This window comes from Nonomuraea sp. NPDC005692, from assembly GCF_040631115.1.
In the GTDB taxonomy this organism is placed as follows: Bacteria; Actinomycetota; Actinomycetes; order Streptosporangiales; family Streptosporangiaceae; genus Nonomuraea.
The window spans coordinates 55,868-111,585 of record NZ_JBEXYU010000014.1 but is presented as its reverse complement, the minus strand read 5'-3'; the positions used below and the strand labels follow the sequence as shown (position 1 = coordinate 111,585).

The window sequence follows — 55,718 nt, the reverse complement described above, 5'->3', positions numbered from 1 at the left end:
TCGCCGACCGCGAGCTGGAGACCTGGGCGCTGGCCGACCTGTCGGCCAGCATGGACTTCGGCACCGCCGACACCGACAAGCGCGACCTGGTCGTGGCCGCCGTCGGCGCGATCGGCTTCCTGTCCAGCCGCATGGGCGACCGGTTCGGCGCGCTGGTGCTGCACGAGGAGTACATCCACCGCATGCCCGCCCGTACCGGCCGCCCGGCCCTGTACGGGCTGCTCCACTCCCTCATGGACGCCCCGCGCGGCCGGGCCGTGCCCGATGCCCCCGACCTGGCCGAGGGCATCGACGTGCTGGCGGCCACCCGGCGTCGCAGGGGCCTGCGCCTGGTCGTCTCCGACTTCCTCGACGACCGTCCCGAGCTCGACCCCGACGCCGAACGCCCCTGGGAACGCCCGATCAGGCGGCTGGCCTCCCGCCACCAGGTGCTGGCCGTGGAGGTCATCGACCCGCGCGAGCTGGAGCTGCCGGACGTCGGCCGGGTGGCGTTCACCGATCCCGAGACCGGGAACGTACGTGAAGTGCACCTTTCTCCCAAAGTCCGGCAAGCATATGCAGAAGCCGCCGCCCTCCAGCGTGAGGGCACCCGGCTCGCCCTGCGCCGCGCCGGGATCGCCCACCTGGTGCTGCGGACCGACAGGGACTGGGTGTTCGACGTGGCGCAGTTCGTCCTGCGCCAGCGCCGCATGAGCCACCTCGCCCACCGGAGACCCGTATGACGTTTCTCGCGCCCGGCTGGTTGTGGCTGTTCGTGCTGGTGGCGCTGCTGGTGGCCGGATACGTCGTGGCGCAGTTCGCCCGCCGCCGCTACACCGTGCGCTTCACCAACCTGGCGCTGCTCAACCTCGTCGCCCCCGCCGGGCCGAGCTGGCGCCGGCACGTGCCCCCCGCGCTGTTCCTGGTCATGATGTCGCTCCTGGTGGTCGGCGCCGCCAAACCCGCCGACCAGGTACGCGTCCCCCGCGACCGCGCCACCATCATGATCGCCCTCGACGTCTCCCTGTCCATGGACGCCGGCGACGTCCAGCCCAACCGGATCAGCGCCGCCAAGGCCGCCGCCCAGGCGTTCGCCAGGGAGCTGCCCGACCGCTTCAACGTCGGCGTGGTCTCCTTCGCCCGCTCGGCCAACGTCGTCATCTCCCCCACCACCGACCACCAGGCCGTCGTCACCGCCATCGGCAACCTGACCACCCGGCCCGGCACCGCGATCGGCGAGGCCGTCTTCAACTCGCTCGACTCGGTGCGCTCCTTCGACCAGCAGGCCGCCACCGACCCGCCGCCCGCCGCGATCGTGCTGCTGTCCGACGGCGACAACACCTCCGGCCGGTCGGTGAACGAGGCCATCGAGGCCGCCCAGCAGGCCCACGTTCCGGTCTCCACCATCGCGTACGGCACCCAGGAGGGCACCGTCGACATCGACGGCAGGCCCGTGAACGTGCCGGTCAACAAGCAGACCCTGCAGTCGCTCTCCGACGGCACCAGCGGCCGGGCCTACGCCGCCGAGTCCGGCAGCGAACTGCGCGACGTCTACGAGCAGATCGGCACCTCGCTGGGGTTCAAGCTGGTCAGCCAGGAGATCACCCAGTGGTTCATCGTGGCCGCGATCGTGCTGGGGCTGCTGGTGGCCGGTGCCGCGGTCTTGTTCGGCACCCGGATCCCGTAACGTTTTCCCACGTGGCCCACTACTTCTCCGAACGTCCCGAGACCGCGAGCAGGCCGGGCTCGGTCGACCTGGTCCTGCCCGACCTGCATCTGCGGCTGGAGACCGACCGGGGCGTGTTCTCACCCGACCGGGTCGACGTCGGCACGCGCGCGCTGCTGGAGTCCGTCCCGCCGCCGCCGCAGGAGGGCGACCTGCTCGACCTGGGCTGCGGCTACGGGCCCATCGCGCTGACGATGGCCTCGCGGGCGCCCGGGGCGACGGTGTGGGCCGTCGACGTGAACCGGCGCAGCCTGGAGCTGACCGGGCGGAACGCCCAGGCCGCCGGCCTTTACAAAGTAAGACCTGTTCATGTTGATGAAGTGCCGGATGACGTGAAATTTCGGGCCATCTGGTCCAATCCCGCCATCCGGATTGGCAAGCCGGCTCTGCACGAGATGCTCACCAGGTGGCTCACCCGGCTGACGCCCGACGGCGTCGCCTACCTGGTCGTCCAGAAACACCTCGGCTCGGACTCCCTGCAGCGCTGGCTCGGCGAGCAGGGCTGGCAGGCCTCCCGCGAGGCCTCCCGAGCCGCCTACCGCATATTGAAGGTGGCCCGATGAGAAGGCAGCTGCGCCCCACCGACGTCAAGCGGCTCAACCGCACCTGGCGCAGGAACACCGACAACCGGCTCGCGCTGATCCTGGAGTCGGTGACGGGCCCGTTCAACGTCGGCTCGATCTTCCGCAGCGCCGCGGCGTTCGGCGTCGACCAGATCTGGCTGGCGGGCAACGCCACGCCGCCCACCAACCCCAAGGCGGGCAAGACGGCGCTCGGCACCGAGCGCCTGGTCACCTGGCACGAGGCGGTCCCGGCCACCGAGGCGGTCAAGGCCGCCAAGGACGACGGCTACGCCGTGCTGGCCATCGAGCTGACCTCCGAGGCCGTGCCGCTGCACCGCGCCGATCTCGGCCGCGACGTGTGCCTGGTGGTCGGCAGCGAGGACCACGGCTGCTCCCCCGCCCTGCTGGAGGCCGCCGACGGCGTCTGCTACATCCCGCAGGTCGGGCGGGTCGGCTCATTCAACGTGTCGGTGGCCGCGGCCATCGCGCTGGCCGAGGCGCGCCGCCAGGAGTGGGAGAATCTTCCCGAACCGTGACCGAACCGTCCACCATCGGAAGGGACACCGGGTCGTGCTCAGCCGTCGTTTCGCCTTTCTCGACCATCCGGGGCCGCTGGCCTTCGCCCACCGCGGGGGTGCGCTGGAGGGCGCCGAGAACTCCCTGGCGGCCTTCGAACGCGCGGTCGCGCTCGGCTACGACTACCTGGAGACCGACGCGCACGCCACCGCCGACGGCATGCTGCTGGCCTTCCACGACCACACCCTCGACCGGGTGACCGACCGGCGGGGCCGCATCTCCGAGCTGCCCTACCGGGAGGTGCGGCAGGCCCGCATCGCCGGCGTGCACGAGATCCCGCTGCTGGAGGACCTGCTCGGCACCTGGCCTCAGGTGCGCTTCAACATCGACGTCAAGGAGGCGGCGGCCATCGCGCCGCTGGCCGAGGTGGTCCGCCGCACCAACGCCTACGACCGCGTCTGCCTGACGTCCTTCTCCGACGAGCGCCTGGTCATGGCCAGGGCGGCCATGGGCCGCGAGGTGTGCTCGGCGCTCGGCCCGCGTGGTGTGGCCGCGCTGCGGGCCGCCGCCACCACCTCCGGCTACGGCCGCCTGCTGGCCCGCCTGTCGCGCGCCGGGATCCCGTGCGCGCAGGTGCCGGTCGGCTTCCGCGGCCTGCGCGTCACCACCCGCCGCCTGGTCCGCACGGCCCACGCCATCGGCATGCAGGTGCACGTGTGGACGATCAACGACACCGTCCGCATGGAGCACCTGCTCGACCTCGGCGTCGACGGCATCATGACCGACAACGTCACCGGCCTGCGCGAGGTCCTCGAGCGGCGGGGCCTGTGGCACCCGCGCGGCATGGCCGCCTGACCCACCCCGCGGCGGCGACCTTCCTCTCATGAGGTGATCACTGTAAGGTCATGGGCACGACACGTGGACGTGACCCACGACCTGCGAAGATGGGCACTTCGTCAGGCATTGACCCGTGGCCGGGCCGCGCGAGGCCCCCCGGCCGCCCGGCCGCAGAGGAGCGACACGACACCATGGCCTCCACCGCACCCCCCGCGGCCCTCGACGACTCCCCCGCGGCACGCCGCCGCGAGCAACGCGGCTGGTACTTCTACGACTGGGCCAACTCGGCCTTCTACACCACGATCATCTCGGTCTTCCTGGGCCCGTACCTGATCCCGGTCGCCAGGACCGCGGCCTGCGCGAAAGACTTCCCCGCCCTCGCGCCCGAGACGTGCGCGTCCCAGTTCGACGCGCTGGTCCTGCGCCACCCCGGCCTGGGGTACGTCGACGTGCTCGGCGCCGACATCAGGCCCGCGGCCTTCTTCGGGCTGACGCTGACGGTGGCGGTGTTCCTGCAGATCGTGTTCCTGCCCATCGTGGGCGCGCTGGCCGACCACACCGGCCGCAAGCGGGAACTGCTCGGCGGGTTCGCCTACGTCGGCGCGCTGGCCACCATGGGCCTGTACTTCGTCGAGGGCGACCGGTACCTGCTGGGCGGCGTGCTGTTCGTGGTGGCCAACCTGGCCTACGGCTCCTCCGTGGTGGTCTACGACTCCTTCCTGCCGCAGATCTCCACCCCCGAGGAGCGCGACGGGGTCTCCTCGCGCGGCTGGGCGATCGGCTACCTCGGCGGCGGGCTGCTGCTCCTGCTCAACCTGGCGCTGTTCCTGCAGCACGACAGCCTGGGGCTGAGCGAGGGCATGGCGGTGCGCATCAGCATGATGTCGGCCGGGTTGTGGTGGGCGACGTTCACGGTCATCCCGCTGCTGCGGCTGCGCAACCGTCCCGTGCCGGCGCACGAGACCACGGCGCTGCGCTCGGTGCGCGGGAGCTTCCGCCAGCTCGGCCGTACGCTGGCCGAGCTGCGACGTTACCCGCTGACGCTGCTGTTCCTGGTGGCCTACCTGGTCTACAACGACGGCGTGCAGACGGTCATCGGCAACAGCGCGGCCTTCGCCTCCGAGGCACTCAAGCTGGACAAGACCGTACAGATCACGGCGATCCTGATGGTGCAGTTCGTGGCGTTCTTCGGGGCGCTGCTGCTGGGGCGGCTGGCGCGCAGCTTCGGCACCAAGCGCACGGTGCTGGCCAGCCTGGTGTTGTGGACCGGGATCGTGGTGGTGGCGATGTTCGTCGGCGAGGGGCAGGCGCTGCAGTTCTACCTGATGGCCTTCGCCATCGCCATCGTGCTGGGCGGCACGCAGGCGTTGTCGCGGTCGTTGTTCTCGCAGGTGATCCCGAAGGGGCGGGAGGCGGAGTACTTCAGCCTGCTGCAGATCAGCGACAAGGGGTCGGCGTTCATCGGGTCGCTGACCGTGACGATCGCGCTGCAGGTCACCAACAGCTACCGGATCGCCATCGTGTCCATGATCATATTCTTCGTGGTGGGCTTCGTGCTGCTCGCCCTGACGAACCTGCCCAAGGCCATCAGGGCGGCCGGCAACGAGGTGCCCTCTCGGATCTGACCCCCGTCAGGGGCCGTACCGGCGCGAGAGCCAGTACGAGGTGCCCACCAGGACGCCGGTGCCCAGGATGGCCAGCAGCATCATCGGGCCGACGTGGCTTCCGCTGGTCATGGTGCCGCTCTCCAGCCGGATCTCGGCCCGCCCCGGAGCCTCTGCCGGGCGGGTGACGGGCTCGGGGGGCCGGGAGTCGCGGGCCTGCAGGCCGGGGATGGCCTCGACGTCGTCGTCGCGGCCAGGAAGCACGCGCGGGGCGTGCGCCTGCCTCCTGGCCGGTTCGCGCCGCCCGGACCGGGGAGCGGCCTCGTCGTCGTCACCATCGTCGTCGCCGTCGTCGTCGTGGGCGGCCAGGACGAGCGCCGGAGGCGGCCCGGCCGCCGCCTGGGCCGGAAGCAGCATCCCTCCCCCGACGAGGACGAACGCGAGCGCGGCCACCGCCGCCGGCCACCGTGGCATGAGATCCATCTACGCCTCCTGATCGACGTCGCGGTCCCCTCAGCCTGCGCGGCCGCCGTGGGGCGGCCGTGAGCGGGCCATGAGAGTCCTCTCACGAAGGGTCGCGCGTCAAACACGGAACGTCACAGATCGGCGGCCAGGACCATGGTGCCCGGCCCCCGGGCGGCGCCGGGACCAGGCATCGGCAGCACGGTCTCGGCCGTGGCCTCGCCCCCGCAGTGGGGGCAGGTGACGACGGGCGTGAACTCCCGCCCGCAGGAGTGGACGAGCAGCGCGGGCGGCCCGCCGGGCGGGGTGGACCACCGGTCGCCCCAGGCCATGAGCGTCAGCAGGGCGGGCACCACGTCGCGCCCGGCCTCGGTCAGCAGGTATTCGTGGCGCACCGGACGCTCCTGGTAGGGCCGCTTCTCCACGACCCCCGTGGCGACGAGATGGTCGAGCCGGCGGGCCAGCAGGTTGCGCGAGATGCCCAGGTCCTCGGCGAGGTCGTCGAACCTGCGCAGGCCCAGGAACAGGTCGCGCAGGATCAGCGGAGTCCAGGGCTCGCCGATGACACCGACGGCCTGGGCGATGGAGCAGTGCATCTCACCGAACCTGTTCATGCACCCAGCATAGTGGGTTGATAATGTGAACCCATGACAGTTCACATTCAGGACTCACCCGCCGGCGCGTACCGCCGGGCCGGCGAGGCGCACGACGCCCAGGCGCTCAAGGCCACCCTCGCCGACGGCGTGGTGTTCCACTCGCCACTGAGCTACCGGGCCAGATTCGAGGGCCTGACACAGGTGGGAGCGCTGTTCGAAGCCGTCTTCGACGTCCTGTCGGACCTGCGCTACCAGAGCGACATCGGCGACGGCCGCACCCGCATGCTCACGGCGACCGCCCGGGTGGGCCGCCAGCCGCTGAACGAGGTCGCCCAGCTCGAACTGGACGACGACGGCCTGGTCCGGGAGATCACCATGTGGATCAGGCCGCTGCCGGGCCTGACCGCGCTGATGGCCGCTCTGGGCCCCCGCATCGCCAGGGACAAGGGCAAGCCGGGCCTTCCGCTGCTGGTGGGGGCGGCCTCGGCACCGCTGGCCGCGATGACCAGGTTCGGCGACAGGACGCTGGTGCCGCTCCTCGCCTGACACGGCTGCGGACGTCGCTCCGAAGAGAGAGCAGTGCTCTTGACACGGGATACCCCGTCACGAGAGCATTGCTCTCACAACAGAGCAACGCCCTCAGCCAGGAGTTACCTCATGACCTCCCCCCGCCTCACCTCCGCCGCCTTCGCCCTCGGCGGCGTGCTGCTGTTCGTCTACCCGGTGGTACGGCCGTCCGGCGACGACGCCGCCGCCATGGCCTCGACCGCGTGGGTCACCGGCCATCTGGCCGCGATGCTCGGGTTCGTGCTGCTCGGGCTGGGCACGCTCGGGCTGCACCAGGTGCTCGGCGACCGCCTGTCGCTGCGCGCGGCCGCGGTGACCTGGGCCGGCGCCGGCCTGACGCTCCCCTACTACGGGGCCGAGGACTTCGGCCTGCACGTGATCGCGCAACGTTCCCTGCGCGACGGCGCGCCCGCGCTGATGGAACTGGCCGAGCGGTTCCGCTTCGACCCGCTCGCGGTCACCATGTTCGCCGCCGGGCTGGCGCTGCTGGGCGCCGGCGCGGTGATGGCGGCCGTGGCCGTGTGGCGTTCGGGAATCCTGCCCAAGGGGGCCGGGACGGCGCTCGCGCTGGGTCTGGCGCTGTTCATCCCGCAGTTCTTCGGCCCGTACCCGGTGCGGATCGCGCACGGGGCGCTCATCATGATCGGCGGGTTGTGGCTGGCGACGAGCCTGCTCAGAGCCCCGCGAGCGGCTGCCGCGGCCTGAGGGCGCGGCCCCGGTGGGAGCGGGCTCGAATAACCGAGGCCCCAAGCGCGATTGGATCACCCCGCGGGTGGGAATCCCATCACGGTACCAAGCGTTAGACACCGTGGGAGACAGACCCCCCACGTATGGGGGCCCTGTAGGAGGCATTTAGACATGGGCGAGCGCGCGCTTCGTGGCACCCGGCTCGGGGCAACCAGCTACGAGAACGACCGTAACACGGATCTGGCCCCACGCCAGGAGGTGTCCTACACCTGTCCTAAGGGCCATCGCTTCGAGGTTCCGCTTGCCGCCGAGGCCGAGATCCCCGCGACCTGGGAGTGCCGCATGTGCGGCGTGACCGCGGTGCGGGTCGACGGTGAGCAGCCGGAGTCGAAGAAGACCAAGCCCCCACGGACTCATTGGGACATGCTGCTGGAGCGGCGGTCCATCGAGGACCTGGAAGAGGTACTCAACGAGAGACTCGCGGTCTTGCGCGCCCAACGGCGCAAGAGCGCCTGACCACACGGTGGAAACCCCCGGGCGACGCCCGGGGGTTTTGCTGTGCCCGGCCCCCGCTACCAGCGGTTACGCGCCTCCTCGGCCCAGCCGGTGAGGCCGTCGAGGTCCACCCACGCGCCGTCGTCGTCCTGGACGCGGCCGGAGAAGTGGCCGAAGCACTGGTGGGTCTCGCTGGCCACCACGCCCAGCTGGGTATGGGCCACCTTCTCGTGGAACGGCCGGAACTCCACCTCGACCCGGGCACCGGTGATCCGCCAGGGGCGCAGCCAGTCGCCGCGGTCGTAGGTCCACTCCAGCTCGTCACCGATCTTGTGCAGCCGGCCGCCGGTGAACAGGGCGTTCTCGGTGACGCCGGTGCCGTCGGTCCACTTGCCGCCGAGCTGGACGGACCGGCCGGGCCCGCTGCCGGCCGCCCAGTTCCAGGTGACCGCGTACGGCCACTTCCCCCGGCCGTGGTCGAGCACCGCGAAGGAGTCCGCGGGGTCGATCGCGAACTCGTCCGGGCCGAGGCGCAGCCGTCCGCGTGCCGGGCGGCCGACGTCCTTGACCGTGTACTGGAACCGGTTCGGCCCCCAGGGGACCACGACGCCGAGCGACTCGTGGCCCTCCGGCAGCGGCACCTCCAGGTCGATCCGCACGCCGGGGGCGGCGGCGCGGATGACGGTGGCGGCCGGGTCCTGGCGGATGTCGATCGCCAGCCCGCCGCCGCGCACGGACACCGTGCCGGCGCCGCTGCGGTCGGGGAAGACGGCGCCGCGGGCCAGCGGCACGACGACGTCCTTGGCGTACTCCGCGCCGGTGGCCCGGTCGAGCACGTAGACGCCGTGCACGCCGGCGTAGTCCAGCGAGGAGGCCACCAGGCCGATGATGTGGGAGGGGGTGACGACGCCCCAGTACTCCCAGCGCTTGCGCCGTCCCCAGCCGCGCAGGTTGGCCCGGTGCAGCGGCGTGCGGGTCCAGCCGACCGCGGCCGGGTCGAGCCGCCCGCCGGGCAGGCACAGGTCGGCGGGGGCGGTGAGCTCCCGTTCATGGGTGGTCATGGAAGGCGAGCCTCCTCGTGACGGAGCGGATGAGGTCGGCGGGCAGCTTCAGCTCGGCCCGGTCGTAGGTGAGCAGGCCGTTCAGCTCGTCCTCGACGTCGGAGAGCTGGGTGTAGACGGTGGCGCTCAGGCCCTGGCGGATGGCCGGGACGATCTGCTCCTCGTGCAGCCGGACGAACGCCGCGCCCAGCTCGTCGGCGGTGCGGTAACGCCGGTAGCCGAACTCCTTCTCGCCCCAGGTGTGGCCCTCGACGGCCAGGCTGTAGCCACCGTACTCGGTCAGGGCCAGGACGCGGCCGTCCGGGCGGGGCGGGCGGAAGCGGCGGAAGTAGACGTGCAGGCTGAGCAGGTCGCCCGCGCGCTGGTCGTGCCAGCCGCTGGCGTGGTCGATCGTGCGGGTGGGGTCGAGCCGGGCCAGCTCGTCGGCGATCCGCGCGGCGTCGAACTGGCCCCAGCCCTCGTTGAACGGCACCCAGACCGCCAGGCCGACCACGTTGCGCAGGTGCTCGACGGTCTCGCGCAGCTCGGCCTCGAACGCGGCCCGCCCCGCGGCGTCGGCCCGTCCGAAGCGGTGGTGGCGGCGGTCGTCCAGGCGCAGCGGCAGCAGCGCGGGGGTGGTGATGACCAGCGGCCGGTAGGTCTCGCCGCCGTTGACCAGGTCCTGCCAGACGAGCATGCCGAGCCGGTCGCAGTGGTGGTACCAGCGCAGCGGCTCGATCTTGATGTGCTTGCGCAGCATGGTGAAGCCGAGCTGCTTCATCATGACGATGTCGTCGACCATGGCCTCGTCCGAGGGCGGCGTGTAGAGGCCGTCGGGCCAGTAGCCCTGGTCGAGGATCCCGGCGTGGAAGTACGGCCGGCCGTTCAGCAGCAGCCGGGGCACGCCGTCGGCATCGGGGCCGACGGAGAAGGAGCGCATGCCGACGTAGCCGCGGACGCGGTCCTCGCCGAGCGAGACGGTCACGTCGTACAGGAAGGGGTCCTCGGGGGTCCACGGGCGCGCGCCGGGCAGCGGGACGCGCACCGGCCGCCCGGCGGGGACGGTGGCGCGGGCCGCCACCTGCCCGGCGGCGAGGATCTCGACCTCGGCCTCGCCGTCCGCGGCGTGCACGGTCACCTCGACGCACTCCTCGGCGAGCACGGGCGTCAGCGTGAGCCGTTCCACATGCAGGCCGGGCACGCGCTCGGCCCAGACGGTCTGCCAGATGCCCGACTGGGCGGTGTACCAGATGCCGCCGCGGCGCAGCCGCTGCTTGCCGCGCGACTGCCAGCCGGTGTCGCTGTCGTCCCGGACGGCCACGTCGAGGGTGTTGGCGCCCTCGGTCAGCGCGTCGGTGACGTCGAAGGAGAACGGCAGGTAGCCGCCGCTGTGGCCGCCGACCTCGACGTCGTTGACCCACACCCGGCAGGTCTGGTCGACGGCGCCGAAGTGCAGGATCACCCGCCCGCCGGCGGGCCCGGCGGGCGGCTCGAAGGAGCGGCGGTACCACAGCGTCTCCCCCGGCAGCAGCTGCCGGCCGACGCCGGACAGCGGCGCCTCCGGCGAGTACGGCACGAGGATGTCGCCGTCGTACGCCCCGGGCCGCGAGCCGTCGTTGATCGCGTACCGCCAGCGGCCGTTGAGGTTGACGTAGCTGTCGCGGACGAGCTGGGGGCGGGGGTACTCCGGCAGCGGGATGGAGTCGCCGGTCACGAGAGCCACACTGCCGTGTCGGCGGGCAGGGCGCCGCCGTCCAGGGGGGCGCTGGCCAGCAGGACGTCGTGGTGCGGGGGCAGCGGCACCGCGTCCGGGCCGAAGTTGACCATGAGCGTGAAGCCGGGCTCGCGGGCGAGGGCCAGCACGCCGGGCGGGGCGTCGAGCCAGGTCAGGTCGCCGTCGCCGAGCGCGGGGTGCTCGCGGCGCAGGGCGATGGCGGCGCGGTGGAGGTTGAGCGTGGAGCCGGGGTCGTCCCGCTGGGCGGCGACGGTGAGGTGCGCCCAGTCGGCCGGCTGGGGCAGCCAGGTGCCCCCCGGGCCGAACCCGTACGGCTCGGACGTGCCGGACCAGGGCAGCGGCACGCGGCAGCCGTCCCTGCCGATGAAGGCGCGGCCGGTGCGCTCGAACATCGGGTCCTGCCGCGCCTGCGCCGGCATGTCGAGGTGTTCGGGCAGGCCGAGCTCGTCGCCCTGGTAGAGGTAGGCGGCGCCGGGCAGGGCGAGCAGCAGCAACGTCGCGGCGCGGGCGCGCCTGAGGCCGAGCTCGCGGTCGACGGCGACCCGGCCGAGCAGCACGTCGGCGGTGGGGGCGCGGACGAGGTCCTGGTCGATGCCGAACCTGGTCGCCATCCGCGGCACGTCGTGGTTGCCCAGCACCCAGGGGATCGACCCGCCCGTCTCGCGGGCCAGCCGGTGCGACTCCTCGATCACCGCGCGGAACTCCCCGGCCGACCACGGCAGGGGCATCAGGCGGAAGTTGAACAGCTGGGCCAGGCCGTCGCCGGTGAGGTAGGGCCGGGCCTGGGCGGGGTCGGCGAACCAGATCTCGGCCACCGTGCCGCGCGGCCCGGGGTAGGCGGCCAGGATCTTGCGCCAGGACCGGTACAGCTCCAGCAGCTCGGGCTGGTGCTCGTACGGCACCGCCGACCGGCCGGGCGCCAGCGGGGCGCCTTGGCTGCCGGGGACGACGTCCGGCAGGCCGTCCTCCTTGAACAGCATGGCGGCCACGTCGATGCGGAACCCGGACACGCCGCGGTCCAGCCAGAACCGCAGCACGTCCGCGAACATGGCGGTGACGCCGGGGTGCCGCCAGTTCCAGTCGGGCTGGGCGGAGTCGAACAGGTGCAGGTACCACTGACCGTCGGGGGTCTGGGTCCAGGCGGGGCCGCCGAACATGGACTGCCAGTTGTTGGGCTCGTCGCGGAAGACGAACCACTCGCGCTCGGGGCTGCCGGGGCCGGCCGCCAGCGCCTGCTGGAAGCGCGGGTGTGCGGAGGAGCAGTGGTTGGGCACGATGTCGACGATGACCTTGATGTCCCGGGCGGTGGCCGCGGCCACGTAGGCGTCGAAGTCGGCCAGCGTGCCGTAGCGGGGGTCCACGTCGGTGTAGTCGGCGACGTCGTAGCCGCCGTCGGCCAGCGGCGAGGGGTAGAAGGGGCTCAGCCAGACGGCGTCCACGCCCAGATCGGCCAGGTGGTCCAGGCGGGCCAGCGCGCCGGGCAGGTCGCCCTGGCCGTCGCCGTCGGCGTCGGCGAAGCTGCGGGGGTAGATCTGGTAGACGACGGCGTCGCGCCACCAGGCGTCGCCGTCGAAGGCTCCGGATCCGTCGGACACTGCTCTATCAGACACTGCTTTATCGGACACTGCTTTATCGGACACTGCGGATTCTCCAGATGAGGCAGGCGCCGAGCGCGGCGAAGGCCGCCGCGACGGCGTACATGAGCGGGTAGCCGCCCGCGGAGGTGACCAGGGGCGCGGCGATGACCGGCCCGAACGTGCTGGAGGCGGAGTTGGCCAGGCTGACGATCCCCAGGTCCTTGCCGCGGTCGGCGTCGGCGGGCAGGAGCTGGGTGACCATGGCCTGGTCCACGGCGGCGAACATGCCGTAGCCCGCGCCGAGCAGGACGCTGGCGGCGATCGCGGCGGGCCAGCTGGTCAGGAGGGTCAGCACGAGCCCGGAGGCGGCCATGGTGAGGCCGCCGACGAAGACGGCCGTCCGCCGGTTGCCGAACCGGTCCGACAACCAGCCCGCGACCAGGGTGGGCGCGACGCTGCTCAGCGTGAAGACCGCGACCAGCACCACGACGCCCTGCTCGACGGTGGAGCCGGGGAAGAGCGCCTCGTAGCCGACACCGTCGCGCAGGTAGTACTGCAGGTAGCCGATCGCCATGGCGAGGGTGAGGGTGATCAGGAAGCGGCTCAGCCAGGCCCAGGCGAAGTCGGGGTGCTTGCGCGGGCTCACCTTGAAGCTGCGCAGCATCGAGCGCAGCCCGAACGGCGGCAGGTCGACCGGCGCGCTCGCGGGCTCCTTGGTGAACAGGCTGAACGGCAGCACCAGCAGCAGCACCAGCACGGCCATCGCGACGAACCCGGCCTGCGAGCCGGTCGCCACGACGGTGACCACGACGCCGCCCAGCAGCGGCCCGGCGAGCTGGCCCACGCCCGCCAGCGCCGAGGCCTTGCCCCGCTGGCTGATCGGCACCTGGTCGGGCACGGTGGCGATGGCGGTGGCGAGGGCGGCGGTGAAGGCGAGCTGGGCGACCGCCCAGCCGACGACCAGCCCGGCCAGGGAGTCCTGACGGGACAGGAAGACCAGGGACGCGGCGCAGACCAGCGCGCCGCCCGCGATCCAGGGACGGCGCCGGCCCATCCGGGCGCGGGTGCGGTCGGACAGGGCTCCGAACAGCGGGTTGGCCACGATCGTGCAGACGGCGGCGACGGCGAACACCACCGCCAGCGACGCCTCCTTGTGCTGCGGATCGATGCGCGCCACGTGGGAGGGGAGCAGGATCTGGTTTCCGACGGTCATCGCCATGATGACCCCCATCTGGGCCAGCGCCAGCAGGGACATCCAGCCCGCGGACACCCGTCTGTCAGGCGCGAGGCGCGTTTCGGCCATGCAGGTCCTCCCTGGGGGGAACGTGAGAGGATGTCACGTTAGAACATGACAGGTCGTTATGTTAAGACTTGTTCGTGGAGAACCCCGGCATCCGGCGCCGACCGGTCCAGAGGCGCAGCATCGACAGGGTCGAACGCATCCTCGACGCCTGCGCCCGCCTGCTGGACGAGGTCGGTCTGGACGCCCTCACGATCTCCGACGTCGCCAGGAGCGCCGGCGTGCCCTCCGGCACGATCTACCAGTTCTTCGACGGCAAGCCGGGCATGCTGCGCGAGCTGGCGCTGCGCAACCTGGAGGTCCTGCTGGCCCGGCTGCGCGCCAGGGTCGCCGAGGAGCCGCCGCTGACCTGGCCGCGGGCGGCGGAGCTGGTGCTGGCCGAGACGGTGGAGATGCGCCGGAGCGTGCCGGGCTTCACCGTGGTCGACTTCGCCGACACCCGGCCGGGCGGGCCGTCGTTCCTGCCCGCCGGGCGGGTGCGGGAGAGCGGGGACGTGCTGGCCGAGCGGCTCTACCACTTCGCGCTGGAGGAGGCGGGGCTGCCGGCGCTGCCGGATCCGTACCGGGTGATGCGGCTGGCGATCCAGTCCACGGCGGCGGTGCTGTACCTGACGTTCTCCGCGACGCCGCAGGGTGATCCGGCCATGATCGAGCAAGGACGCAGGCTGCTGCGGGCCTACTTCGTGGACGTGGCCTCAGAAACATTCCGGTAACAAGGATTGACCGTTCAAAACCGGACGAACTACCGTCTTCCACATTCTATAGAAAGCAGAATGCAGGAGGCGGTGCATGGACGCGACGGCACGCGCGGCGATCGTCACCGACGTCGCGGGAGCGGTGAAGGTGCGCGAGTACGGCCTGCCGCAGCCCGGTCCGGGGCAGTTCGTCCTGGAGGTCGAGCTGTGCGGCATGTGCGGCACGGACGCCCACATCTACCGGGGGCGGCTGGCCAGCGTGCGTTTCCCCGCGCTGCTCGGGCACGAGATCGTCGGCCGGCTGGCCGCGCTCGGCGACGGCGTCGCGACCGACCACGCGGGCCGGCCGGTGGCCGTCGGCGACCGGGTCGGCGTCTTCCCGTCGCTGAGCTGCGGCCGGTGCTTCGAGTGCCAGGTGCGCCGCAGGCCGGGAAGCTGCCCGGACCGGCGGCCGTCCTACGGGTTCGCCTCCCCCGCCGACCGGCCGCCGTACCTGACCGGCGGCTTCGCCACCCACCTGTACGCCTCGAACGCGGGAACGGTGTTCTACCGGACCGATCTGCCCGCCGAGGTCGCCGTGCTGCAGGAGCCGCTGTCGGTGGCCCTGCACGGTGTAGAACGTTCCGCGATCCGGATCGGCTCCACCGTCGTGGTCCAGGGGGTCGGCGCCATCGGCCTGATGGCCGTGGTCGCCGCCCGCGCGGCCGGAGCGGCCAAGGTGGTCGCCGTCGGCGCGCCGGGCGCCCGCCTGGAACTGGCCGCGCTTCTCGGCGCGGACACCGTCGTCGACCTCGGCGAAGGACCCGCCGGGCGCCGCCGGGCGGTGTTCGACGCGCTGGGACGCGCGGGCGCCGACGCCGTCATCGGCACCGCGGGCTCGCCCGAGGCGTTCACCGAGGCGCTCGGCCTGGTCGCCGACGGCGGCGTGCTGGCCGAGCTGGGCAATTTCACCGATCGCGGCACCGTCCCCTTCAATCCCTACAGCGACCTGCTGAAGCGGGACCTCACGATCGCCGGCGTCTACGGCGCCGGCCCCGACATGCAGCGCCGCTACCACCAGGCGCTGACGATCCTGGAACGCGGCGGCAGCCCCTTCGAGCGCGTGGTCAGCCACCGCGTGCCGCTCGGCCGGGTCCGCGAGGCGCTCGAGGCCCTGGGCTCGGGCCATCCGCTGGACGGCCGGGACGTCGTCAAGCTCGCCGTCGACCCCTCCGCCTGAAATCCCCCATTCCCCTCCGGGAGGACACCAGTGTTGAACAACACCCGGCTCGTCACGGCCGCGGCCGTGCTCGCGCTCAGCGTCGCCGCCTGCGGCTCGCCGTCGCAGGAGGTCGCGGCCGACGGCGGCGGCCTCGGCACGGCGCAGGCCCCGGTGTCGATCCGCGTGATCGCCAACGACGCGTTCGCCAAGCAGTGGCAGGACAAGCTCGTGCCGGAGTTCGCCAAGAAGTATCCCGGCATCAAGGTCACCGTGGACGGCGTCCCCTACAACGACCAGCTCCCCAAGACGATGCTGGAGCTGACCGGCACCACCGCCACCTACGACGTGGTGCTCGCCGACGACCCCTGGCTGCCGCAGCTCGCCAAGACCGGCGCCCTGTACGACCTCAAGGGCCCCGAGCTGGCCAAGTGGAACGACCCCGGCTACGACTGGGCCGACTTCAACCCCTCGCCGCTGGCCGCCGGGGAGTGGGAGGGCAAGCAGTACGCCGTGCCCGTGCGCTCCAACCTGCTGCTGATGTTCTACAACAAGTCGCTGTACAAGAAGGCCGGCGTGGCCGAGCCGACCGCGCGGACGACCTGGGAGCAGTACTTCAAGGACGCCCCCAAGCTGGTCCAGGACACCGACGGCGACGGCAGGACCGACTCCTGGGCCGTGGGCACGTACTTCACCAAGGACCCGCTCACCCCCACCGTGTGGCAGACCGTGCTCAACTCCGACGGCGGCAAGATCCTGGACGGCACGAAGGTCGCCTTCGGCGGCCCCGCGGGCGTCAAGGCTCTGCAGACGCAGGTGGACCTGCTCAGGTACGCGCCGCCCGGGGCGAGCACGTACCAGTTCAACGAGCCGCTGGAGGCCTTCAGGCAGGGCAAGACGGCCACCATGTTCATGTGGGGCAGCGTCTACAAGGGCACCGCCGTGGACAAGGAGACCACCACCCTGACCCCCGAGCAGGTGGGCATCACCACCCTGCCCGCCGGATCGACGGCGCCGGGCGCCCACCGCGGCATCTGGACGGCGGGCATCTCCAAGAAGTCCACGCACCCGGCCGCCGCCTGGACCTGGCTGCAGTGGGTGACCTCCAAGGCGGGCGAGCAGTTCACCGGCAAGGCGTTCGGCACCTTCCCCGCCCGTGACTCCAGCCTCGACGGCACGCCGCCGGCCGAGTGGGCCGGCCCGGTCTACAAGGCGCTCAAGGACGGCTACGAGGTCGTCTCCAAGGGCGAGATGTGGCGGCCCAGGCTGCCCGAGTCCGACGCCGTGCAGCAGATCCTGGCGCTGCAGACGAGCCGGGCCATGTCCGGGCAGGCCACCGCGCAGCAGGCGATCGACCAGGCCGCCAAGGAGATCGGCGACCTGCTGAAGTCCAAGGGCTACAACCAGTGAGGCGTGCCCGACTGGGAGAGCCGGGCACGGCCTGGCTCTTCCTGGCCCCCGCCCTGCTGCTGCTGGCGGGCATGCTGCTCTACCCGATCCTCTACACGGCCTGGGTGAGCGTGTCCGACTTCGACCTGGCCTCCTTCCAGCCGTCGGGATGGGTCGGCCGGCGCCACTACGAGGCCGTGCTGCGCGATCCGGGCTTCCTGGACTCGCTCAGGGTCACCGGCGTCTACCTGCTGATCGCGCTGCCGTTGCAGATGGTGCTCGGGTTCGCCATCGCGTTCCTGCTCAACGTCGCCTGGCGGGGGCGGGGCGTGCTGCGCGCCCTGTTCCTCATCCCGATGGTGGTGGCCCCGGTGGTCGCCGGCGGCGTGTGGCGGATGTTGCTCGACCCGCTGTGGGGCGTGGTCAACTACGCCCTCGGCCTGGTCGGCGTCGGGCCCGTCGAGTGGATCGGCGACCCGACGCTGGCCATGGTCAGCCTGATCGTCATCGACACCTGGCGCTGGACGCCGTTCGTGGTGCTCATCGCCTCGGCCGGGATCATGGCGCTGCCCGGCGACGTGTACGAGGCCGCCCGCTCCGACGGCGCCGGCCGCTGGGCGATCCTGCGGCGCATCACGCTGCCGCTGCTGGTGCCGGTGATGGCCGCCGCGTTCGTGGTGCGCTGGCTGGGCGCGGTCAAGATGTTCGACATCGCGCTGGCCGCCACCAGGGGCGGGCCGGGCAACTCGACCAACGTCATCAACCTCTACATCTACGAGAAGGGGTTCAGGAGCCTGGAGTTCGGCTCGGCCTCCTCGATGGCGACGATCGTCCTGGTCCTGACGATGCTGATCACTTTTGTCCTGTTCCGCGTGACCCGGCGTCTGGAGAACCGATGGTGAGACGGTACGCGGCCGTCACCGGGGCCGTCCTGGTGACGCTGGTCTTCCTGTTCCCCGTGCTCTACATGGTCTCGATCTCGTTCAAGCTGCCCAGGGACATCTTCACGGTGCCGCCGCGGTGGCTGAGCGAGTTCACCCTCGACAACTACGTCAGCTACTTCCAGCAGGCGCGCATCCTGCCCCGCATGGTCAACACGGTCATCGTGGCGGCGGGCGCCTCGGCCATCTCCATGGTCGCCGGCTCGATGGCCGGGTACGCGCTGTCGCGGCTGCGGATGCGCGGCGCCGGCGTGGTGGGCGGGCTGATCCTGGCCTCGCGCGCGGTGCCGCCGATCGCGCTGGTGGTGCCGCTGTTCCTGGTGGCCAGGAAGCTGGGGCTGACCGACCAGTACATCACCGTGATCCTGGCGTACGTGACCTTCCTGGTGCCGTACGTGGTGTGGCTGATGCGGGCGTTCTTCCGCGGGCTGCCCAAGGAGCTGGAGGAGGCGGCGATGATCGACGGCTGCTCGCGGTTCGGGGCGTTCTTCCGGATCATCGTGCCGACGAGCCTGACCGGGCTGGTCTCGACGTTGATCTTCTGCATCATCCTGGCCTGGGAGGAGCTGCTGTTCGCGCTGATCCTCACCAACGACCGGGCGGTCACCATCCCCGTCGCCATCGCCGGGATCTCGGCCGACACCGAGAAGGGCGGGATGTGGGGGCCGCTGGCCGCGGTCGGCGTGCTGACCGTGCTGCCCGTGGTGGTCTTCGCGCTGCTGGTGCAGAAGTACCTGATCAAGGGTCTCGCGGACGGCGCGACCAAGGGGTGAGGAGCCGATGAGGATCACAGACGTCCGCGCGCGGGTCATCGAGCTGCCCTATCCCCGGCCGTTCGTGCCGTCGTGGGCCCCGGAGGGCGCGCACCGGGCGATGTCGGCGGTCATCGTCGAGGTCGAGACCGACGAGGGCATCGTCGGGGTGTCCGGCGGCGACATGGGCCACGGCACCGGGCCGATGCTGCTGGAGGCGATCCGCGGCTGGATCCGTCCGCAGCTCGTCGGCCTGGACGCCTTCGACACCACGCACGTCGCCAACCGGCTGCGCTACGTGGCCGAGTACGTCTTCCCCCGGCCGTGGGTCGTCGGCGTCGCCGTGTGGGACGCCGTGGGCAAGGCCTGCGGGCAGCCGCTGTACAAGCTCTGGGGCGGGCACTCGGGAGCTGTCCGCGCGTACGCGAGCTTCGGCGAGCTCCGCGACCCGCGGCAGCGGGCCGAGGACGCCCTGGCCGCCGTCGAACGGGGTTTCCAGGGGATCAAGCTGCGGGTGCACGCGGCCACCGTCGCCGAGGACGTGCGGCAGGTCGCCGCCGTGCGCGAGGCGGTCGGCCCCGACGTGGCGATCATGGTGGACGCCAACCAGGCGGCCGCCCGCTGGCGCTACTCCCCCGATGGCACCCGCCTGATCTGGGACTTCGAGCGCGCCCTCACCACCGCCAGGGAGCTGGCCGGGCTCGGCGTGGCGTGGCTGGAGGAGCCGCTGCCCCGGCACGACTACCGCGCCCTGTGCGAGCTGACCGCGGCCTCGCCGATCCCGATCGCGGGCTGCGAGCACAACCGGGGCATCGGCCAGCTCGTGCGCATGCTGGAGGATGGTTGCTTCGACATCTTTCAGCCCGACGCGAACGAGAGCGAGGAGATCGGCGCGCTGCGCGACTTCGGCGCCATGGCCGCCGCCCGGCAGCGCAAGGTCATCCCGCACGCCTGGGCCACCGGGCTCGGCGTGGCGGGCAACCTGCAACTTTGCGCCTCGCTGCCGAACTGCGACTGGCTGGAGTACCCCTACGATCCGCCGGTGATCGTCCCGGAGGTGTTCCACGCCATGCTGACCGAACCGCTGCTGCCCGACTCCCGCGGTCTCGTCGCTGTTCCGACGGAGCCCGGAATCGGTGTAGAGCTGGACCACGCGGCGATCGAGCCGCTCACCGTCCAGCGGGTCTGAAGGGCTCCTCAACCATGGCCGAATCGCGTTCCCCCTTCCGCACCAAGGCGGATCTTGCGGCGGAGCACATCAAACATCTGATCATGAGCGGCGAGGCGCCTCCCGGCACGAAGATCACCACCAGGGTGGTGGCCGAGGCCGTGGGCATCAGCGAGACGCCCGTGCGCGAGGCGATCAAGCAGCTCTGCTCGGAGGACTGGCTGGTCGAGCGCCCGCACGTCGGCGCCGTCGTCGCCGAGCTCACGGTGGCCAACGTGCGCGAGCTCTACAGCGTCCGGGCCGCGCTCACCGCGCTGGCGCTGGAGCTGGGCGGCGTGCCGCTGGAGGGCGCGCGGCTGGCCGAGGTCGACGCGGTGCTCGCCGAGTGCGAGACCGCCGTCGCCCGCGAGGACGTCGCCGCCTTCGCCCGCCTCAACCGGCGCTTCCACTCCCTGCTGTGCGACACCGAGCACAGCAAGCTCACCCACCGCATGCTGCAGAGCCTGTGGGCCCGCACGGAGACCGCCCAGCGCGGCTTCCGCCTGGTGCCCTGGCGGCTGCCCAAGTCGCACGCCGAGCACATCGCCATCAGGAACGCCCTGGTCGCGGGCGACATCCCGCTGGCGGGCAGGCTGCAGCACGCGCACGAGATGGCCGCCATGAAGGCCCTCATCGAAGGAATCCAGGAGACACATGGCTGACACCCGAAGGGCTCTCGTCGGAGCCGCATGGCAGGAGGCCGACCAGACCTTCACCGTCCGCTCCCCCGCCACCGGCGAGCCGCTGGCGCAGGTCGCCGACTGCGGCCCCGAGCTGGCCACGCAGGCCGTCGACGCGGCCGCGGCGGCGCTGCCCGGCTGGCGGGCCATGCCCGCGCACGAGCGCGCCGGCCTCATGCGGGCCGCCGCCGGCGAGCTGACCGCGCGGGCGGACCGGATCGCCGCGATCATGACGGCCGAGCAGGGCAAGCCGCTCGCCGAGGCCACCGGCGAGGTGCTCTCGGGCGCCGACCACCTGCTGTGGGCCGCCGAGGAGACCCGCCGCCTGTACGGCGAGACCGTGCCCGGCGCGCACGAGGGCAACCGCATCTGGCTGCTGCCCGAGCCGGTCGGCGTGGTCGCGGGCATCACCCCGTGGAACTTCCCGGTCTCGATGATCACCCGCAAGCTCGGCCCGGCGCTGGCCGCCGGCTGCACGGTCGTGCTCAAGCCGGCCGAGCAGACCCCGCTGTCGGCGATCGCGGTGGCCGAGGCGTTCGTCGCGGCCGGGCTGCCGCCGGGTGTGTTCAACCTGGTCACCACGTCCCGGCCGGCCGAATTCGGCCAGGCGGTGATGACCGACCCGCGGGTGCGCAAGGTGTCCTTCACCGGCTCCACCGAGGTCGGCCGCGAGCTGATCAGGCAGAGCGCCCACGACGTCAAGCGGCTCAGCGTCGAGCTGGGCGGGCACGCGCCCGTGCTGGTCTTCCCCGACGCCGACCCGGTCGCCGCCGCCCGCGCGGTGGCCCGCAGCAAGTTCCTCAACGCCGGGCAGGCCTGCACCTCGCCCAACCGCATCTTCGTCCACTCCTCGCTGGCCGCCGCCTTCACCGGCGAGCTGGTGCGGCAGGCGCGGGCGGCCGAGCTGGGCCCGCTCATCGACGAGGCGGCCGTGGCCAAGGTGAGCAGGCACGTCGAGGACGCCGTCGCGAAGGGCGCGGCCGTCCTGACCGGCGGGCGGCGTCCCGAGGGGGCGGGCACGTACTACCCGGCGACCGTGCTGGGCGGGGTGAGCGAGGACATGCTGGTCTGCCGCGAGGAGACGTTCGGGCCGGTCGCGCCGGTGCTGGCGTTCGACGACTGCGACGAGGTCGTCGAACGCGCCAACGCCACCCCGTACGGGCTGACCGCCTACGTGTGGACCAACGACCTGACCAGGACCCTGCGGGTGGCCGAGGAGCTGCAGTTCGGCATGGTCACCGTCAACGGCGGCCCGCTGGCGCCGCCGCAGGCGCCGTTCGGCGGGGTCAAGAGCAGCGGCTACGGGCGCGAGGGCGGCCACCACGGGGTGGCCGACTACCTGGAGTACAAGTACCTCAGCGTGGGGCTGGGACGATGACGGAGAGCACGATGAAGACGAGCCCGCGCGCGGTCGCAGAGCGCGAGATCACCCGCCGGGTCGACCTGTGCCTGCCCGACGGCCGGCTCAACCCGGCCGCGGTCGGCTGGAGCCGCACCCCGCTCCACCGCGCCAACATCCGCGGCTGGGGCCGCACGATGCGCTGGGACTACTGGTGCGTCACCAGCCCCGGCCACGTGTTCGCCTTCAGCGCCAGCAGCCTCGACTACCTGGCCGGCGAGTCGGCGTTCTTCCTCGACCGGCGCACCGGCGAGCAGGTCTCCAGCCGGGGCCTGCTCGTCCCGGCCAGGGGCGTGTCCTTCTCCGAGCGCGGCGGCGAGGGCAGCGTGCGCATCGGCGCCGGCCCGGTCCGCATCAGCGTCGACGAGACCGCCGACGGCACCCGGCTGCGGCTGAAGTCCGCCGAGATCGCCGCCGACGTGCTGGTGCGCCGGGTGCCGGGCCGCGAGAGCCTGTCGGTCGTGGTGCCCTGGGGCCCCCGCCGCTTCCAGTACACGGTCAAGGACGTCGGCCGGCCCGCCGAGGGCACCGTGCGCGTGGGCGGGCAGACCTACGAGTTCGACCCCGCCGACGCCCTGGCCACGCTCGACCTCGGGCGCGGGCGCTGGCCCGGCGACATCCGCTGGAACTGGGGCGCCGCCGCCGGACGGCCCGGCGGCCGCGACGTCGCCCTGCAGATCGGCGGCAAGTGGACCGACGGCACCGGCAGCGTGGAGAACGGCCTCATCCTCGACGGCCGCCTGCACAAGATCAGCGAGGAGCTGGTCTGGCGGTACGACACCACCGACTGGCGCGCGCCCTGGCACATCGTGGGCGAGCGCGTGGACCTGGAGTTCGTCCCCGAGCACGTGCGCGAGGCCGACGTGCGGCGCGCGTTCTACATGCGCAGCCAGGAGGCCCAGGCGTTCGGCCACTACCGCGGCACGGTCGTCGCCGACGACGGCGAGAGCGTGACGGTCGACGGCCTGTACGGCTGGGCCGAGGAGGTCTACCGGCGCTGGTAGCGGCGTCAGGCGTCGCGGTCGTCGCGGATGACCTCGCCGTGGATGACCTCGCCGTGCACGACCTTGCCGCCCTGAGGGGCCCGGTCCACGCCGGGCGCCGACGGGAACAGGTTCGCGTACGGCGAGGCCGCCGCCACCCGCTTGACCCGCCGGTCGAAGAACCACGACGCCAGCCGCCGCATCAGCGGCCGGGTGAAGGGCAGCACGAAGACGAAGCCGACGACGTCGGTGAAGAAGCCCGGGATCATCAGCAACGCGCCGCCGGCCAGCACCAGGCCACCGTCGGCCAGGTCGCGGTCGGGCACGCGGCCCTCCGACAACGCCGCCTGCAGACGCCGCCAGACCCGGCGGCCCTCGCGGCGCACCAGCCAGGCGCCCACCAGGCTGCCCGCGACGAGCAGGCCGACGGTCGGCCATCCGCCGATCATCGATCCGACCTGGATCAGCAGCCAGACCTCCAGCACCGGGACGCCCAGCAAGGCCAGGAACAGCAGCAGCCGCATCGTTTCCTCGATTCCGCGCACACGTACATCAGGAACAACGTCCGGCGGGCCGCGCGCGTTCCTGGACGCGGATCCTCGCGCCGGTCAGCCGCGGGTGCGGCGCAGACGGCGGGGCAGACCGGTGACGCCCCACATGCCGATGCGCCACAACGCCTCGGACATGACCTTGCCGTTCATCTTGCTCTTGCCGACCGTGCGCTCGACGAACGTGATCGGCACCTCCACCACCCGCAGGCCGTGCCTGGACGTGCGGAGCGTGAGGTCGACCTGGAAGCAGTAGCCCTGCGACTCGACCCCGGCCAGGCCCACCTTCTCCAGCGTGGAGGCCCGGTAGGCGCGGAAGCCGGCGGTGGCGTCGCGCACCGGCAGGCCGAGCATCACCCGGGTGTAGATGTTGGCGCCCTTGGACAGCAGCTCGCGCCGGTGGGGCCAGTTGACCACCTTGCCGCCGGGCACGTAGCGCGAGCCGATCGCCAGGTCGGCGCCGTCGGCCAGGGCCTGCAGCAGCTTGGGCAGCTCTTCTGGCTGGTGTGAGCCGTCGGCGTCCATCTCGACCAGCACGTCGTAGCCCTCGCTCAGGCCCCAGCGGAACCCGGCGATGTAGGCCGCGCCGAGCCCCTGCTTGCCCGGCCGGTGCAGCACGTGGACGTGCTCGTCGGCCTCGGCCAGGCCGTCGGCGACCTCGCCGGTGCCGTCGGGGCTGTTGTCGTCGGCCACCAGCACGTGGGCCTCCGGCAGGGCGGCGCGCAACCGCTCGACGATGGCGGGCAGGTTGTCGCGCTCGTTGTAGGTCGGGACGACGACGAGCACCCGGCCGACAGTCTCCATCATGAGCCGTTCCCCATTCGGTCGCCTCGCCTGCCGCGCCGTGCGGCGACTCCGACAGCCACCGCTCCCATCAACATCAATGCCCATTCAGGAAGCTCGCCCACCTTTGTGGCGATCGTTTCCTGGGTGCGTACGGGCACCTTGACCACGTTCATGTCGGGGACAAGTTCACGGGTCTGCCAGGAGACCTTACCGTCAGGCGTGACATATGCGGAGATCCCGGTCGTGGCGGCCGTGACGACGGCCCTGTTGTGCTCGACGGCGCGCAGCTTGGACATCGCGAGCTGCTGCGGCGGCAGGTTGGACAGCGCGTAGCTGGCGTTGTTGGTCTGCACCACCAGCGGGGTGCCGCCGGCGCGCACGGTGCCGCGCACGGTGTCGTCGTAGGCCACCTCGTAGCAGTTGACCGCGCCGATCGTGACCGGGCCGAGCTTCAGGTCGCCCGGCTTCGTGCCCGCGACCGACTGCCGGCCGACCAGGTTGGCCCGCTCCCACAGGGCCAGCACGATCTCCTTGAACGGCGTGTACTCCCCGAACGGCACCAGGTGCTGCTTGTCGTAGTAGGCGCCGGGACCGGTCACCGGGTCCCACACCAGGCTGCGCGTGGCGCGGTGCTCGTCGCCGATGGCCACGACGGCGCCGACCAGGGTGGGGACGCCGACGTACTTGACCGACTCGTCGATGACCTGGCGGGCGAAGGCGCTGGTGTAGGGGTCGATGTCGGTGGAGTTCTCGGGCAGGACGACGATGTCGGGCCTCGGCAGGGCCCCGGCGCGCACGGCGTCGGCCAGGCGCTTGGTCTCCTCGGCGTGGTTGCGCAGGACGACGGCCGGCTCGTCGCCGAGCGGGTGCATGCCCCGCCCCGGGACGTTGCCCTGCACGATGCCGACGTTGATCGAGCGGCCCTCGTCGCCCGGCCTCGGCAGGACGAGCGTGAGCAGCGGCACGGCCAGCGCCACGGCCGCCGGGACGGCCCTGCGCACGACCTTGTTCACGCCCTTGTTCACGGTGGCGGCAGGGCGCACCAGGACGGCGTGGGCCAGCAGGGCGCCGCACAGCGTGACGGCGAAGGACACCAGCGGCGCGCCGCCCAGCGCGGCGTAGGAGGTGAACAGCGACTCGCCCTGGCTGAAGGCCACCCGCGCCCACGGGAAGCCGCCGACGGGCACCAGACCGCGGGCCCACTCCATCATCACCCACAGCGCGCCGAACCACAGCGGCCACAGCCGCAGCCGGAACACCAGGGCCGCCAGGGCGGCCATGACGGCGTAGAACACGCTCTCGGTGGCCACCAGCATGACCCAGACGTCGTCGCCGATCGTGCGCACCCAGGCCAGGGCCGGGAACAGGAACACGGCGGCACCCAGATAACCCAGCCACGCGGCGCGCCGGGGACGGGCGCGGTAGAGGGCGGCGACGATCAGCCCGATGCCGACCGGCGCGCACAACCACCAGTCGAGCGGCGGGAAGGCGGTGAAGAGCAGCAGCCCGCCGGCGACCACGGCCACGACCCGCGCGGCCAGGACCCACCGGCCCTCGCCCTCGGCGCGAACACCGTCGCCCTCACCCGAGGAGGCGGTGTCGGTGTCGGCGGCTGTGTCGGCGGCTGTGGCGTCCGCCTCGGGAGCCGGTTCGCGCCCGGGGACGGGCGGAACGCTCGTCTTGTCCTGAACCACGCCGGGTCTCCTCGCAAAATCGCACGCCTGCTTGCGAAAACGCTACCGCCCCGGGGCCGCGCTCAAGCCAGCGGCGCACACCTAGATCGAAAACGGCCGCTCGCAGGCGGCCGGCTGGGTGATCCCGTTCGGGACGGGATCACCCGGCGCGATCCGCGATCCTGCGCACGAGAGCGGGAAGAGGGCCCGGAAACCCTTCGGACCGGACCCGTCTCGTCGGCGGCGAGCGCGGAATTCCGTTGTCTACTGGGCTCCCGGACCCGTCCCGGGTCCAACCCCCCAACCGGTTGGGGTGCCCCGACTCGACGGACCGACGGCCCTGCACCTGGCTGTGTGGACGAAGTCACGCTCCGTCACGGACGCAGGATCCGGCGATGTCAGAGACGGCCAACCGGCCAAGTCCCGTGCTGGACTGCGCAGCAAACTACCGACTCCACCTCAGATGTCAACCGTGTCCCGATCAGCGGGAACCTCAAGTTTCCGCAGGTGGGACATGTTCGGCCTGCCGTCGTAAAGCGGGTCAAAGCCCATTTGCCGACGTCGGGGACCTGCCCGGCAGGCCCGACAACGCCTGCGACAACGGCCCTTCGTGGACGACGCCCAGCCGTTGCGTGGCACGCGTCAGAGCAACATACAGGTCGCTCGGCCCGCGTGGCGACTGGGCGGCGATGAGGTCCGGCTCGGCCACGATCACCGAGTCGAACTCCAGGCCCTTGGCGTCGGCCACGCCCATCACCGCCAGGGGCGCGTCCAGGGCGGCGGCCCCGCCGGCCCGTCCGGCGCCGGGCGTGACCACCGCGGCGCCCTCCACGGCCGCGACCAGCCGCGCGCCGAGCGTGTCCAGCAGCGCGTCGGGCACCACCACGGCGACCTTGCCGCCCTCCCCGACCTCGGACCTGGCCAGTTCGGGCAGCGCGGGCAGCGGCGCCGACCAGGGCCGCGCGCCGAGTTCGCGCACCGACGTCGGCGCCTCCAGGGCCGGGTCGATGGTGGCCAGCACCCGCGCGGCCACCTCCATGAGCTCCACGGGCGTGCGGTAGTTGACCGTCAGCCGCTCCTGACGCCAGCGCCCGGCCACGTACGGGTCCAGCACCTGCGCCCACGAGCGCGCCCCCGCCGCCGAGCCGGTCTGGGCGATGTCGCCCACGATCGTCATCGACCGCGTCGGGCAGCGCCGCATGACCGCCCGCCAGGCCATCGGCGACAGCTCCTGCGCCTCGTCCACGATCACGTGCCCGTAGGCCCAGGTGCGGTCGGCGGCGGCGCGTTCGGCGGTGGTGAGGTAGGGGCCGTCGCCGCGCTGGCGTTCGGCCAGCCGCTCGGCCTCCATGACGTCGGACAGGCCGGTCAGCTCCAGCACCTCGCGCGCGTAGGCCAGCTCGGCCTCGCGCTGGTGCTCCTCGGCCTGCCGGGCGGCGGCCAGCTCCTCCTCGGCCTGCATCGCCGAGGCGCGCAGCACGTGCTCGTCGATGTCGCCCAGCAGCTCGGCGGCCTCGTCCAGGAGCGGCACGTCGGCGTCGGTCCACTCGGCCGAGTCGCGGCGCAGCAGCGCCCTCTCCGCGGGGCTCAGGACGCCCCCCGCCGCGTCGAGTCGCTCGGGCGACCCGTACAGGCCCAGCAGCAGCCGCTGGGGCGTCAGGTACGGCCACAGCCGGTTGAGCGCCGCCTTGACCACCGGCTCGGTCCGCAGCTCCTCGCGCAGATCGGCCAGCTCGTCGTCGATGAGCCCCTTGCCGATCTTGCGGGCCTGCTGCCGGGCCAGCGCGTTCAGCAACGACCTGACGAACACCGCGCGCGCCTGGTTGTGCGGGCGGCGCGAGCGCACGGCCTTGTTCTTGGCCGCGTCGAGCATGGCGCGGTCGACGGTGAGCGTCAGCCGCCCCATCGTCAGCTCGATGGGCTTGCGCGGCACCTTCTGCCGGTCGCGCACGGCGCGCTCGATCACCTGGGCCATCCGCGCGTCGCCCTTGACCGCGGCCACCTCCGGACGGTCGCGCCGGGTGGCCGTCACGCCCGGGTACAGCTCGCCCACGGTGGACAGCAGCACGTCGGTCTCGCCGAGCGAGGGCAGCACCTGCTCGATGTAGCGCAGGAAGGTGAGGTTGGGGCCGAGGATGAGCACGCCGCGGCGCTCCAGGCGCTCCCTGTGGGTGTAGAGCAGGTAGGCGGCCCGGTGCAGGGCCACGACGGTCTTGCCCGTGCCGGGGCCGCCCTGCACGACCAGGACGCCGTTGAGGTCGCTGCGGATGACGCGGTCCTGCTCGGCCTGGATGGTGGCGACGATGTCGCGCATGCGTCCGGTGCGGCGCTCGTCGAGGGCGGCCAGCAGCGCGGCCTCGCCGTTGAGGGTGGCGCGGTCGTCGTCGGTGAGCGCGTCGAGGTCGAGCAGGTCGTCGTCGACGCCGACGACGCTGCGTTCCCTGGTCTGCAGGTGGCGGCGCCTGGTCACGCCCATGGGCGCGGCGGGGGTGGCGCGGTAGAAGGGCTGCGCCACGGGCGCGCGCCAGTCGATGAGCAGACGGCGTTGCTCGTCGTCGGTGAGCCCGAGCTTGCCGATGTAGAGCCGGCCCTCCTCGACGTGGTCGAGCCGGCCGAAAACCAGGCCGCGCTCCACCGCCCAGAGCCGGGCCAGGCGCCCGGCGTACATGTCGGCGAAGGAGTCGCGCTCGGATCTGTTCTGCATCGTGCCGACGGCACCCGTGGCCAGCACTTCCTTGAGCCGGCGCTGGGTGCGCTCGCGCAGCTCGTCGAGGCGGTCGTACAGACCGGTGACGTAGGACTGCTCTTTGGCGAGCTCCGTTTGACGAGTTGCCGCCTGACCATTATTGTGGTTAATGGGACACTCCGGGCCATTCTGCTTGTTGTTGCGACAAACGATGACATTAGCACGCCTGTCGAGGCACTCCCATCTTCCCTTCCCCCTTCCGGGTCACGGCTTGGTTTCGCCCTCTTGACCAGCATGGGAGAACTCCCTATGTTCTCGAGTTAGGAAAGTTTCCTAACTTCGTCGAAGGGGTCCTCCTGATGAGCGGTCCGGTTCCGGGAACGCCGAGCCTGCTGCGCGCGATCAACGACCGCGCGGCCCTGCGGGCGCTCCTCGAGCGCGGGTCGCTGACCCGCCCGGAGCTGGGCGCCCTGACGGGCCTGTCCAAGCCCACCGCCTCCCAGCTCCTGTCGCGCCTGCAGGACGCCGGGCTGGTGGTCCTGGACGGCATCAGGGAGGGCCTGCCGGGCCGTACCGCCGAGGTCTACCGGATCAACCCGGCGGCGGCCTACGTGGGCGCGCTCGACGTCGCCCCCGACCGCATCGAGGCCCGCGTCGCCGACATCACCGGCACGGTCGTGGGCTCGTACACGCTGCCGACGCCCCGGCGGCCGGGCGGCGAGCTGGTCGACCGGCTGGGCGCGGCGCTGGCCGGCGCGAACCCGCCGGACAAGCTGCGCAGGGTCGTGATCGGCGTGCAGGCCGCGATCGACCCGGCCACCGGCCGGCTCGGCTACGCCGCCGCCAAGGACGTGCCCGGCTGGCAGATCGACGACCTCGTGCCCACCCTCAGCGCGGGTCTCGGCACGGCCGTGGACGTGGAGAACAACGTCAACCTCGTCGCCCTGGCCGAGCAGGCGCACGGCGCGGCGCGCGGGCACTCCGACTTCGTGCTGCTGTGGGCCGACGAGGGCATCGGCTCGGCCATCGTGCTCGGCGGTCGCATGCACAGGGGCGCGACCGGCGGCGCGGGCGAGGTGGGTTACATGCCGACCCCGGGCGCGCCGACCGCCCGCGAGGCCGGCCGCTACGCCAACCACGGCTACCAGGCGCTCACCGGCGGCCCGGCCGTGCTGCGGCTGCTGCGCTCCTACGGCGTGCACGGCACCGACTTCCGCCAGGCCATCGCCAAGGCGGTACGCGTGTCGGAGGGCTCGGGGCAGAAGGCCGACGACGCCAAGGCGGGGCTGCGCGACATCGCCGCCCGCCTGGCGGTGGGCCTGGCGGCCATCACCTCCGTCATCGACCCCGGCCTGATCGTGCTGACCGGCGGCGTCGTGCTGTCGGGCGGCGAGCCGCTGCGCGAGCTGGTCGAGCACGAGCTGCACGCGCTCACCATCCCCCGCCCCGTCGTGCGGCTGTCGCACGTGGAGGGCAACCCGGTGCTGGCCGGCGCGCTCGACCTGGCCCTGGACACCGTGCGCGACGAGGTCTTCAGCTCGACCGTCCCTTCCTGAACCTCTTTCTCCATCCCGTTCCACCCTCCCTTCATGATCCCCCAGCGGTAGGAGGCACCCTCCGTGCGCTTCGTCCCCCTGGCGGCCGTCGCGATCCTCGCGCTCGCCGCCTGCACCGCCGGCAGGGAGGCCGGGCCCTCGCTCGGCTCCCAGCCAAGACCCTCGGGTTCGGCCTCCGCGGCCCTCCCGGCGGCCACGATCCAGCTCTGGCACGGATTCTCCACCGACGCCGAGGTCAAGGCGTTCGAGGAGGCCATCGCCGGGTTCCACGCCAAGTTCCCGCAGATCACCGTCAAGGCCACCAAGGGCGTCCAGGACGACCAGATCACGCAGGCCATCCGGGGCGGCAACGCGCCGGACGTGGCGGCCTCGTTCACGACGGACAACGTCGCCCAATGGTGCAGGTCGGGATCGTTCCAAGACCTCACCCCCGTCATCAAGCAGGACGGGATCGACCTGTCGGTGCTGCCCGAGGTGGCACGTTCCTACACCGGCTTCGGCGGCCGGCAGTGCACGCTGCCGCTGCTGGCCGACGCGTACGGCCTCTACTACAACAAGGCCCTGATGAAGGGCAACCAACCGCCCAGGACGCTGACCGAGCTGACCGAGCTGGCCAAGAAGCTGACCGTGCGCGACGCGAACGGCGACATCAAGGTGGCCGGGTTCGTCCCCAGCACGCAGTACTACGAGAACAGCCCCAGCCACCTGGCCCCCATGGTCGGCGCCACCTGGTACAACGCCGACGGCACCTCGGCCATCGGCACCGACCCGGCGTGGAAGGCCCTGCTGCGCTGGCAGAAGGAGCTCATCGACTGGTACGGCTACGACAAGCTGGAGAAGTTCCGCAAGAGCCTGGGCGACGAGTGGAGCGCCGACCACCCGTTCTACAAGGGCAAGATCGCGATGGTCCTGGACGGCGAATGGCGCAACGCCATGATCGCCAACGACGCCAAGAAGCTCGACTACGCCACCGCTCCCCTGCCGGTCGCCGACGACAAGCCCGACCTGTACGGCAGCGGCTTCACCGCCGGAACCGTCATCGGCGTCCCCAAGGGCGCCAAGAACCCGCAGCAGGCCTGGGAGCTGGTCAAGTACCTGACCACCGACACCAGCTCGCTGGTGACGCTCTCCAACGCCCTGCGCAACGTGCCCACGACCAAGGCCGCGATGGAATCGCCCGACCTGAGCAAGGACGCGAACTTCGCCACCTTCCTCGACGTCTTCTCCCACCCCAAGACCTCGACGCTGCCGCCGAGCGTCAACAGCGTCTTCAACCAGGAGGCGCTGGCGACCTTCGTCGTCAAGTGGGAGAAGGGCGCGGTCACCGACCTCGACGCCGGCCTCAAGGGCGTGGACAAGCAGATCGACGACAAGCTGAAGCTGTCCGGGGGCTGATCGGCGATGGCCTCCTCCCCCCACGCCGCGCCGCCGAGGCGGCGGCGCGGCGAGGGCCTGCGCGCCCTGCTGTGGTTGTCGCCGTGGATCGCCGGAGTGTCGATCTTCTTCGTCTATCCGCTGCTGTCCACGGTGTACTTCTCCTTCTACCGCTACGACATGACCAGCACGCCGGAGTTCATCGGGCTGGACAACTACGCGTACCTGCTGCACGACCCGCGGGTCGCGATGTCGGCCAAGAACACGCTGTGGCTGGTGGCGATCATGGTGCCGGCCACGGTGCTGTTCTCCCTGGCCCTGGCCCAGCTCGTGGTCCGGCTCAAGGCCGGCGTCGGCGTGCTGCGGACGATCTTCTACCTGCCGTCGCTGGTCCCGCTGGCGGCCGGGACGATCACCTTCGTCTTCCTGATGAACCCGGCCACCGGGCCGTGGAACAAGTTCCTGGCCCTGTTCGGCATCCACGGGCCCGACTGGTTCGGCGACCCGGCCTGGTCCAAGCCGAGCCTGACGCTGCTGTCCCTGTGGAGCTGCGGCCAGCTCGCGGTGATCTTCATGGCGGCGCTGCTGGACGTCCCCCGGCACCTGTACGAGGCCGCCGCCATCGACGGCGCCGGCGCCTGGCGGCAGTTCCGCAGCGTGACGCTGCCGACGATCGCGCCGGTGCTGATGTTCGCCCTGGTCACCAACGTCATCTACGCCCTGCAGTACTTCACCCAGGCGATGATCGCCTCCCGGGTGGCCTCGGGCTCGACCGACTCCCCCGGCTCCACCTTCACCCCCGGCTATCCGGACGAGTCGCTGCTGACGCTGCCTCAGTGGCTCTTCCAGTCGGGCTTCCGCGACTGGACGATGGGCTACGCGTGCGTGCTGGCGCTGCTGCTGTTCGCCACGTCGATGATCTTCACGTTGATCCTGCTGCGGCAGTTCCGCCGGGCCGAGGAGGCGATATGAGCGCGACCATGACCGCCCCCGCCCCGCCCGCGGCCCCCGCGCGGCGGCAGGGGGTCAGGGCGCGGCGGCGGCGCACACTGATGTGGATCGCCACGCACGCGACGGCGATCGTGCTGGCCCTGATGTTCCTGGCGCCGGTGGTGTTCCTGACCCTGACCGCGCTGATGACCGACGAGCAGGCGCTGACCGGCGACCTGTGGCCGCGCACGTGGAACTTCGACAACTTCGTGGTGGTGTTCGAGAAGTCGAAGCTGCTGCGCTGGGGGATCAACACGCTGCTGTACGCGGGCCTCGGCACGGTCTTCACGCTGGCCTCCTCCATCCCGGTGGCCTACGCGCTGGCCCGGTTCCGCTTCCGGGGGCGGCGGGCGGCGTTCCTGCTGGTGATCACCGCCATGATGCTGCCGCCGCAGGTCATCGCGGTGCCGATCTACCTGGTGTGGGCCCGGCTGGGGCTGACCGACAGCCTGTGGCCGCTGATCGTGCCGATGTTGTTCGGCGACGCGTTCTCCATCTTCCTGCTCCGCCAGTTCCTCATCACGATCCCGCGCGAGTACATCGACGCGGCGAAGGTGGACGGCTGCTCGGACTTCAGGACGCTGGTGCGGGTGATCCTGCCTATGGCCCGTCCGGCGGTCGCCGCCGTCGCCCTGTTCCAGTTCTTCTACTGCTGGAACGACTACTACGGCCCACTGCTGTACGCCGGCGTCGAGCAGGAGGGCTGGACGCTCTCGCTCGGCCTGGCCACGTTCAAGGCGTTCCACAGCGTCCAGTGGAACCTCACCATGGCCGCCACCCTGCTGGTGACCGCCCCGGTGATCATCGTGTTCTTCCTCGCCCAGAAAGTCTTCATCGAGGGCGTGACCTTGACAGGAGTGAAGGGTTGAAACTCGCCGTGGTCGGGGGCGGCTCGACGTACACGCCGGAGCTGGTCGACGGGTTCGCGCGGCTGCGTGACGAGCTGCCCGTGACGGAGATCGCCCTCATCGATCCGGATCCGTCCCGTCTTGAGCTGGTGTCGGGGATGTCGCGGCGCATGCTGGCGCACGCCGGGCATCCGGCGCGCGTGCTGGCCACCTCGTCGGTGGCCGAGGGGGTCGCGGGGGCCGAGGTCGTGCTGTTCCAGCTCCGGGTGGGCGGGCAGGCGGCCAGGAACGTCGACGAGACGCTGCCGCTGGAGTGCGGCTGCGTGGGCCAGGAGACGACCGGCGCGGGCGGCCTGGCCAAGGCGCTGCGCACGGTGCCGGTCGTGCTGGAGCTGGCCGAGATCGTACGCCGGGAGGCACCGGACGCCTGGATCATCGACTTCACCAACCCGGTCGGCATCGTCACCAGGGCGCTGCTCGACGCCGGCCACCGGGCCATCGGGCTGTGCAACGTCGCGATCGGCTTCCAGCGCCGCTTCGCCGCGGGGCTGGGCGTCGACCCCGGCCGCATCTCGCTGGGTCACGTCGGGCTGAACCACCTGAGCTGGGAGCGTTCGGTGCACCTCGACGGCCGGGACGTGCTGCCCGACATCATCGACCGGGCCGGCGAGGAGATCGCCGACGCCCTCGGGCTGCGGGTGGAGCTGATCCGGCGGCTCGGCGTCATCCCGTCGTACTACCTGCGCTACTTCTACGCCCACGACGCGGTGGTGCGCGAGCAGCGCTCCAAGCCGTCGCGGGCGGCCGAGGTGGCGGAGATGGAGACGCGGCTGCTGGAGATGTACGGCGACCCGTCGGTGGTGACCAAGCCGGAGCTGCTGGACCGGCGCGGCGGCGCGTTCTACTCCGAGTCGGCGGTCGCGCTGATCGCCTCGCTGCTCGGCGACCGGGGCGACGCCCAGGTCGTCAACGTGCGCAACCAGGGCACCCTGCCCTTCCTGGACGACGACGCCGTCATCGAGGTGCCCGCGGCCATCACCGCGTCCGGCGCCGCGCCGCTGCCGGTGCCGCCCGTCGAGCCGCTGTACGCGGGGCTGATCGCGCACGTGTCGGCGTACGAGACCCTGGCCCTGGACGCCGCCCGCCGGGGCGGCGCGGACCGCGTGCGCGACGCCCTGCTGGCGCACCCGCTGATCGGCCAGGACGACGTCGCCGAGGAGCTGACCGGCCTGCTGCTGGCGGCCAACCGCGAGCACCTGCCCTGGACGGTGGGCTAGTGGCGGGCCCCGGGCTGCTCCTGGCCGTCGACGGCGGCAACAGCAAGACCGACGTCGCGGTGGTCGCGGACGACGGCGAGGTGGTCGCGACCGGCCGGGCGGGCCCCTTCGAGCCGCAGAGCGCGGGCGTGGCCGCGGCCGTGGACGTGGTGGCCGAGGCGACGGCCCGCACCGGCCTGCCGGCCCAGGCGTTCGGCCACGTGTCGGCCTGCCTGGCCGGGGCCGACTTCCCGGTGGAGGAGGAGGCGCTGGCCGCCGAGTTCGCCGCCCGCGGGTTCGGCGACGTGGTGGTGCGCAACGACACCTTCGCGCTGCTGCGGGCCGGCACGTCGGCCCCGTGGGGGGTCGCGGTGGTGTGCGGCGCGGGCATCAACGCGGTCGGCGTCTCCCCCGGCGGGCAGGTGGCCCGCTTCCCGTCGCTGGGCCGGATCAGCGGCGACTGGGGCGGCGGCCAGGGCGTGGCCGAGGATGCGCTGTGGCACGCCGCGCGCGCCGAGGACGGCCGTGGCGCGCCGACGGCCCTGGCGGAGCTGGTCACGGCCCACTTCGGCACGGCCACCGTCGAGGAGCTGGTGCTCGACATGCACTTCGGGCGCGTGGACGAAGGGCGGCTGCACGAGCTGGCCCCCGGCGTGCTGGCCGTCGCCGCGGCCGGGGACGCGGTCGCCCGGTCGCTGGTCCAGCGGCAGGCCGAGGAGGTGACCGTGATGGCCGAGGTGTGCCTGCGGCGGCTCGGCCTGCTGCAGACCCCGGTCGAGGTGGTGCTCGGCGGCGGCATGCTGACGGCCCGGGACCCGCTGCTGACGCCGCTGCTGGAGGCGGCGTTCGCGGCCAGGGCGCCGCAGGCCGAGCTCGTGGTGGCGGACCTGCCGCCGGTGGCGGGAGCGGCGCTGCTGGGGCTTGAGCACCTGGGCGCCCCGGAGACCGCGCTGGCCCGGCTGCGCTCGCACTTCGCGCTTCCGGTCACCCGCTGACCCGCCCGCCGCCGTGCGTGTCCCGTTCGCCTGGTACGGGGCCGCGCCCGGCTTCTCCGCCGGGCCTGGGCGCCGGGCCTGGGCGCCGGGCCTGGGCGCCGGTCCTACGGGGGCGGCGCCCAGCGGGCTCTCGGGCGGAGGCGTTGTGGTCGGGCTCCGCGCTCTCAGGCGGAGGCGTTGTGGTCGGGCTCGGCCGGCGTGACGTCGGGGGCGACGACGGGGGCGCGGTGCTCGTAGGGCGTGCTCAGCACCACGGTGGTGCGGGTGGAGACGTTGGCCGAGGCGCGGATCTGCTGCAGCAGGTCCTCCAGCGCCACCGGCGAGGCCACGCGCACCTTGAGGATGTAGCTCTCGTCCCCGGCGACGCTGTGGCAGGCCTCGATGGCGCTCAGGTGGGCCAGCCGCACGGGGGCGTCGTCGGGCGCGGCGGGGTCGATCGGTTTGATCGACACGAACGCGGTCAGCGGCAGCCCGATCGCGTCGTGGTCGATGATGGCGGCGTAGCCGCGGACGACGCCGCGCTTCTCCAGGCGGCGTACGCGCTGGTGGACCGCGGAGACGGAGAGCCCGGTCTCCCTGGCCAGGTCGGTGAAACTCATGCGGCCGTCGTGGGCGAGCAGCGTGACGATCCGGCGGTCGATCTCCTCCATCGGTCAAAGGTAGCCGGTGATGGTCACGACATGGTCCCGACGGGAGCGACCCCTCGGTTCATCGCGTGCTCGACCAGGGTGATGAGCACCTGGCGGCCGGAGTCGCGCCGGCGGGCGTCGCACAGCACGATGGGCACGTCGGGCTCCAGCCCGATGGCCGAGCGCACCTCGCCGACGGTGAAGGGGCGGGTGCCGTCGAAGCAGTTGAGCGCGATGATGAACGGCTGCTCGCGCTTCTCGAAGTAGTCGACGGCCGGGAAGCAGTCGGCCAGGCGGCGGGTGTCGGCCAGCACCACGGCTCCCAGCGCGCCCATGGCCAGCTCGTCCCACACGAACCAGAAACGTTCCTGCCCGGGGGTGCCGAACAGGTAGAGCATGTAGTCGTCGCGGATGGTGATGCGGCCGAAGTCCATCGCGACGGTGGTGGTGAGCTTGCGCTCGACGCCCGACAGGTCGTCGACGTGCGTGCCGACGTGGGTGAGCGCCTCTTCCGTGCGCAGCGGGCGGGTCTCGGAGACGGCGCCGACCATGGTGGTCTTGCCCGCGCCGAATCCGCCGGCGATCAAGATCTTGATCGCGGTCGGCAGCCGCCAACGGTCGACGCGACCGAATTCCATCCAGCACCGCCCGTACAGGTCCCGCGCACGTCGCGGCCTTCGCGCATGGTCAGTGAAATCTGTCAAGGCGCGTGGTGAAGGCCGTTCGACGTGCCTGGCATCGAGTCACCCTAGCAACGCCACATTTTCCACTCAAGACATAAACTTTTACAACGAACCAAATGTCACGATTTATCGTCGCTAGTCCCATAAATCGCCTGGCGGGCGACAGGTGGTCAAGAGGCTTGTCAGCTTATTCGACGAGATCGTTAGGTTGCATGGTCCGGGTCCGAAATGCCGGTGAAGCCGGCGTTGAAGCCGATCCGTCGGCCCAGGTAGGCGGCCGTCCGCGGGCTGCAGCCGCGCAGCGTCTCGATCAGGCCGGTCGCCTCGCGGGCCAGGCCGTCCATCGCCGTGGTGACCTCGCCGCCGGTGACCCCGAGCCCCAGCACGTTGAGATCGCCCCAGCTCAGGTCCCTGCGGTAGGAGGCGACGTCGCCGAGCAGGTGCAGGTAACGCTGCACCTGGCGGCTGACCGCCCGCAGCTCCTCCAGGTGGCCCCTGGTCCAGCCGTCGCCGGTGTAGATCCAGTGGGACAGGTCCACGAAGCAGGAGCCGCGGCTGTCGGCGTTGTCGAGGTAGCGCTCCAGCGTGGGCACGGCCCGGGTGTCCCGCCACACCCAGGCCCTGGCCATCCCGGCCAGCGTCCGGGCGAGCTGGTCGTGCCAGAGTCGCTGCGCCGGCCCGAACCCCTCGACTGTGGCCAGCTCGTCACGCAGGTCGGCCAGGAAGCGGGTGACCGGCGACCGCGGCACCGCGCCGCCGGCGACCTCCATGCACTCGCGCGTCAGCCGGTCGACCTGCTCGCGGGTGGTGGCGGTGTGGTCGACCAGGCGGCCGACGGCCAGCACCCACAGGGCGCTGCGGTTGACCGCCTTCAGCCCGCCCGCGCCCGCCCAGGGGGCGCTGAAGGCCGTGCCGAGGGTCAGGGCCTGGTAGAACTCGGCGTCGAAGGCGGCGCCGGGGAACAGGCCGTCGTACAGCTGGGCGCAACGCCGCAGGTCCCTGCCGCACTCGGCGGCCAGGGCGCAGGTGCGGCCGAGCCGGTACGCCGCGTCCAGCTCCTCGCCGGGCACCCTAGGGCCACCCGCACGGTACACAGCTCATGGCGACGCCCCCCAACAGCCGGCCGGACGAATGCACCTGCCGAAGAATTCTTTCATGATCACATACACCCCATCAAGCCATCCCCAACCTCCCCCGCCCATCCCCACACCAGAACCGGGCCACGAGGCACCCGACCAAACGCCCCCCAACCACTACCAACCGCCCGGTCACCCCAGGCACCACAGAAAACCGACCAGGCCCGCCACAAGCCAGAGACGTCCCACCGAGTACCAGGCAAGACAGTAGCCAGCCGGTCAGCATCAGGCCGGGCCAAGCCGAGAGGCCGGGCCAAGCCGGGAGGCCGGAGACCGGTCCAGAGTTCGCGGCATGCCAGCGGCGCAAGCCACGCGGGATGTGACGGAAACGGGATCTAGCGACCCGATCAAGGGACAGTCCGGGAACCAGGTCAGACCAAGAGGCCGAGCCAGGCGAGAGACGGGGGTCACGCCGGAGGCCGAATCAGGCGGGGAGGCCGTCGACCGGTCCCGAGACAGCGGCAGGCCGACGGCGCAAGCCAAGCGGGAGGACGGGTCACACAGAAGGCGACGTCAGGAGGGAGGCGACGTCAGGGTGGGGAAGGGAAAGCGGCCCAGAGGGCGGTGGCGTCGTCGTGGGGTTTGCCGCGGACCGCCCCGCGTTCGACCTCCAACCCCCGTACGGCCGAGATCACCGCCCCCGGCCCCCCGCCGACCAGCTCGGCCAGCACGGCCTCCCAGCTCCACCCGTACCACTCCACCAGCCGGGTCACCCCGTCGGTGAACAGCCCGGCCCCCAGCAGCCCGGACGCCTCCACGACCCCGCTGACCGCCTGCCCGGCGGCCTCGGGCCGGGTGGAGGCCACCCAGAACCCGCCCTCGGCGTTGCGCATGCGCCGCACCAGCGCCGGCGAGTACGGCCGCCCGCCCGGCAGCCGCTCCACCCGGTCGTCGCCGATGACCTCGGCCCCGCCGCCGGCCCGCGCGAGCACCACCGGGGAGTCCCCCAGTACGAGGTACTCCACCACTCCCCCACCGAGACGCATCATGGCCACGGTGGCGGACGGCGAGTCGGGGTCGCCCAGGTCGCACGTGCCCGAATGGGCGCCCATGGTGACGGAGATGGCCTCGGCCAGGATGTCGGCCAGCGACGAGCGCCCACCGGCGGCCAGCCCGGCGGCCAATGCCCCGCCGAGCCGCCCGACCAGCCAGGCGACGCCGTGGGCGCAGCCGCCGCCGGCCCCGGCCGCCGCCGTGGCCCCGTCGAGCACGACCGCCCACGAGGGCCCGGCCACCGCCAGGTCCTCGTTGGGCCGCGCCGACCCGGGCCGGGTGGCGTACCTGACCTCGGTGAACATGCCGTTACGGCTGGACGGTCACCAGCTCGCGCGGCGTGTTGTTCAGCCGCTCGCCGCCGGTCTCGGTGCAGACCACGATGTCCTCGATACGGGCGCCGTGGCGGCCGGGCAGGTAGATGCCGGGCTCGACGGAGAAGGCGAACCCGGCCTCCATCGGCTCGTCGTTGCCCGAGACGATGTAGGGCTCCTCGTGCGTCTCGATGCCGATGCCGTGGCCGGTGCGGTGGATGAAGTAATCGCCGTAGCCCGCCTCGGCGATGACCTCGCGGGCCGCCGCGTCGATCGACTCGCACGACACGCCCGGCCGCACCGCGGCGCAGGCGGCTTCCTGGGCGCGGCGCAGCACCTCGTAGTAGGCGGCGAACTCGGCGGGCGGCTCGCCCACGCAGTAGGTGCGGGTGGAGTCGGAGCAGTAGCCGTTGTGGAGCTGGCCGCCGATGTCGACCACGACCGGCTCGCCGGCCTGGATCACCCGGTCGGACACGTCGTGGTGGGGGCTGGCGCCGTTGGGCCCGGAGGCGACGATGACGAAGTCGACCGTGGCGTGGCCGGCGGCCAGGATCGCCTCGGCGATGTCGCGGCCCACCTCGCGCTCGGTGCGACCGGCGCGCAGCAGCTCCGGCACCTGCCGGTGGACCGCGTCGATGGCCTCGCCGGCCTCGCGCAGGGCCGCCACCTCGGCCGGCGACTTGCGCATGCGCAGGTCGCGCAGCACCGTGCCGGCCAGCACCTGCTCGGCCTCCGGCAGCACGTCGCGGAAGCGCAGCGACGACATGGCCCACATGCGGTCGGCGAGCCCCACCTTGGCCACCCGGCCCAGCCGGGAGGCGGCGATGCTGTAGGGGTCGTCGGTCTCGTCCCAGGCCACGAACTCCAGCCCGAGCCGGGAGGCGGGCGAGGCCTGCGCGGCCGGCAGCTCAAGGCGGGGCACCATCATGTACGCCTCCCCCGAGGCGGGCACCACGAGGCAGGTCAGCCGCTCCAGCGGCTTGGCGTCGTAGCCGCTGACATAGCGCAGGTCGGGCCCGGGGGTGAGCAGCAGGGCGTCGAGGCCGGCCTTGGCGGTGGCCTCCTGCGCGGCGGCAAGACGGGACACGGGATACAGGTCTGAGGACGTCACGAGCCAAATCTACTCGGACGGCCGGCGCCCCCACTCCAGCAGGCCGCTTGTCCGCCGAGGGCTAAAATCCGCGAAAACTTCTCACAACATGAGAGCCCATGACTACACTCCGTTCCACATTGATCACGTAGTGTGGGACCAATTGTCCAGTTCCACTGCACTTTGAGAGTGAGGCCATGGTCGACTTCGCAGGCGCGGCAGAGCTGGTCAGGCAGAAGGCCCCGCACGGGCGGGCACGCGGGGCGGGCGCGGAGCTGCTGGCCGTCCGGCTGGCCCACGCCGAGCGGCTGGGCAACATGGGCTGGGCCGAATGGAACCTGCGCACCGGGGCCGCCATCTGGTCCGACCAGGTCTACGCGATCTTCGGAAGAGACCGTGAGGAGGGGCCGCTGTCCCTTCCCGACCTGGCCGCCATGGTCGAGCCGGCCGACCTCGACGCGCTCGACCGGCTGCTGTGGCACGTGGTGGAGGGCGTCGAGCCCGTGCACGCCGAGTTCCGCGTCAGGCGCGGCACGGGCGAGCTGCGCGACCTGCGCGTCGTGCTCGAACCGCTGATGTCGCCCGGCGGCCCGGTCGGCATGCACGGCGTCATCCAGGACATCACCGGCCGCCGCAGGGCCGAGCGCATGATGTCGGAGTCGCGCCGCCAGCTCCTGGAGGCCCGCGAGCAGGCGGCCGAGGAGCGCAACGTGATGCTGGCGCTGCGCGAGGCCATCCTGCCCGCGCCCACCGGCTGCCTCGACCTGCCGGGGGCCAGGATCGCCGTCCGCTACGTGCCGGCCGAGAAGACCGCGAGCCTGGGCGGCGACTGGTTCGAGGCCGCGACCACGCCCGACGGCCGCCTGCTGCTGGCCATCGGCGACGTGTCGGGCCACGGGCTGCCCGCCATCGCCCACATGGCCCACCTGCGCCACGCCCTCGTCGGCCTCACCATGACCGGCCGGCCCGCCGACCGCCTGCTGTCGTGGCTCAACGACCTCGTCCTGCACCAGCTGAAGGACACCACCGCCACGGCCGTCATCGGCCACCTCGACCCCGCCACGCTGCTGTTCACCTGGGGGCAGGCGGGCAACCTCGACCCCATCCTGGTGCGCGGGGGCCGGGCGGCCCGGCTGGGCAGGCCGGCGGGCGTGCTGCTCGGCGCGGTCTCCGGGCGGCCCTACGAGCTGGCCCGCACCCGGCTGCGCCCCGGCGACCTGCTGCTGATGTTCACCGACGGGCTGGTCGAGCGGCGCACCCGCGACATCGACGTCGGCCTGGAGCTGGTGCTGGCGGCCGCCGGCGGCCTGTCCGCCCACGACCTCGAAGCCGGGCTCGACCGCCTCCTGGCCCGCATCGGCGGCCCCAACCCCGAGGACGACGCGTGCCTGCTGGCCGTCGCCGTCCCGGAGCCGGACGGGAGGGCGGCGGGAGTGCGACCATAGACGGGTGCTCATGCTTCTGGACACACCGTCCCTCTACTTCCGTGCCTTCTACGGCGTGCCCGAGTCGGTCAAGGCGCCCGACGGCTCCCCGGTCAACGCGGTGCGCGGGCTCATCGACATGATCGCCACGCTGGTCCGTCAACACTCCCCGACGGCGCTGGCCGCCACCATGGACGCCGACTGGCGGCCCGCCTTCAGGGTGGCGGCGATCCCGACCTACAAGGCCCACCGGGTGGCCCACGGCGACGTCGAGGAGGTGCCCGAGGCGCTGGTGCCGCAGATCGCCGTGATCAACCAGGTCCTCGACGCCGTGGGCATCGCCCGTCCCGAGTCGCCCGGCTACGAGGCCGACGACGTGATCGGCACCCTCACCCACCAGGCCGAGGGCGCCGTCGAGATCGTCACCGGCGACCGCGACCTGTTCCAGCTCGTCGACGACTCGCGCCCGGTCCGCGTCCTCTACACCGCGCGCGGCATCCGCAACCTGCAGTTCGTCGACGAGGCGTTCGTCACCGCCAAGTACGGCGTCCCCGGCCGCGCCTACGCCGACTTCGCCACCCTGCGCGGCGACCCCAGCGACGGCCTGCCCGGCGTGCCCGGCGTCGGCGAGAAGACGGCGGCGGCCCTGATCACCCGGTTCGGCTCGCTCGCCGCCCTGCTGGAGGCGCTCGACTCCGGCGTCACCGAGGGCTTCCCGGCCGGCAGCCGCAACCGCCTGGCCGCCGCCCGCGACTACCTCGCCGCCGCGCCCGCCGTGGTCGAGGTGGCCTCCGACGCGCCGCTGCCCGCCGCCGACCTGACGCTGCCCGACAAGCCGCGCGACCCGGAGGCCCTGGTGGCCCTGGCCGACCGCCACGGCCTCGACAGCCCGCTCAACCGCCTGCTGGAGGCGCTCAGGAGCTGAGGAACTCGCGCACGGCGTCCTGGGCCGCCTCGCGCAGGCGGCCGTGCACGGCGGCGTTCTCCTCGCGGTCGGTGCGCACCTCCACCACCCGCGGCCCCTCGCCGCGCATCGCCTTGGACAGCTCGCTGACGTCCCCGAGCAGCGTGTACGGCGTCCCGCTCGCGGCGGCGGCGTAGGCCAGGTCGACGCCGTGCGGCGTGCCGAAGACCCGCTCGAACGGGTCGCGCACCGCCGCCTGCGGCAGCAGCGAGAAGATGCCGCCGCCGTCGTTGTTGACGACCACCATGCACAGGTCCGGCCTGGGCTCGCGGGGGCCGAGGATCAGCCCGTTCTGGTCGTGCAGGAACGACAGGTCGCCGAGCAGCGCGTACGAGGGCCCGTTGTGCGCCAGCGCGGCCCCCATGGCCGTGGACACCAGCCCGTCGATGCCCGAGGCGCCCCGGCTGGCCATGAGCCTGATGCCGCGCCGCGGCCGCATGAACTGGTCGAGGTCCCTGATCGGCATCGAGGAGCCGCAGAACAGCAGCGCGCCGTTGGGCAGCGCGTCGGCCAGGTCGCGGGCCAGGCGCGGCTCGGAGGTGCCGGAGACGTCCAGGACCGCGTCGAGGGCCGACCGGACGGCCGTGTCGGCCTGCCGCCAGGCGTGCAGCCAGCTGTCGTCGCCGGAGGCCACCGGGATCTCCACGGCCTGCGCGACCTGGGTGGCCGACCTGGTGGGGTCGGGCCAGCGGTCGAGGTCGGGGGCGACCACGATGTGCTCGTCCGTCCGCTTCAGCCATGACAGCAGCGGCCGCGACAGGCCGGGCCGGCCCAGCGTGACGACCACGTCGGGGCGGTGGGAGTCGGCGAACTCGGGCGTGCCGAGCAGGTAGTGGTAGCTGGAGATGGAGTGGTCGCCGTAGCGGGCGCCGCCGTTGGGCTCCGACAGCACCGGCCAGCCGGCCATGCCGGCGGCGGCCACGTAGCGCCGGACGTTGGCCGCGCCGTCGCCCACGACGAGCACGCCGCGCCTGGTGGGCGGGATGTGCAGGGCGATGGGCGGGGGCGCGACGCGGGCCCGCACCCAGGGGCCGTTCGCGCCGCCGTCGAGCGGCTCGGACCAGCTCGTGTCGCCGTCGGGGATCAGCGGCTCACGGAAGGCCAGGTTGAGGTGCACGGGGCCGGGGTTGGCCGCCCCGGCGGCCCGCTGGTAGGCGCGGCAGGCCAGCGAACGCCAGTAGGCGACCATGCCGGGACGGTCTTCGGGCACGCCGACCTCGGCGAACCAGCGGACGGCGGTGCCGTACAGCTTGACCTGGTCGATCGTCTGGTTGGCGCCGGTGCCGCGCAGCTCGGGCGGACGGTCGGCGGTGAGGACGAGCAGCGGCACGCCCGACTCGTCGGCCTCGATCACCGCCGGATGGAAGTTGGCCGCGGCCGTGCCGGAGGAGCAGATCAGCGCCACCGGCCGCTCGGAGCGCTTGGCCAGGCCGAGCGCGAGGAAGGAGGCCGAGCGCTCGTCGATGCGGACGTGAAGGCGCACCCGCGACTCGGCGTGCAGCGCCAGGGCCAGGGGGGCCGAGCGGGAGCCGGGAGCGAGCACCACGTCGGTCAGGCCGCAGCGCACCAGCTCGTCGACGAGCACGGTGGCCAGCGCGGTTGCGGGGTTCAAAGTGACGCCTCCTGCATCCGGCCGAGCCACTGGGGAGATTCAATCTCAAATTCCGACAAATGCTGAAAATTCACCGAGGGGCGTCGCACCTCAAGCCAGCCGTCCACGGGCACCAGCGAGTCGTCCACCACGTCGCCCGCCAGCAACGACATCGTGCCGAGCCCGCACGCGTACGGCAGCGACGGCAGCGCCGCCGCCAGCGCGACCCCCGCGGCCAGACCCACGGACGTCTCCACGGCGCTGGAGACCACGGCGGGCAGCCCGCACGACTCCACCACCCGCAGCGCGGCGCGCACCCCGCCCAGCGGCTGCACCTTGACCACCGCGATGTCGGCCGCCTCGGCCGCCCTGACCCGCAGCGGGTCCTCGGCGCGCCGGATCGACTCGTCGGCCGCGATCGGCACGTCGACCGCCCTGCGCACCGCGGCCAGCTCCTCCAGGGTCGCGCACGGCTGCTCGGCGTACTCCAGGCCGAACCGGTCGAGCCGCTTGAGCCGGGTGACGGCCTCGTCGACCTCCCAGGCGCCGTTGACGTCGACCCTCAGCCGCCCGGAGGGCCCCAGGGCGTCACGCACCGCCTCCACCCGCGCCAGGTCGTCGGCGAACGTCTGGCCGCGCTCGGCCACCTTGACCTTCGCCGTGCCGCAGCCGGAGCCCCGCACCAGCTCGTGGGCCTGCTCGGCGTCGACCGCCGGGACGGTCGCGTTGACCGGGACGCGGTCGCGCACCGGCTCCGGCCAGCCTTCGAAGGCGGCCTCACGGGCGCATGCCAGCCAGCGGGCGCACTCGCGCGGACCGTACTCGGGGAACGGGGAGAACTCGCCCCAGCCCGCCGGGCCGTGCAGCAGCACGCCTTCCCTGACGGTCTGCCCGCGAAACCGCGTCCGCATCGGAATCCGGAAGACCACGGGAGAACGCGTCACGACCCTACCCTGCACCTGTGTCCGACCTGTCGCCATTAACCTTACGAGCATGTGGAGGAACCCGTCGCATCCGGACCGTCCGCTGCATGCCATTGTGCAGCCTCCCGGCCCCGGCCTTTTCACCGCGATCCGCGACGCGCTCTCCGGCGACGGCCCGGCCGTCCTGCCGCTCCAGCCGGGCCACGAGCACCAGGCCCTCCAGGCCCTGCGCCCCACGCACGCCGGCGGCGAGCCGTGGCCCGGCGGCGAAGGCGTCCCGGGCGACGTGGCGGTCGTCATCGCCACCAGTGGCAGCACCGGCGCGCCCAAGGGCGTGCAGCTGTCGGCCTCCGCGCTGCGCGCCTCGGCGTCGGCCTCGCTGAGCAGGATCGGGGCCGCCGAGGGCGACCGGTGGTTGTGCTGCCTGCCCGTCTCGCACGTCTCCGGCCTGCAGGTGCTGGTCCGCGCCCTGCTGTCGGGCAGCGAGCCGATCATCCACCCCTCCTTCGACGTGCGGGCCGTGCTGTCCTCGGGCGCCCACCACGTCTCCCTGGTGCCGACGCAGCTCCACCGGCTGGTCGAGGCGGGCGCCGACCTGTCGGTGTTCCGCACGATCCTGCTCGGCGGCGCGGCGCCCAGAGCCGGGCTGGTCGAGCGGGCCGTGGAGCTCGGCGCGCGGGTGTTCACCACGTACGGGATGAGCGAGACGTGCGGCGGCTGCGTCTACGACGGCCGCCCCCTTTACGATGTAGATCTCAAAATCGGCGAGGACGGCCTGATCAGGATCGCCGGGCCGGTGCTCTTCTCCGGCTACCGCTTCGGCGGGCGGACCGCGTTCGACGGCGACTGGTTCGTCACCTCCGACCTCGGCGAGCTGAACGGCGGCCGGCTGCGCGTGCTCGGCCGGGCCGACGACGTCGTCAACACCGGCGGCGAGAAGGTCGTGGCCGGCGTGGTGAGCGCGGTGCTCGGCACGCACCCCGAGGTCGCCGACGTGGCCGTGGCCGGACTGCCCGACCCGGAGTGGGGCGAGGCGGTCACGGCGTTCGTGGTGCCGGCCGACCCGGCCGCGCCGCCCACGCTGGCCGAGCTGCGCGCCTACTGCCGCGACCGGCTGCCCGCCCACGCCGCGCCGCGCGGCCTGCGCCTTCTCCCCCGCCTGCCGCTGCTGCCCAACGGCAAGACCGATCTCGTACGGCTGCGTACAGGAACCTGACGCGGTGCGGCTGCGTCATAACGGGGAGAGAAGGAAGGGAGCCTTCATGAACCAGACCCGCAAGATGTGGGCGTCCGCGGCGGTCGTCGGCGTGATCGTCGTCGGCGGCGCGTCGGTCGCGGCGGCCGCCTCGGCGGGCAAGCTCGACGCGGTCGCCAGGGAGACCCGGGCCGTGGTCGAGCAGACGTCGCCGACCGGCCGGCCGGTGCCCTCGCCCGGCGACACCGAGGGCGTCGTGGTCTCCACGGAGGTCAATCCCGATCCACGCGAGGTCATCGACTACTGGACCGACAAGCGCATGGAAGAGGCCGAGCCCATGCCCATGCCCGAGGGGACCGGAAGCTTCGAGGTGGCGGAGTAGTTCCCGCCTCCCGGGGGTGGCGCGCCCTCTGGGCGTTCCGCCCCTTTTTCATCCCTCCGGGAACAAATAGCGGTGGATGGCGTTATTGATACTGGTGCGCCGTGCGGAGATTGACCACCGCCCCACCACAACCTGCCTGATCGCTTCGACTCCGTACGGAGGAGGTGTCCTCATGCCCAGAACCGCCGTGGCGACCCCACCCGCGACTCTCGACCAGCTCATTGAACGAGGGCGAGCCCAGGGTCACCTTTCTCTGGCGGAGCTGCGTGACGCGTTCGCCGAGGCCGGCATCAGCCCCTCTGAAGGCCGCACGATCCTGCGCGAGCTCTCGGAGGCCGGTGTGAGCCTGGCTGCCGAGAACGAGCCGTCGCTGGCCAAGACCGCCGCCAGGAAGACCACCCAGAAGACCGCGAACAAGAGCGCCCCCAAGCCGAGGAAGGCTTCCGGGGCAAAGGCTACCGGCCGCACGGCCGCCGAGGCAAAAAACCCGGTGGACGGCAAGCCGGAGCACGAGGAGGACGTGGCCCCCGACGACCTCGAACTCACGGCCGAGGACGCCGAGATCGAGACCGAGGCCATGGACCTGGACGACACCCAGTCCGTGATGGGCGACTCGGTGCACACGTACCTGAAGTCGATCGGCCGCCGTACCCTGCTCACCGCCGCCCAGGAGGTCGAGCTGGCCCGCCGGATCGAGGCCGGCCTGTACGCCGAGTACAAGCTGGAGACCGACCCGGACGCGCCGCCGTCCGTGCGCGACGACCTGCACCTGGTCATCGAGGACGGCCGGCAGGCCAAGGACCACATGCTGGAGGCCAACCTGCGCCTGGTGGTCTCGGTGGCCAAGAAGTACACCGACCGCGGCATGTCCCTGCTGGACGTCGTCCAGGAGGGCAACCTGGGGCTGATCAGGGCCGTGGAGAAGTTCGACTACACCAAGGGCTTCAAGTTCTCCACCTACGCCATGTGGTGGATCCGGCAGGCCATCCAGCGCGGCTTCGCCGACTCCGCCCGGACGATCCGGCTGCCCGTGCACGTGCTGGAGATGCTCTCCAAGCTGTCGCGGGTCGAGCGGGACATGCACCAGAGGCTGGGCCGCGAGCCCACGCCCGAGGAGCTGGCCGTCGAGCTCGACAAGACGCCGGACCAGATCGAGGAGCTGCTGCGCACCAGCCGCCAGCCGATCTCGCTCAACGCGACCATCGGCGAGGACGGCGAGACCACGATCGGCGACCTCATCGAGGACGTCGACTCGCCGGAGGCGTCGGAGATCGTCGACCGCCAGCTGCTGGGCGACCAGCTGCGCGGCGTGCTCGACAACCTCTCGCCGCGCGAGGCGAAGATCATGGCCCTGCGGTTCGGCCTGGTGGACGGCAAGCCGCACACGCTGGACGAGATCGGCAAGCACCTCGGCCTGACCCGCGAGCGCATCCGCCAGCTGGAGAAGGAGTCGCTGTCGAAGCTGCGCCACCCGAGCAACACCCGCCCCCTGCTCGACTGGGCCAGCTGACCCGCACCGCCCCGGCCGTCACCGTCAGGCCCTGACGGTGACGGGCCTGGAACGCACGAATAGCCCCGGCGCGCACGGCGCCGGGGCTTTCGTGTGCCTTCGGTCAGACGGTGGCGGGCACCGGCCGGGGCACGCGCGGGATGCCCCACATACGGTTCTCCTCGCGCAGCGTACGCAGCCGGTCGACCTCGGCCGTCCACATGGCCCCGCGGGGGGTGGCCCTGGCCTTGCGACGCGCGATGCGGTCGTCGTACGAACGTACGCCGAACGTGGCCCGCTGCCCGGCCTCGGCGGCCCGCAGCGCCTCGGTCAGCGCGACGTCGAACGCCCGGCCCGCCGCCAGCAGCTCGATCTCGTCGGCCGCGGCGGCACGCAGGTCGCGCACGATCTGCTCGGCCTGCCTGGCCTTGTCAAGCAGCTGCGGGAAGCCCTTGGAGATCTCCTGGTCCGCGTGGTAGCGAACCTCGGCCTCCCGGCTCACGCGCGGACGGAAAAACGCCATCGACCCTGCCCTTCACGCAGTCTTTGCTGTTCAACCCACAAGGGTACGCCGTCCGACACCGCCTCAGAACACCGGGCGACGGACGGGGCCGCCCAGTAAGATGATCACCATGCCCGCAAAGAGACCTCCCGTCCCACTCTCCCGCGAGCGCATCATCGAGGCCGCACTCCACATCGCCGACAGCCAGGGGCTGCGCCGGCTCACCATGCGCCGGCTGGGCGACGCTCTGGAGGTGGAGGCCATGGCCATCTACCACCACCTGCCCCGCGGCAAGGAGGCGCTGATGGACGCGCTGGCCGAGCACGTCACGTCCGTGCACGTGGAGCAGGCCGCCACCTGGCAGGAGACGGCCAGGGCGTGGTGCCGGGCGGGCCGGGAGCTACTGCGCGAGCATCCGGGCGTGCTCGCGCTGGCCCTGACCAAGCCACCCAAGGGCGCCACCGCCGTCGCCATCAGGGAGCAGACCGAGCAGCTCGCCGAAGGGGGCCTGAGCGACGCCCCGGAGGCCGTGCGCGCGCTGCGGGCGTTCGTGTTCGGCAGCGTGGCGGTCGAAGTCCAGCAATCAGGATGGGCTGACCCAGAAGTCGATGAATGGGTCAGGCGAGACGAAAGAGCGGATGTGGACTTCGAAAGAGGGCTCGACGCTTTGCTCAAGGGGTTGCAAACGTAGTGCGCGTGTCGCGCTTGGCCCGTTATCCTGCATAAGGCACGCTGTGTCGAAGGTCACACGACCGGGGGATCCTCCTGTAACAGTCCGAACGGGCTATGTCGGACCGTGTGACACACGTCGCACACTTGCCAGAACAACAAACCCGAGCCGCTCCCGTCCCTCTCCCGGGAGCACCCACGAGATATCGGAGGCACGCCGATGTGCCCGCACGACCCGGCCTGTCCGTCTGCCGAGGCGCCGGACCGCGAGGCAGCACGCACCCTCGCATGCCACCCCGAGCAGGGGTGGAGCCTTCTCTGCAACGGCGTCGTCCTGTTCGAGGACACCGGGGAGCTCCTGCCCAGCGGCACCGTCATCGCGCCGCACCGGCCCGACCCCCTGGTGGGCGCCGCCTGACGGCGGCGTAGCCGCCGATCCACCGGGCCACGACCTCGCCCACCCGGGCGGGGTCCCGCTTCAGGTCGTGGCCCTCGCCCGGCAGCACCACCAGCCGGGCGCAGTCCGCGGGATCCGGCACTCCGAACGGATCCCGGTCCCCGTTGACCACCAGCACGTCCACGCCGGCCCCGCGCAGCTCCTCCGCCCTGGACCGCTCCGGCTTGCCGGGCGGGTGCAGCGGGAAGGCCAGCGCCACCACCGCCGCCGCGCCCACCGCCGAGGCCGTACGGCAGGCCACCCGGGCGCCGTTGCTCCGGCCGCCCTGCACCAGCGGCAACCCCGGCCATCCGGCGCGCAGCTCGCCCAGCACCGCTTCCCAGGCCTCGTCCTGCCTGGCGGCCGACCCCGGCGCCCGCGCCCCCGCGACCCGGAACGCCTGCGACACCCTGGCCACGGTCGCCCCCACCCCGAGCGCGGCGTCGCGGACGGCCAGCAGGTCGGGCGCGTCCACTCCCCCGGCCGAGCCGTGGGTCAGCACCAGCAGCAGCCGGGGCTCGGCCGCCTCGTCGACCTGCACCAGCGCCGGCCCCCTCGGAGTCATGATCTCCATGGCAGCACCGTACCTGGGGAGGATCCGCCGTTGGCCCCCAGGTCTGATGACGGCGCGCCGGACAACCGGGATGATGACCCTTATGCCAGAGATGCGCCCCATCCGGGATGACCTGCAGGCCACCCTCGACGCCCGCCGCGACCTCGGTCCCGACTACGAGGCCGCGCTCGTCGAGTCCTTCGTCGAACGGCTCGACGCCACCATCGCCGCCCGCGTCCAGGCCGAGCTGGACGGCCACGGCCTCGCCCCGGCCAAGCCCAGGCAGCGGCAGAACAACGGCGCGGCGATGATCCCCATCGCGCTGGGCTCGATGGGCCTCGGCATCCCGCTGACCGCCATCGCGGCCGGCAACTCGGGGCTGGTCGGCCTGACGATCACGTGGCTGGCGATCGTCGCCATCAACGTGGCCGCCGCCGTGGCCATCATGCGCCGCGGCTGAGCCCTCTCCGGCCGCACTCAGGGGCCGCACTCAGGGGCCGCGCTCAGCGGGCGGTCAGGTGTCGCGGTGGAAACGCAGCCGGACCTCGGCGGCCATGGTCAGGTCCTCGTGTTCGAGGCCGTAGGTCCACACCTGGCCGGCGTCCTCGGTGCGCCCGCGCAGCGGCAGCGTGCGCGCCAGCAGCTCGATGGCCAGGGCGCCCGTCTGGGGGTCGGCCCCGCTCTCGACGGCCTCGGCGAACTCCGCGCAGGCCAGCTCCAGGTGCGCGATGCCGAGCAGCACCCGCAGCCCAGGCAGTTCCCGCGCCGGGGCGAACTCCAGCGCGTCCAGCAGCAGCCCGGCCGCCTCCCCCGGGTCGCCGTACTCCAGCAGCGTCTCGGCGAGCTGGCGGGCCGCGTGCGCGGCGGCCTCGGCGTCGCCGGCGTCGAGACTCGCGTCGAGGGCGGAGCGCAGCTCCTTGCCGGCCTCCTGCGGGCTGCCGGCCAGCCGAGCCAGCGCGAGGTGCGCCAGCGGGACGTAGGCCGGCGTGCCGACGCCGAGCACGGCCTGCCAGGCGGCCCTGGCCTGGTCGTCGCGGCCCTCGCGTTCGAAGCCCTGGGCCAGGTGGCAGGCGGCCTGGGCGGCGTACTCGGGATGGCCGGTGGCCAGCGCGGTGCGGGCCGCGGCTCGGGCGGCCTCGGTGTCGCCGCGCTCGTCGAGCACCACGGCCAGCCCCACGGCCGCCTGGGCCCGGTCGGGGCTGTCGTGGTCGGCGACCAGCTCGGTCAGTATCGCCGCCGCACCCTCGAGGTCGCCGCCCTCGGCCAGGCGGCGGGCGGTGTCGAGAGGCGGGGTCTCCAGCTCTGAGAACGTCAAGAGAGCTCCTTCCGGCGACGGATCGCACCGAGCCTAACGGCTCGTCGCGATCATGTCTGCTCACTTGACGGTGTGGGACTGGCCGGGTCCGGCGCGGGCCCCCGGACGGGGACCCGCGGCGGCGGATCAGTCCTCGTACGCCTCCAGCGGCGGGCAGGAGCACACCAGGTTACGGTCGCCGTACGCCTGGTCGATGCGGCGCACCGGCACCCAGTACTTGCCCTCGCGCAGCGAGGCCACCGGGTAGGCCGCCTCGGTCCGCGAGTACGGGTGGGCCCACTCGTCGGCGGTGACCGACTCGGCCGTGTGCGGCGCGTTGCGCAGCGGGTTGTCGGTCTTGTCGTAGTCGCCCGAGGCCACCTTGGCGATCTCGCCGCGGATGGCGATCATGGCGTCCACGAACCGGTCGAGCTCGTCCAGGTCCTCGCTCTCGGTCGGCTCGATCATCAGCGTCCCGGCCACCGGGAACGACATGGTCGGCGCGTGGAAGCCGTAGTCGATCAGGCGCTTGGCCACGTCGTCGACGGTGACGCCGGTCTCCTTGGTGATCTGGCGCAGGTCCACGATGCACTCGTGGGCCACCAGGCCGCCGCGGCCGGTGTAGAGCACCGGGTAGTGCGGGGCCAGCCGCCGGGCCAGGTAGTTGGCCGACAGGATGGCCTGCTCGGTGGCCGCCGTGAGGCCCTCGGAGCCCATCATCCGCACGTACGCCCACGAGATCGGCAGGATGCCCGCCGAGCCGTACGGGGCGGCCGAGACCGGGCCGACCGGGCCGCCGTCGCGCAGCGGGTGGCCGGGCAGGTAGGCCGCCAGGTGACCGCGGACCGCGACCGGGCCGACGCCGGGGCCGCCGCCGCCGTGCGGGATGCAGAACGTCTTGTGCAGGTTGAGGTGGGACACGTCGGCGCCGAACTCGCCCGGCTTGGCCAGGCCCACCAGGGCGTTGAGGTTGGCGCCGTCGACGTAGACCTGGCCGCCGGCCTCGTGCACCTTGGCGCAGACCTCGGTGATCGACTCCTCGTACACGCCGTGCGTGGACGGGTACGTCACCATGATCGCGGCGAGCTTCTCGCGGTGCTTGGCGATCTTGGCGTCGAGGTCGGCCAGGTCGATGTTCCCGTCGCTGTCGCAGGCCACGACCACGACCCGCATGCCCGCCATGACGGCGCTGGCCGCGTTCGTGCCGTGGGCCGAGGACGGGATCAGGCACACGTCGCGCCCGGTGTCGCCGTTGGCCTGGTGGTAGGCCCGGATGGCCAGCAGACCGGCGAACTCGCCCTGGGAGCCGGCGTTCGGCTGGATGGAGACCGCGTCGTAGCCGGTCACCTCGGCCAGCCAGCCCTCCAGGGTGCCGATGAGCTCCCGGTAGCCCTCGGTCTGGGCCTCCGGCGCGTACGGGTGCACGCCGGCGAACTCCGGCCAGGTGATCGGCTCCATCTCGGTGGTCGCGTTCAGCTTCATCGTGCACGAGCCGAGCGGGATCATCGAACGGTCGAGCGCGATGTCCTTGTCCTGGAGCCTGCGCAGGTAGCGCAGCATCGCGGTCTCGGAGCGGTGGCTGTGGAAGACCGGGTGGGTCAGGTAGTCCGACTCGCGCAGCAGCTCGGCCGGCAGCGCGTCGGCCTCCAGCGCCACCTCCTCGCGCTCGACGCCGAAGGCGGCCCACACCTTGACCAGCTCGGCCGCGCCGGTCTTCTCGTCGCAGGCGATCGAGACGTGGTCGTCGTCGGCCTGCCACAGGTTGACGCCCCGCTCGGCGGCGGCGGCCACCACCTCGGCGGCCCTGCCGGGCACGCGGACGAGCACGGTGTCGAAGAACTCGCCGTGCACAACCTCCAGGCCGGCCTCGCGCAGCCCGCCGGCCAGCGCGACGGCGTGCCGGTGCACGCGATGCGCGATCCGGCGCAGGCCCTCGGGGCCGTGGTAGACGGCGTACATGCCGGCGATCACGGCCAGCAGGACCTGGGCGGTGCAGATGTTGCTGGTGGCCTTCTCGCGGCGGATGTGCTGCTCGCGGGTCTGCAGGGCCAGCCGGTAGGCGGGGTCGCCGTCGACGTCGACCGACACGCCGACCAGGCGGCCGGGCATCTGCCGCTGCAGGCCCTCGCGTACGGACATGTAGGCCGCGTGCGGCCCGCCGAACCCGAAGGAGACGCCGAAGCGCTGGGAGGAGCCGATGGCGATGTCGGCGCCCAGCTCGCCGGGAGCGGCCACGAGCGTGAGGGCAAGCAGGTCGGCGGCAGCCACGACGATCGCGCCCGCCTCGTGCGCCCTGGCGGCCACGTCGCGGAAGTCCCGCAGACGGCCCGAGGCGCCCGGGTACTGGACGAGCACGCCGAAGCACTCGGGCAGCTCGCCGTCGAGGTCGTGCTCGACCAGCGTGATGCCGAGCGGCTCGGCGCGGGTGGCCAGCACGGCCTTGGTCTGGGGCAGCGTGTCGGCGTCGACCACGAACACGTCGCTCTTGGACTTGCCGGCCCGGCGGGCCAGCGTCATGGCCTCGGCCGCGGCGGTGGCCTCGTCCAGCAGGGAGGCGCCGGCGACGTCGAGGCCGGTCAGGTCGGAGACGACCGTCTGGAAGTTCAGCAGCGCCTCCAGGCGGCCCTGCGAGATCTCCGGCTGGTACGGCGTGTACGCGGTGTACCAGCCCGGGTTCTCCAGCAGGTTGCGCCGGATGACGGCGGGCGTGACGGTGTCGTGGTAGCCCAGGCCGATCATGGAGGTCAGCACCCGGTTGCGGGAGGCCAGTTCGCGCAGCTCGGCGATGGCCTCGGTCTCGCTCGCGGCGGCCGGCAGCTTGAGCCGGTCCTTGACCCTGATGGCCTCGGGCACGGCCACGGCCACCAGATCGCCGACGGACTCGAAGCCCACCGCCTCGAGCATGCGCTGCTGCTCGGACTCGGATGGGCCGATGTGCCTGGACGAGAACGGCGGAGCGGACAGGTCGGTCATGGAGGTTGCCTCCCGAGGCTTGGAGACCGGCGCCAGGGCGCGGGCGAGTGCCGGATCTCCCCCTCTGTCATCGCGACGTCATCGCGACCTGAGAGCTTCACCCCACCGTGGGGCTTGCACCGTCGGTGAGGTGCGCCTGGCGGGCGCACCTGCTTTCCAGAGTTGCCTCACCCGAGCGGTACGGGATGCCTGAGAGATTCCGGGGAGGGTTGCTCCTTCGGCGCCCCAGGACCGAAGCCCAGGGACTCTCCCGCACGGGGTCATCAGCCTTACTCTGTCCTAGATTACTACGGTGTGTTCAGCGGTTCAGCTCACCCCGTGCGGCGTGCGCGGCGCCGCTTGGCGAGCTCGTCAGTGGGATGGTCGGCCGGGACGGTGTCCTCGACCGCCGCCCGTTCCCCCGGCAGCTCCGCGAGGGAGCCCTCGACCTCTCGCCAGACCCGGCCGAGCGCGATGCCGAACACGCCCTGGCCGCCCTGGAGGAGATCGATCACCTCGTCGGCCGAGGTGCACTCGTAGACGCTGACTCCGTCGCTCATGAGCGTGATCTGCGCGAGGTCGGCGACCCCGCGGTCACGCAGGTGCTGCACCGCGGTGCGGATCTGCTGCAACGACACTCCGGTGTCGAGCAGCCGCTTGACGACCTTGAGCACCAGGATGTCGCGGAAGCTGTAGAGCCGCTGCGAGCCCGAGCCGTGCGCGGCTCTTATCGTGGGCTCGACCAGGCCCGTGCGCGCCCAGTAGTCGAGCTGCCTGTAGGTGATGCCGGCCGCCGAGCAGGCTGTGGGCCCGCGGTATCCGATGTCGTCGGGCAGCGTCGCGGGCTGCTCGTCGAAGA

Annotated in this window: 54 protein-coding genes and 1 riboswitch (2 of these 55 running past the window's edge); of the genes, 32 read left to right on the top strand and 22 right to left on the bottom strand. The window is 72.3% G+C overall.

Annotated elements, in window-relative coordinates:
• The 6 genes from ABZ459_RS27315 to ABZ459_RS27290 all read left to right on the top strand — a co-directional run.
• Positions 1-722: the 3' portion of a DUF58 domain-containing protein gene (locus ABZ459_RS27315; RefSeq protein ID WP_357975738.1), read on the top strand. 211 nt of this gene lie to the left of the window's left edge; the window shows 722 of its 933 coding nt (coding positions 212-933); its start codon lies beyond the left edge, outside the window; it ends in the stop codon at positions 720-722.
• Positions 719-1,666, top strand: a complete 948-nt coding sequence (locus ABZ459_RS27310) for a VWA domain-containing protein (protein WP_357975735.1) — start codon at positions 719-721, stop codon at positions 1,664-1,666. The genes ABZ459_RS27315 and ABZ459_RS27310 overlap by 4 nt, the downstream gene beginning before the upstream one ends.
• Positions 1,667-1,677: 11 nt before the next feature.
• Positions 1,678-2,268, top strand: coding sequence for a methyltransferase (locus ABZ459_RS27305; protein WP_352350751.1), 591 nt, complete (start codon positions 1,678-1,680; stop codon positions 2,266-2,268).
• A complete protein-coding gene (locus ABZ459_RS27300) occupies positions 2,265-2,804 on the top strand; it encodes a TrmH family RNA methyltransferase (protein WP_357975733.1) in 540 nt (179 codons plus the stop codon). The genes ABZ459_RS27305 and ABZ459_RS27300 overlap by 4 nt, the downstream gene beginning before the upstream one ends.
• A gap of 34 nt (positions 2,805-2,838) precedes the next feature.
• Positions 2,839-3,639, top strand: coding sequence for a glycerophosphodiester phosphodiesterase (locus ABZ459_RS27295; RefSeq protein ID WP_357975731.1), 801 nt, complete (start codon positions 2,839-2,841; stop codon positions 3,637-3,639).
• Between the two features lie 173 nt (positions 3,640-3,812).
• Complete coding sequence (locus tag ABZ459_RS27290) at positions 3,813-5,246, top strand: MFS transporter (RefSeq protein WP_357975727.1); 1,434 nt, start codon at positions 3,813-3,815, stop codon at positions 5,244-5,246.
• Positions 5,247-5,252: 6 nt separating this feature from the next.
• On the opposite strand, the gene ABZ459_RS27285 is transcribed toward ABZ459_RS27290, so the two are convergent.
• Both ABZ459_RS27285 and ABZ459_RS27280 read right to left on the bottom strand, forming a co-directional pair.
• Positions 5,253-5,708, bottom strand: a complete 456-nt coding sequence (locus ABZ459_RS27285) for a hypothetical protein (protein ID WP_357975724.1) — start codon at positions 5,706-5,708, stop codon at positions 5,253-5,255.
• A 113-nt stretch (positions 5,709-5,821) separates the two neighbouring features.
• Positions 5,822-6,301, bottom strand: a complete 480-nt coding sequence (locus ABZ459_RS27280) for a helix-turn-helix domain-containing protein (protein WP_352350760.1) — start codon at positions 6,299-6,301, stop codon at positions 5,822-5,824.
• 33 nt (positions 6,302-6,334) lie between these two features.
• Between ABZ459_RS27280 and ABZ459_RS27275 the strand changes: the two genes are divergently transcribed.
• The 3 genes from ABZ459_RS27275 to ABZ459_RS27265 all read left to right on the top strand — a co-directional run bounded on the left by ABZ459_RS27275 (position 6,335) and on the right by ABZ459_RS27265 (position 8,053).
• Positions 6,335-6,829: a nuclear transport factor 2 family protein gene (locus ABZ459_RS27275; protein ID WP_357975721.1), complete on the top strand. Its 495-nt coding sequence runs from the start codon at positions 6,335-6,337 to the stop codon at positions 6,827-6,829.
• A 111-nt stretch (positions 6,830-6,940) separates the two neighbouring features.
• Entirely contained in the window at positions 6,941-7,555 is a 615-nt protein-coding gene (locus tag ABZ459_RS27270) for a hypothetical protein (RefSeq protein ID WP_357975719.1), read from the top strand.
• A gap of 153 nt (positions 7,556-7,708) precedes the next feature.
• Positions 7,709-8,053: an RNA polymerase-binding protein RbpA gene (locus ABZ459_RS27265; protein WP_125637410.1), complete on the top strand. Its 345-nt coding sequence runs from the start codon at positions 7,709-7,711 to the stop codon at positions 8,051-8,053.
• A 56-nt stretch (positions 8,054-8,109) separates the two neighbouring features.
• Here ABZ459_RS27265 and ABZ459_RS27260 read toward each other — a convergent pair whose 3' ends face one another.
• From ABZ459_RS27260 to ABZ459_RS27245, 4 genes are read right to left on the bottom strand one after another with little or no spacing between them, the layout of a single operon-like run.
• On the bottom strand, positions 8,110-9,093 hold the full coding sequence (locus ABZ459_RS27260; protein WP_357975716.1) for a DUF2804 domain-containing protein: 984 nt from the start codon (positions 9,091-9,093) through the stop codon (positions 8,110-8,112).
• Positions 9,080-10,786 carry a sugar-binding domain-containing protein gene (locus ABZ459_RS27255; RefSeq protein ID WP_357975713.1) on the bottom strand — a complete coding sequence of 569 codons (1,707 nt, stop codon included), beginning with the start codon at positions 10,784-10,786 and terminating at the stop codon, positions 9,080-9,082. Before ABZ459_RS27255 ends, ABZ459_RS27260 begins: the two co-directional genes overlap by 14 nt.
• On the bottom strand, positions 10,783-12,402 hold the full coding sequence (locus ABZ459_RS27250) for a glycoside hydrolase family 13 protein (protein ID WP_357975710.1): 1,620 nt from the start codon (positions 12,400-12,402) through the stop codon (positions 10,783-10,785). Before ABZ459_RS27250 ends, ABZ459_RS27255 begins: the two co-directional genes overlap by 4 nt.
• Before the next feature lie 34 nt (positions 12,403-12,436).
• Positions 12,437-13,687: an MFS transporter gene (locus ABZ459_RS27245; RefSeq protein ID WP_357975707.1), complete on the bottom strand. Its 1,251-nt coding sequence runs from the start codon at positions 13,685-13,687 to the stop codon at positions 12,437-12,439.
• Positions 13,688-13,761: 74 nt separating this feature from the next.
• Between ABZ459_RS27245 and ABZ459_RS27240 the strand changes: the two genes are divergently transcribed.
• The 9 genes from ABZ459_RS27240 to ABZ459_RS27200 all read left to right on the top strand — a co-directional run bounded on the left by ABZ459_RS27240 (position 13,762) and on the right by ABZ459_RS27200 (position 22,949).
• Positions 13,762-14,397, top strand: a complete 636-nt coding sequence (locus ABZ459_RS27240; protein WP_352324949.1) for a TetR/AcrR family transcriptional regulator — start codon at positions 13,762-13,764, stop codon at positions 14,395-14,397.
• 76 nt (positions 14,398-14,473) lie between these two features.
• Positions 14,474-15,598, top strand: coding sequence for a zinc-binding dehydrogenase (locus ABZ459_RS27235; RefSeq protein WP_357975704.1), 1,125 nt, complete (start codon positions 14,474-14,476; stop codon positions 15,596-15,598).
• Between the two features lie 30 nt (positions 15,599-15,628).
• Entirely contained in the window at positions 15,629-16,987 is a 1,359-nt protein-coding gene (locus ABZ459_RS27230) for a sugar ABC transporter substrate-binding protein (RefSeq protein WP_357975701.1), read from the top strand.
• Positions 16,984-17,868, top strand: coding sequence for a sugar ABC transporter permease (locus tag ABZ459_RS27225; RefSeq protein ID WP_357975698.1), 885 nt, complete (start codon positions 16,984-16,986; stop codon positions 17,866-17,868). Before ABZ459_RS27230 ends, ABZ459_RS27225 begins: the two co-directional genes overlap by 4 nt.
• The gene (locus ABZ459_RS27220) at positions 17,862-18,680 is read left to right on the top strand and encodes a carbohydrate ABC transporter permease (protein ID WP_357975695.1); all 819 of its coding nucleotides are present in this window, start codon (positions 17,862-17,864) and stop codon (positions 18,678-18,680) included. Before ABZ459_RS27225 ends, ABZ459_RS27220 begins: the two co-directional genes overlap by 7 nt.
• 7 nt (positions 18,681-18,687) lie before the next feature.
• Positions 18,688-19,848 carry a mandelate racemase/muconate lactonizing enzyme family protein gene (locus ABZ459_RS27215; RefSeq protein WP_357975692.1) on the top strand — a complete coding sequence of 387 codons (1,161 nt, stop codon included), beginning with the start codon at positions 18,688-18,690 and terminating at the stop codon, positions 19,846-19,848.
• A 14-nt stretch (positions 19,849-19,862) separates the two neighbouring features.
• Positions 19,863-20,528 carry a GntR family transcriptional regulator gene (locus tag ABZ459_RS27210; RefSeq protein ID WP_357791147.1) on the top strand — a complete coding sequence of 222 codons (666 nt, stop codon included), beginning with the start codon at positions 19,863-19,865 and terminating at the stop codon, positions 20,526-20,528.
• Positions 20,521-21,924 carry an NAD-dependent succinate-semialdehyde dehydrogenase gene (locus ABZ459_RS27205; RefSeq protein ID WP_357975689.1) on the top strand — a complete coding sequence of 468 codons (1,404 nt, stop codon included), beginning with the start codon at positions 20,521-20,523 and terminating at the stop codon, positions 21,922-21,924. The genes ABZ459_RS27210 and ABZ459_RS27205 overlap by 8 nt, the downstream gene beginning before the upstream one ends.
• A gap of 11 nt (positions 21,925-21,935) precedes the next feature.
• Entirely contained in the window at positions 21,936-22,949 is a 1,014-nt protein-coding gene (locus ABZ459_RS27200; protein ID WP_357975686.1) for a DUF2804 domain-containing protein, read from the top strand.
• A 5-nt stretch (positions 22,950-22,954) separates the two neighbouring features.
• Here ABZ459_RS27200 and ABZ459_RS27195 read toward each other — a convergent pair whose 3' ends face one another.
• The 4 genes from ABZ459_RS27195 to ABZ459_RS27180 form a co-directional block, all read right to left on the bottom strand.
• The gene (locus tag ABZ459_RS27195) at positions 22,955-23,452 is read right to left on the bottom strand and encodes an FxsA family protein (RefSeq protein WP_357975683.1); all 498 of its coding nucleotides are present in this window, start codon (positions 23,450-23,452) and stop codon (positions 22,955-22,957) included.
• Positions 23,453-23,536: 84 nt separating this feature from the next.
• Positions 23,537-24,283, bottom strand: coding sequence for a polyprenol monophosphomannose synthase (locus tag ABZ459_RS27190; RefSeq protein WP_357975680.1), 747 nt, complete (start codon positions 24,281-24,283; stop codon positions 23,537-23,539).
• Complete coding sequence (lnt, locus tag ABZ459_RS27185; protein ID WP_357975677.1) at positions 24,280-25,956, bottom strand: apolipoprotein N-acyltransferase; 1,677 nt, start codon at positions 25,954-25,956, stop codon at positions 24,280-24,282. Before lnt ends, ABZ459_RS27190 begins: the two co-directional genes overlap by 4 nt.
• A gap of 520 nt (positions 25,957-26,476) precedes the next feature.
• On the bottom strand, positions 26,477-28,639 hold the full coding sequence (locus tag ABZ459_RS27180; RefSeq protein ID WP_357975674.1) for an ATP-binding domain-containing protein: 2,163 nt from the start codon (positions 28,637-28,639) through the stop codon (positions 26,477-26,479).
• Between the two features lie 341 nt (positions 28,640-28,980).
• On the opposite strand from ABZ459_RS27180, the gene ABZ459_RS27175 reads away from it, so the two are divergent.
• The 6 genes from ABZ459_RS27175 to ABZ459_RS27150 all read left to right on the top strand — a co-directional run bounded on the left by ABZ459_RS27175 (position 28,981) and on the right by ABZ459_RS27150 (position 35,640).
• The gene (locus ABZ459_RS27175; RefSeq protein WP_357975671.1) at positions 28,981-30,177 is read left to right on the top strand and encodes an ROK family transcriptional regulator; all 1,197 of its coding nucleotides are present in this window, start codon (positions 28,981-28,983) and stop codon (positions 30,175-30,177) included.
• A gap of 63 nt (positions 30,178-30,240) precedes the next feature.
• Positions 30,241-31,572, top strand: a complete 1,332-nt coding sequence (locus ABZ459_RS27170; protein WP_357975668.1) for an ABC transporter substrate-binding protein — start codon at positions 30,241-30,243, stop codon at positions 31,570-31,572.
• Between the two features lie 6 nt (positions 31,573-31,578).
• On the top strand, positions 31,579-32,523 hold the full coding sequence (locus tag ABZ459_RS27165) for a sugar ABC transporter permease (RefSeq protein WP_357975665.1): 945 nt from the start codon (positions 31,579-31,581) through the stop codon (positions 32,521-32,523).
• Positions 32,520-33,410, top strand: a complete 891-nt coding sequence (locus ABZ459_RS27160) for a carbohydrate ABC transporter permease (protein ID WP_357975662.1) — start codon at positions 32,520-32,522, stop codon at positions 33,408-33,410. Before ABZ459_RS27165 ends, ABZ459_RS27160 begins: the two co-directional genes overlap by 4 nt.
• Complete coding sequence (locus ABZ459_RS27155; RefSeq protein ID WP_357975659.1) at positions 33,407-34,666, top strand: 6-phospho-beta-glucosidase; 1,260 nt, start codon at positions 33,407-33,409, stop codon at positions 34,664-34,666. Before ABZ459_RS27160 ends, ABZ459_RS27155 begins: the two co-directional genes overlap by 4 nt.
• On the top strand, positions 34,666-35,640 hold the full coding sequence (locus ABZ459_RS27150; protein ID WP_357975656.1) for a BadF/BadG/BcrA/BcrD ATPase family protein: 975 nt from the start codon (positions 34,666-34,668) through the stop codon (positions 35,638-35,640). Before ABZ459_RS27155 ends, ABZ459_RS27150 begins: the two co-directional genes overlap by 1 nt.
• 164 nt (positions 35,641-35,804) lie before the next feature.
• Here ABZ459_RS27150 and ABZ459_RS27145 read toward each other — a convergent pair whose 3' ends face one another.
• The 5 genes from ABZ459_RS27145 to ABZ459_RS27125 all read right to left on the bottom strand — a co-directional run bounded on the left by ABZ459_RS27145 (position 35,805) and on the right by ABZ459_RS27125 (position 40,506).
• Entirely contained in the window at positions 35,805-36,290 is a 486-nt protein-coding gene (locus ABZ459_RS27145; RefSeq protein ID WP_357975653.1) for an Lrp/AsnC family transcriptional regulator, read from the bottom strand.
• A gap of 23 nt (positions 36,291-36,313) precedes the next feature.
• Positions 36,314-36,907 (bottom strand): ATP/GTP-binding protein, encoded by a 594-nt coding sequence (locus ABZ459_RS27140; protein WP_357704895.1) that lies wholly within the window; start codon positions 36,905-36,907, stop codon positions 36,314-36,316.
• 248 nt (positions 36,908-37,155) lie between these two features.
• A complete protein-coding gene (locus ABZ459_RS27135; protein WP_357975650.1) occupies positions 37,156-38,022 on the bottom strand; it encodes a terpene synthase family protein in 867 nt (288 codons plus the stop codon).
• Between the two features lie 596 nt (positions 38,023-38,618).
• Positions 38,619-39,386, bottom strand: coding sequence for a protein phosphatase 2C domain-containing protein (locus tag ABZ459_RS27130; protein WP_357975647.1), 768 nt, complete (start codon positions 39,384-39,386; stop codon positions 38,619-38,621).
• A 4-nt stretch (positions 39,387-39,390) separates the two neighbouring features.
• Positions 39,391-40,506 (bottom strand): Xaa-Pro peptidase family protein, encoded by a 1,116-nt coding sequence (locus ABZ459_RS27125; protein ID WP_357975645.1) that lies wholly within the window; start codon positions 40,504-40,506, stop codon positions 39,391-39,393.
• Between the two features lie 176 nt (positions 40,507-40,682).
• On the opposite strand from ABZ459_RS27125, the gene ABZ459_RS27120 reads away from it, so the two are divergent.
• Both ABZ459_RS27120 and ABZ459_RS27115 read left to right on the top strand, forming a co-directional pair.
• Positions 40,683-41,930: a SpoIIE family protein phosphatase gene (locus ABZ459_RS27120; RefSeq protein WP_357975642.1), complete on the top strand. Its 1,248-nt coding sequence runs from the start codon at positions 40,683-40,685 to the stop codon at positions 41,928-41,930.
• 10 nt (positions 41,931-41,940) lie between these two features.
• Entirely contained in the window at positions 41,941-42,834 is an 894-nt protein-coding gene (locus ABZ459_RS27115) for a 5'-3' exonuclease (protein ID WP_357976047.1), read from the top strand.
• Here ABZ459_RS27115 and menD read toward each other — a convergent pair.
• Together menD and ABZ459_RS27105 are read right to left on the bottom strand one after the other, a co-directional pair.
• Positions 42,824-44,485, bottom strand: coding sequence for a 2-succinyl-5-enolpyruvyl-6-hydroxy-3-cyclohexene-1-carboxylic-acid synthase (gene menD, locus ABZ459_RS27110; protein ID WP_352326798.1), 1,662 nt, complete (start codon positions 44,483-44,485; stop codon positions 42,824-42,826). The genes ABZ459_RS27115 and menD overlap by 11 nt on opposite strands.
• Positions 44,482-45,408, bottom strand: coding sequence for an o-succinylbenzoate synthase (locus ABZ459_RS27105; RefSeq protein ID WP_357975638.1), 927 nt, complete (start codon positions 45,406-45,408; stop codon positions 44,482-44,484). Before ABZ459_RS27105 ends, menD begins: the two co-directional genes overlap by 4 nt.
• A 49-nt stretch (positions 45,409-45,457) precedes the next feature.
• Between ABZ459_RS27105 and ABZ459_RS27100 the strand changes: the two genes are divergently transcribed.
• From ABZ459_RS27100 to ABZ459_RS27090, 3 genes are all read left to right on the top strand, one after another.
• Positions 45,458-46,603: an AMP-binding protein gene (locus tag ABZ459_RS27100; RefSeq protein WP_357975636.1), complete on the top strand. Its 1,146-nt coding sequence runs from the start codon at positions 45,458-45,460 to the stop codon at positions 46,601-46,603.
• A 46-nt stretch (positions 46,604-46,649) separates the two neighbouring features.
• Complete coding sequence (locus tag ABZ459_RS27095) at positions 46,650-46,964, top strand: hypothetical protein (protein WP_357975633.1); 315 nt, start codon at positions 46,650-46,652, stop codon at positions 46,962-46,964.
• A gap of 172 nt (positions 46,965-47,136) precedes the next feature.
• On the top strand, positions 47,137-48,474 hold the full coding sequence (locus ABZ459_RS27090; protein WP_357975630.1) for an RNA polymerase sigma factor: 1,338 nt from the start codon (positions 47,137-47,139) through the stop codon (positions 48,472-48,474).
• Positions 48,475-48,577: 103 nt separating this feature from the next.
• Here the strand turns inward: ABZ459_RS27090 and ABZ459_RS27085 are convergent, their stop codons facing one another.
• Positions 48,578-48,976 (bottom strand): hypothetical protein, encoded by a 399-nt coding sequence (locus ABZ459_RS27085; RefSeq protein ID WP_352331214.1) that lies wholly within the window; start codon positions 48,974-48,976, stop codon positions 48,578-48,580.
• A gap of 109 nt (positions 48,977-49,085) precedes the next feature.
• On the opposite strand from ABZ459_RS27085, the gene ABZ459_RS27080 reads away from it, so the two are divergent.
• The gene (locus ABZ459_RS27080; RefSeq protein ID WP_357975627.1) at positions 49,086-49,646 is read left to right on the top strand and encodes a TetR/AcrR family transcriptional regulator C-terminal domain-containing protein; all 561 of its coding nucleotides are present in this window, start codon (positions 49,086-49,088) and stop codon (positions 49,644-49,646) included.
• A 198-nt stretch (positions 49,647-49,844) separates the two neighbouring features.
• A complete protein-coding gene (locus ABZ459_RS27075; RefSeq protein ID WP_125637444.1) occupies positions 49,845-50,042 on the top strand; it encodes a DUF5999 family protein in 198 nt (65 codons plus the stop codon).
• Here ABZ459_RS27075 and ABZ459_RS27070 read toward each other — a convergent pair.
• Positions 49,999-50,634, bottom strand: a complete 636-nt coding sequence (locus tag ABZ459_RS27070; RefSeq protein ID WP_357975625.1) for an alpha/beta family hydrolase — start codon at positions 50,632-50,634, stop codon at positions 49,999-50,001. The two genes, ABZ459_RS27075 and ABZ459_RS27070, sit on opposite strands and share 44 nt — an antisense overlap.
• Positions 50,635-50,716: 82 nt before the next feature.
• On the opposite strand from ABZ459_RS27070, the gene ABZ459_RS27065 reads away from it, so the two are divergent.
• Positions 50,717-51,073: a hypothetical protein gene (locus tag ABZ459_RS27065; RefSeq protein ID WP_357975622.1), complete on the top strand. Its 357-nt coding sequence runs from the start codon at positions 50,717-50,719 to the stop codon at positions 51,071-51,073.
• A 54-nt stretch (positions 51,074-51,127) separates the two neighbouring features.
• Here ABZ459_RS27065 and ABZ459_RS27060 read toward each other — a convergent pair whose 3' ends face one another.
• The 3 genes from ABZ459_RS27060 to ABZ459_RS27050 form a co-directional block, all read right to left on the bottom strand.
• Positions 51,128-51,928 carry a hypothetical protein gene (locus ABZ459_RS27060; protein ID WP_357975619.1) on the bottom strand — a complete coding sequence of 267 codons (801 nt, stop codon included), beginning with the start codon at positions 51,926-51,928 and terminating at the stop codon, positions 51,128-51,130.
• A 126-nt stretch (positions 51,929-52,054) separates the two neighbouring features.
• Complete coding sequence (gene gcvP, locus ABZ459_RS27055) at positions 52,055-54,880, bottom strand: aminomethyl-transferring glycine dehydrogenase (RefSeq protein WP_357975616.1); 2,826 nt, start codon at positions 54,878-54,880, stop codon at positions 52,055-52,057.
• A gap of 166 nt (positions 54,881-55,046) precedes the next feature.
• Positions 55,047-55,143, bottom strand: a riboswitch (glycine riboswitch).
• Between the two features lie 48 nt (positions 55,144-55,191).
• On the bottom strand, positions 55,192-55,718 hold the 3' portion of the coding sequence (locus tag ABZ459_RS27050; RefSeq protein WP_357975614.1) for a MerR family transcriptional regulator. It continues 94 nt past the right edge of the window; only the last 527 of its 621 coding nucleotides appear in the window; its start codon lies off the right edge, out of view — the gene reads right to left on this strand; it ends in the stop codon at positions 55,192-55,194.

Excerpts from the sequence above, each read along its gene's own strand:
- ABZ459_RS27280 (WP_352350760.1), bottom strand. The coding sequence starts at position 6,301 with ATGAACAGGTTCGGTGAGATGCACTGCTCCATCGCCCAGGCCGTCGGT.
- ABZ459_RS27095 (WP_357975633.1), top strand. The coding sequence starts at position 46,650 with ATGAACCAGACCCGCAAGATGTGGGCGTCCGCGGCGGTCGTCGGCGTG.
- ABZ459_RS27310 (WP_357975735.1), top strand. The coding sequence starts at position 719 with ATGACGTTTCTCGCGCCCGGCTGGTTGTGGCTGTTCGTGCTGGTGGCG.
- ABZ459_RS27100 (WP_357975636.1), top strand. The coding sequence starts at position 45,458 with ATGTGGAGGAACCCGTCGCATCCGGACCGTCCGCTGCATGCCATTGTG.
- ABZ459_RS27220 (WP_357975695.1), top strand. The coding sequence starts at position 17,862 with ATGGTGAGACGGTACGCGGCCGTCACCGGGGCCGTCCTGGTGACGCTG.
- ABZ459_RS27290 (WP_357975727.1), top strand. The coding sequence starts at position 3,813 with ATGGCCTCCACCGCACCCCCCGCGGCCCTCGACGACTCCCCCGCGGCA.
- ABZ459_RS27205 (WP_357975689.1), top strand. The coding sequence starts at position 20,521 with ATGGCTGACACCCGAAGGGCTCTCGTCGGAGCCGCATGGCAGGAGGCC.
- ABZ459_RS27190 (WP_357975680.1), bottom strand. The coding sequence starts at position 24,283 with ATGATGGAGACTGTCGGCCGGGTGCTCGTCGTCGTCCCGACCTACAAC.
- ABZ459_RS27180 (WP_357975674.1), bottom strand. The coding sequence starts at position 28,639 with ATGCAGAACAGATCCGAGCGCGACTCCTTCGCCGACATGTACGCCGGG.
- ABZ459_RS27260 (WP_357975716.1), bottom strand. The coding sequence starts at position 9,093 with ATGACCACCCATGAACGGGAGCTCACCGCCCCCGCCGACCTGTGCCTG.
- ABZ459_RS27090 (WP_357975630.1), top strand. The coding sequence starts at position 47,137 with ATGCCCAGAACCGCCGTGGCGACCCCACCCGCGACTCTCGACCAGCTC.
- ABZ459_RS27115 (WP_357976047.1), top strand. The coding sequence starts at position 41,941 with ATGCTTCTGGACACACCGTCCCTCTACTTCCGTGCCTTCTACGGCGTG.
- ABZ459_RS27165 (WP_357975665.1), top strand. The coding sequence starts at position 31,579 with ATGGCCTCCTCCCCCCACGCCGCGCCGCCGAGGCGGCGGCGCGGCGAG.
- ABZ459_RS27140 (WP_357704895.1), bottom strand. The coding sequence starts at position 36,907 with ATGGAATTCGGTCGCGTCGACCGTTGGCGGCTGCCGACCGCGATCAAG.
- ABZ459_RS27075 (WP_125637444.1), top strand. The coding sequence starts at position 49,845 with ATGTGCCCGCACGACCCGGCCTGTCCGTCTGCCGAGGCGCCGGACCGC.
- ABZ459_RS27300 (WP_357975733.1), top strand. The coding sequence starts at position 2,265 with ATGAGAAGGCAGCTGCGCCCCACCGACGTCAAGCGGCTCAACCGCACC.
- ABZ459_RS27235 (WP_357975704.1), top strand. The coding sequence starts at position 14,474 with ATGGACGCGACGGCACGCGCGGCGATCGTCACCGACGTCGCGGGAGCG.
- ABZ459_RS27200 (WP_357975686.1), top strand. The coding sequence starts at position 21,936 with ATGAAGACGAGCCCGCGCGCGGTCGCAGAGCGCGAGATCACCCGCCGG.
- ABZ459_RS27195 (WP_357975683.1), bottom strand. The coding sequence starts at position 23,452 with ATGCGGCTGCTGCTGTTCCTGGCCTTGCTGGGCGTCCCGGTGCTGGAG.
- ABZ459_RS27070 (WP_357975625.1), bottom strand. The coding sequence starts at position 50,634 with ATGGAGATCATGACTCCGAGGGGGCCGGCGCTGGTGCAGGTCGACGAG.
- ABZ459_RS27145 (WP_357975653.1), bottom strand. The coding sequence starts at position 36,290 with ATGGAGGAGATCGACCGCCGGATCGTCACGCTGCTCGCCCACGACGGC.
- ABZ459_RS27265 (WP_125637410.1), top strand. The coding sequence starts at position 7,709 with ATGGGCGAGCGCGCGCTTCGTGGCACCCGGCTCGGGGCAACCAGCTAC.
- ABZ459_RS27175 (WP_357975671.1), top strand. The coding sequence starts at position 28,981 with ATGAGCGGTCCGGTTCCGGGAACGCCGAGCCTGCTGCGCGCGATCAAC.
- ABZ459_RS27130 (WP_357975647.1), bottom strand. The coding sequence starts at position 39,386 with ATGTTCACCGAGGTCAGGTACGCCACCCGGCCCGGGTCGGCGCGGCCC.
- ABZ459_RS27080 (WP_357975627.1), top strand. The coding sequence starts at position 49,086 with ATGCCCGCAAAGAGACCTCCCGTCCCACTCTCCCGCGAGCGCATCATC.
- ABZ459_RS27085 (WP_352331214.1), bottom strand. The coding sequence starts at position 48,976 with ATGGCGTTTTTCCGTCCGCGCGTGAGCCGGGAGGCCGAGGTTCGCTAC.
- ABZ459_RS27275 (WP_357975721.1), top strand. The coding sequence starts at position 6,335 with ATGACAGTTCACATTCAGGACTCACCCGCCGGCGCGTACCGCCGGGCC.
- ABZ459_RS27210 (WP_357791147.1), top strand. The coding sequence starts at position 19,863 with ATGGCCGAATCGCGTTCCCCCTTCCGCACCAAGGCGGATCTTGCGGCG.
- ABZ459_RS27160 (WP_357975662.1), top strand. The coding sequence starts at position 32,520 with ATGAGCGCGACCATGACCGCCCCCGCCCCGCCCGCGGCCCCCGCGCGG.
- ABZ459_RS27245 (WP_357975707.1), bottom strand. The coding sequence starts at position 13,687 with ATGGCCGAAACGCGCCTCGCGCCTGACAGACGGGTGTCCGCGGGCTGG.
- ABZ459_RS27215 (WP_357975692.1), top strand. The coding sequence starts at position 18,688 with ATGAGGATCACAGACGTCCGCGCGCGGGTCATCGAGCTGCCCTATCCC.
- gcvP (WP_357975616.1), bottom strand. The coding sequence starts at position 54,880 with ATGACCGACCTGTCCGCTCCGCCGTTCTCGTCCAGGCACATCGGCCCA.
- ABZ459_RS27270 (WP_357975719.1), top strand. The coding sequence starts at position 6,941 with ATGACCTCCCCCCGCCTCACCTCCGCCGCCTTCGCCCTCGGCGGCGTG.
- ABZ459_RS27285 (WP_357975724.1), bottom strand. The coding sequence starts at position 5,708 with ATGGATCTCATGCCACGGTGGCCGGCGGCGGTGGCCGCGCTCGCGTTC.
- ABZ459_RS27120 (WP_357975642.1), top strand. The coding sequence starts at position 40,683 with ATGGTCGACTTCGCAGGCGCGGCAGAGCTGGTCAGGCAGAAGGCCCCG.
- ABZ459_RS27065 (WP_357975622.1), top strand. The coding sequence starts at position 50,717 with ATGCCAGAGATGCGCCCCATCCGGGATGACCTGCAGGCCACCCTCGAC.